Source organism: Spirosoma montaniterrae (assembly GCF_001988955.1).
Taxonomy (GTDB): Bacteria; Bacteroidota; Bacteroidia; order Cytophagales; family Spirosomataceae; genus Spirosoma; species Spirosoma montaniterrae.
On record NZ_CP014263.1, the window covers coordinates 1,151,880 to 1,208,414 of the forward strand.

Genomic DNA, 56,535 nt, shown 5'->3' on the forward strand with positions numbered 1-56,535 from the left:
CGACGCGACGTTCCAATGGAATGGCCCGCGCCGGATTCCGTATCTGCGCGAAGGCGTGACCTTGCCGGGCGGGGCTACCATGCCGCTCGATTACGCACCCGGATTCGCCAATCTGAACGCGCAGGTGAGCCGCGCCTTTCGGAGCGGCTGGGAAGTGTACGTTGGGGGCGAAAACCTGACCGGCTTCCGCCAGCTCGACCCCATTATAGCCCCTGCTAATCCGTTCGGCCCAGGCTTCGATGCCGGGGCGCGGGCCTGGGGGCCAATTACGGGGCAAATGATTTATGTGGGATTCAGATTCAAACCACCTCATCAATGACACTATCCATTCGGAATATGGTGTGCGACCGCTGTAAACGGGTGGTGCGCGAAGAATTAGAACGGCTGGGGCTGATCGTTGAACGGGTCGATCTGGGTGAAGTCGATATTACTGCTTTGCCACCCCACGTATCGTTGGATGACGTTCGACGGGCATTACAGGCCAATGGCTTTGACCTTGTCAACGACCGAAAACAGGCACTGGTCGAGCACATGAAAATTGTACTGATCAATGAATTTCAACACCTGAAAGGCGACCGCCAACCTGCCGAAAAGGTCTCCACGTTTCTGGAGCGTAAAATGGGCTATGAGTATTCGTACCTGAGTGGTCTGTTCTCGGCCAGCGAAGGGCAAACCATTGAGAAATACGTCATTGCGCTGAAAATTGAGAAGGCAAAAGAATGGCTTCGATACGATGAACTTACGCTCAGCGAAATTGCCTGGCGACTGAGCTACAGCAGTGTGCAGCACTTAGCCAATCAGTTTCGGCAGGTTGTCGGCCAAACGCCGGGCCAATTTCGTAAAGCCGGACTGCCCGACAGGCGGTCGCTCGATGCGCTCTGAATTGTGTACAACTGAGCCATAATCATGCAAAATCAACAGCGTATAAAGCGAGTTTTAATAATAGGCCAACGATGGTCTGACAAACACAAACAACGCTTATGGAAATGATGGATCAACACAAGGAACACGTTGCAATATGTTTTGATTGTGCCGAGGACTGCCGCCGTATGTCGGCCCATTCGTGAAGAATACATGGCGATGGCATTCAAACGATGCCATCGCTTACTCAACTCAACGGCTTTATGAACCAGTTATGTCTATTATTCGTGCTTAGTTCCGTGTTGCCCGCTATGGCTCAGCATCAACATCGCGACCACCTACCAAACCCACCTGCCTCACAATCGGCAACGACCGATTCCATGCCGGGTCGGCAACATCATCAGATGATGACAATGAGTCATTCATTTTCACGTAGCCTGCCCATGAATCGGAATGGCTCCGGCACAAGCTGGCACCCTGATAATACGCCGATGTATGCCTACATGCTTCATACGCCTAAAAATTGGATGTATATGTTGCATTACAGCGTGTTTCTCAGGCATACTAATCAGAACTTCACAAACCCTACCGGACGCGGGCGTGACCGGCAGTTCGATGCACCAAACTGGTTTATGGGTATGGCCCAACGCACCGTAGGCCAGCGAGGATTGTTTATGGCGCGGGCTATGCTCTCGTTTGATCCGCTAACCGTTAGCCCGAATGGCTATCCTTTACTGTTCCAGTCGGGAGAGAGTTATCAAGGACGACGTCTGGTTGATCGGCAGCATCAGCACGATTTATTCTCAGAACTTGCTGTAGCTTATAGCTATGCATTTAGCAACAAATCAGATGCCTTTTTGTACGTTGGTTTTCCCGGAGAGCCAGCTTTGGGACCACCAGCTTTTATGCATCGACTGTCGGCGTTCAATAATCCTGATTCGCCACTGGGGCACCACTGGCACGACGCTACGCATATAACGTTTGGCGTTGTTACGGCTGGTTATCGACTGGGAATGGCGAAAATTGAAGCATCATCGTTTACCGGACGCGAACCAGATGAGAACCGACTTGGCTTAGACCGGCCCCGTTTTGACAGTTATTCGTTTCGGTTTTCTGTAAACCCGTCACCTGCCTGGGCATTGCAAGTGTCTCATGGTTTTTTGAAAAGTCCTGAATCGGTCGAGCCGGAAGAAGATGTAAATCGGACTACGGCTTCTGTTCTGCACAGTAAGTCATTGGGTAGCCCTGACCGATACGTAACTTCAGCATTGGTGTGGGGCATGAATTCGCACGATGGAACCAACGAAAATGCATACTTGGCCGAAACGAGTTTGCAACTGAACCGGGTAGCCTTACATGGTCGGTTTGAAAATATTACAAAATCGCAGGAAGAATTAGGCATAATCAATAATGACGCAGGCACAGAGTCACGTTTAGTGACTGTCAACAACGCTACATTAGGTATGAACTTCCGGCTTGTTCGTTATGCCATGAGTGATCTTGTGCTGGGAACTCAGATAACGGCCAGTATGCCGGATCAATTTTTGCAATCGCTTTATGGAAAAATGCCATTGTCGGGTCAGATATACCTGCGCCTGACACCTGGTATATTACAGGCCAGTAGCCGCTCTGCTCACACGGGCCATGCGGCCATCCATGAGCCTAACTGAATAGCCAGTAGGCTGGCTGTTGGTTTGGCACTAATTGTGCAGACTGTTTGTTTATTAACTACCTTAAAATCAACTAAAACCATGTTTCGCAATCTTGTTCTGACTCTTCTTTCCCTGCTTGTTTTAGTAGGCAATGTTGTCGCCGGTAAATTGGTTTTTGACGACCGCGAGAAGGAAGTAAAAATTAAAACATCAGCCGTGTGCGGCATGTGCAAAGCCCGCATCGAGCGCAATCTGTCGTTCGAGAAAGGTGTTAAAGAAGCTACGCTGGATGTGAAATCGAAGGTTGTAACCATCCGGTATAATCCCCGGAAAACAGACGTCGATAAGTTGAAAGCCAACATCAGCAAAACGGGTTATGATGCTGAAGAAGTGCTGGCCGACGAGGCCGGATACGCCAAACTACCCGAATGCTGCAAAAAAGGTGGTATGGATCATCAATAAACCACCGGTAGGTTGTTTGGAACAAAGGCCAGTCGTGTAGTTTTGTAGCTATGACCTACGAAAACACGCTGGCCTTTGCGCGTCATCTCGACGACACCGATCCGCTTCGCCACTTCCGGAAGCGTTTCCATATTCCGCAACGCAACGGGCAGGAATTGATTTACCTCTGTGGTAATTCGCTGGGATTGCAGCCTAAGTCCGCCCGCGCTGCGTTGGAACAGGAACTGAATACCTGGCAAAGTCTGGGTGTGGAAGGCTGGTTTGAAACGCCCGAAGGCGCGACGCAAAACTGGCTCGGCTATCATAATAGCTGCAAAACGGCACTGTCGCAGATCGTAGGCGCACAGCCTGCGGAGGTTTGCCCAATGAACGCGCTGACCGTAAACATTCATTTGCTGCTGACGTCATTTTATCAGCCAACGCCGGAAAAATACAAGATTCTTACCATTCTGGGTGATTTCCCGTCGGATCAATACGCGCTCGAAACGCACGTGCGGCATCGGGGCTATACCCCAACCGACGCGATTATTGAAATAACTCCCCGCGAAGGTGGCGAATCCACGCGGGGACTCATTCATACCACAGATATTCAGCACGCTATCGCCCAACATGCCGATGAACTGGCTGTAGTCTGGATGAGCGGCCTGAATTATTATACCGGGCAGGTCTATACTATGGCTGCTATTGCCGAAACAGCGCGTCGGTATGGCATTCCGGTTGGGTTCGATCTGGCGCACGCCATTGGCAACATCCCGCTGCAACTCCACGACTGGGGCGTTGATTTTGCCACCTGGTGTTCTTACAAATACCTCAACGGTGGTCCTGGTGCCGTGTCGGGCGTGTTTGTCCATCAAAAACACCATGACCGTAACTTGCCCCGGCTGGCGGGATGGTGGGGATACCGCGAAGACCGGCGATTTGAGATGAAACCCGGTTTTTTGCCCGCGCCCGGTGCCGACGGCTGGCAACTGAGCACCCCCAACATTCCGGCACTGGCCCTGCACCGGGCCGCTATCGCGATCACAGCAGAGGCTGGTATGGCTGCCCTGCGCCAGAAAAGTGAGCTACTCACAGGATTCCTCGAGTTGGTGCTACGTCCGTTTCCGCAAATCAGCATCCTGACGCCTGCCGACGCTAATCAGCGCGGTTGCCAACTGTCACTGCTGGTACGGAAAAACGGCAAAGCCTTATTCGAGCAACTGACGCAGGCGGGTATTATTGGCGACTGGCGCGAACCCGATTGTATCCGGCTCGCGCCCACACCGTTGTATAATACGTTTGAAGACGTTTGGCGGGTAGGAGAGGCCCTACACCGATTTCTCGGCTGAATCGGCTTCCAACCGTTCCTTTGTGTACAGATATGCACCGTGAAAGAGCCGGCCAAGCGACACTTCGATCTGTTGCCAGCCTTCCTCACTGGCGAGGTCGATACCTAAAATAGTGCGTTTTTGCTGCGCCATAAGCGTCAGCATGGTCATGCCGCTCATCAGAATAGCAGCAAACGGACGGCCATTGTCGAGTTCGATAATCTTAGCCAGATCATCGACCATTGCCTGAAGTTTTTTTTCTTTCTCTCCAGCCAGTGTATTGTGTAAACAGTTGTTACTCAACAAATTGGCCTTGATAAACTGCTGTGCATGAACGTTGTTACGCAGTAGCCGGAACTCGTCAATCATAAACCCGTAACAAGCCTCGAAAAAGTCGGTTAAGGGGGCATCTTTCAGCCGCTCAACGTCGATAGCGGGTGCCGAAACAACCGGCTTGTTTATGCTGTAATAGGTTTCGATTAAGCCACTAAGACCACCAAAATACCGATAAATTAAAATCTTGTTAACACCGGCCCGACTGGCAACCCGGTTAATTCGGACCTGATCGAGTCCATCGTTGGTAATAATTTGTCCAACAGCTTCAAGAAGCCGTTGTTCCGTTTTTTCACGGCCACGCTGCATATAGATTGAACAATGGGATAGTACGGGTGTTAAACGAATTAAGTAACCCGTTGTTACATGCGTAACAAACCATAAGCGAAACAGGTTTATTTAATCTGTAGCCTTACTATAATTTTAATCTTCTATTTCTTCTCTATCTGGCTGATTGAAGGCTACGTTTCGTTTCAAACCCTCTAATTTGGTGCGTTTCACCGCCGACCGCCGGAAAATTTCCCGAAACACATCTTCTGTAATATCTTCCCAATCACGTTTCGAGAACGTAGTCAAGTCATGATGGGGCGTAAAAGCAGGCGTTTGGTGCGGGCGGGCAAACCGGTTCCAGGGGCAAACATCCTGGCAGATGTCGCAGCCGAATATCCAGTTTTCAAATTTGCCCTGTACCTCATCGGGAATGGCTTCTTTTAACTCAATCGTGAAATACGATATGCATTTGCTGCCATCCACCACGTAGGCATCCACAATAGCATCGGTCGGACAGGCGTCGATGCAGCGGGTGCAGGTGCCGCAATAGTCGGTAATGGGGCCGTCGGGTTCGAGTTCGAGATCGAGAATCAGTTCGCCGATGAAGAAAAATGAGCCAATCTGCCGGTTTATCAGGTTCGTGTGTTTGCCAATCCAGCCCACGCCTGCCCGTTTTGCCCAAGCTTTATCCATGACCGGGGCCGAGTCGACAAAGGCCCGCCCGTTTACCTCGCCAATTTCGTCGTGAATAAACGCCAGTAACTGTTTCAGCTTATCTTTCAGCACGAAGTGATAGTCTTCGCCATACGCGTATTTCGATAGTTTATAGTCGTCTTCGCCTTCAGGAAGCCGTTGTTCGGGATAGTAGTTGAGCAGCACCGTTACGACCGACTTGGCACCGTCGACCAGCAAACGCGGATCAAGCCGCTTATCGAAGTGGTTGGCCATGTAACTCATCTGCCCGTGCATCCCGTTTTTAAGCCAGGTTTCGAGGAGCGGGGCTTCTTCTTCCAGAAAGTCAGCTTTGGCAATGCCGCAAAAGTCGAATCCCAGCCGCGTAGCTTCGGCTTTTATCAGTTGGCTGTATTTTTTTAAGGGCAACACGGATTCAACGGATTATGCGGATGTACACAGATTTTATTTTATAGAACAACAACGGAAATGCCGAAAAAATCCGTGTTTATCCGTGACATCCGTACAATCCGTGTTGCCCTTAAATTATGTCAAGTTGGCAGAAAAACAGGAATTGGCCGGGGTTTTGCCCATCTTTGCACATGAATTTCTGGAAGCGAACACGCGATTCATTCATGGAAAATAAAGACATTTTGGACGAGCAATCGTCTGCCGACACATTGCAACCTGACAACCTGACAACGGAAGTGCCCAATGACGAAGAGGCCATTAACATCAACGGTGGCGAACCGGAGACTGATGAGCCAGTTGCAGACGACGCGCAACCCGTTGCGGAAACTCCGTCGGCTAATCAGGAAATTGCCGAATTGAAAGATAAATACCTGCGGCTGTACGCCGATTTTGAAAACTTCCGTCGGCGCACGGCCAAAGAAAAACTCGACCTCATCGGCAATGCCAACGAAGGGCTGTTGCAGGCTCTGATTCCGGTGGTCGACGACTTTGAACGGGCCATGCTGTCGATTGAAAAAACCGACGATATTGCTGCCATAAAAGAAGGCATCGCGCTGATTTACAATAAACTCTTTAAGACCCTCGAAACCAAGGGTCTCAGGCCAATGGTCTCGAAAGGTGAACCATTCGACGCCGACCTGCACGAGTCTATTACGCAGTTTCCGGCCCCAAGCGAAGACTTGAAAGGTAAGGTGATCGACGAAGTTGAAAAAGGGTATTTTCTGAATGATAAAGTCATTCGGTTTGCGAAGGTTATTGTAGGCAGCTAATTGAATGGCTGACTGATTGACTGGTTGAATTATCACTACGAGTACCATTCAATCAGTCTATCATTCTACCATTCAAAAAATAGATATGGCAACGAAGCGCGATTATTACGAAATATTAGGCGTTGACAAGAACGTCTCGGCGGACGATTTGAAGAAAGCTTATCGGAAGATGGCAATCAAATACCACCCCGATAAAAACCCCGACGACCCCACCGCCGAGGAGAAATTTAAGGAAGCCGCCGAAGCCTACGACGTGCTGAACGACCCCCAGAAACGGGCGCGGTACGATCAGTTCGGTCATGCCGGTTTAGGCGGTGCGGCTGGCGGTGGCTACGGCCCCGGTGGTCCGACAATGGAGGATATTTTCAGCCAGTTTGGCGATGTCTTCGGCGACGATTCGCCGTTTGGCAGTTTCTTCCGGGGAGCCAACGGGGGAGGACAGCGTCAGCGCGTTCGGCGTGGCTCCGACCTGCGGATTAAGCTGAAACTTAACCTTCAGGAAGTTGCCAACGGTGTTGAGAAGAAAATTAAAGTAAAACGCCACGTTACCTGCACAACCTGCGGAGGTAACGGCTCGAAAAACGGCACTGCCGTGCAGACCTGCGGCACTTGTAGCGGCACCGGGCAGGTACGTAAGGTAGTGAACACCATGCTCGGTCAGATGGTATCGACCAGTACCTGCCCCACCTGTAACGGCGACGGTAAGATTGTGACCGACCGTTGCGAGGTGTGTTTTGGCGAAGGCCGCGTATTGCAGGAAGATGTTATTCCGCTGAAAATTCCGGCTGGCGTAGCCGAGGGCATTCAGCTATCGGTGGGTGGCAAAGGCAATGTACCACCACGCGGGGGCGTTGCCGGCGATCTGCTCATTGTAGTTGAAGAAGAAGAAGACGCTGACCTGAAGCGCGATGGCAACAACGTGGTGTTCGACCTGTACGTAAACTTTGTCGATGCGGCTGTTGGCACCAGTGTTGAAGTGCCAACCATCGACGGAAAGGCGCGTATTACGCTCGATGCCGGTACGCAGAGTGGTAAAATTCTGCGGCTGAAAGGCAAGGGTATCAAAGAATTAAATGGCTATGGCCGGGGCGACCAACTCGTACATGTAAACGTCTGGACACCCAAAGCACTGTCGTCGGAAGAGCGTGTACTGCTGGAGCGGTTGCGCAATTCGCCAAATTTTCAGCCCAAGCCGAACAAGAACGAAAAAGGCTTTTTCGATAAAATGAAAGACTTTTTTCACGGTTAACAAATCTATATGAAGCAACGCATTGCCATCGACATGGATGATGTCATGGCCGATACCCACGCCAAGTTCATTAAGCTGTATCTGGAAGGCGAAATGCCCCGCTACACGCTCGAAGAATTGAAAGAAAAGTCGTTCCACGAACTGTTCGATGCCGATGAATACCGGGCGTTGTCGAGCCGGGTGTATGAGCCGGGGTTCTTCGCTGATATTCCGGTAATGGAAGGCGCGCAGGACGTTATTGCCGATTTGATGCAGAAATATGAGGTATTCGTGGCATCGGCAGCTCAGGAGTTTCCAAACTCACTGCGCGAAAAATGGGATTGGCTTCAGGTGCATTTTCCGGCTATTTCGTGGCGGAACTACATTTTCATGGGCGATAAAAGTGTGCTTAATACGGCTTATCTGATTGACGACATGCCGCGTAATCTACGCACCTTTCAAGGCCACGGCCTGCTGTTCGATGCGCTCCACAACCGCGATGATAATCAGTTTCAGCGGGTAATGTCGTGGCAGGACATAGCGAAGGTGCTGCTTTAATTTGCGTGTAATTGCGGGTTTCCACCCGCGTTACTTAACTAACAAAAAATCCCCGGAGCGTTCCGGGGATTTTTTGTTATGCTTCGATTTCCTGCTCTTTGGCCCGGTCGTGGCCGACTTCCTGCTGGGCTTTCTTCGCTTCGGCGGCTGGCCTGAGCCGAACGATATGTAGTTTGTGAAGAATAGTGATGAGCGGGTAGGTTGGGTCGAATTCAAACCATTTCGCGCCGAAGTTGGCGGCATTAGGGCGTTTGTGGTGGTTGTTCTGGAACAGTTCGCCCATCATCACTACATCTAAAATCAGCGAGTTTTTCGACTTATCCTGGTTATCGAAATTGGCGTAGCCGTATTTGTGGCCGCTCCAGTTGATGATGGCTCCGTGAACGGGTCCCATTACGAAATGCACCGGCAGCAGGAAGAAAAACGCCCAATGCATGTCCAAATAGACGTAAGCGAAAATGTAGAACAGGCTATACAGAATACCCCATCCGGCCCGCGAGAACCACGAGTCGCCCACTTTTTCGATGAACTGCCATTCTGGGTAATTCCGGTCGAACTGGCGTTCAACGGCCTGTGTGCGGTGCAGCACGGCGTTGTAAATATTTTTCGTTTGCCACATCATCGTGAAGATATTCTTCGTATGGTGGGGCGAGTGCGGGTCTCTCGGGGTATCGCTGAAGGCGTGGTGCATCCGGTGCAGCACCGCATACGCGCGGGGGCTGAGGTACGACGAACCCTGCGAGATATAGGTCAGCATATAAAAGAACCGCTCCCAGAACTTGCTCATAGAGAACATTTTATGCGCTGAGTAGCGATGCAGAAAGAACGTTTGGCAAAACAAAGACAAGTACCAGTGTGCGACAAAAGCAGCCAGAACAATCACAAGAGCAATAGATTAAAAGGTGAACACGCGATTACAATGAATACGCCTACAATACTAACGAATTTTTAGCGCTTCTGGCTTCTTCAAGCCAAAGAATCTACTAAATTAGTTGGTTGTTGTAGCATATTGCAACAGGTTAGCTCCCATGCGCAGGGCTTGCTGCCGTACAGGCTCAGGGTCGTTGTATACGCTTTGGTCTTCCCAGCCATTGCCGAGGTCGCACTCAAAGCTGTAAAAACAAATTAATCGTCCCTGATAAATCAAACCGAACCCCTGCGGAGCCTTGCCGTCGTGCTCGTGTATTTTGGGCAGGCCGGTGGCAAACTTAAACTTCTGCTGATACACCGGGTGGTTGAATGGCAGTTCGACAAAACTCAGTTCGGGAAATACTTTCTTCATCTCACGCCGGATAAACTTATCCATGCCGTAATTATCATCGATGTGCAAAAAACCGCCCGACAGCAGATACCGGCGCATGTTACGGGCGTCGGCGTCGGTAAACGACACGTTGCCGTGGCCGGTCATGTGCACAAACGGATAGCCGAAAATATCGGGGCTACCCGGCTCCACAATGTCTTCTTCAGGAAAGATGTTCATGCGCAGGTTGGCGTTGGCAAACTTAATCAGGTTTGGCAGCGAGGTTTTGTTGGCGTACCAGTCGCCCCCACCGCCGTACTTGAGCTTGGCAATTTTATACCCGTACTGCGCGCTTACAGTGAGAAGTGAACAGTGAAAAATGAACAGTGTGATCAGTAACTTTCTCATAGGTTTAAAAAGTTTAGCATCTGGCAGGCTGTCAGGGCGGCTGTTTCGGTTCTGAGTCGGGTGGGGCCGAGCGTGATCATGCTGAAGCCGTCAGCGATAGCCTGTTGAATTTCTGTCGCCGAAAAATCGCCCTCAGGTCCAATCAATACTGTGTACTGCCCTCCCGGTTTAGCCGCCTGCACCAGATGCAGGGGAGGCTCATCGGTAGGCAGGTGCGCCAGAAATCGCTCCCCATCGACCACTGTTTTCAGCAACTCCGTGTACGAGACGGCGTCGTCGAGTTGCGGCAGGTAGCTTTGGAGCGACTGCTTCATAGCGGCAACGGCAATTTTTTCGATCCGCTCCAGCTTCACTACGCGCCGTTCGGAATGCTGTCCGAAAAAAAAGCTGATGCGTTCGATTCCTACTTCCACGGCTTTCTCAACAAACCACTCGATCCGGTCGATGTTTTTCGTTGGTGCCACACAAATGCGCACTGAAAAGGAGCGCGGGGGCGTAGTAATCGTGTCTGTAACCCGAAACGCGCAACGTCGGGCATCGGCCTGAGTAATAACGGCCAAATGCCGGTTTCCGTGTCCGTCGGTCACGGCAATGGATTCGCCAGCCTGTAGCCGCAGCGTTTTAACGGCATGGCGCGAATCGTCTTCACTAAGTAGGTTAACCGAGTCGGGTTGGTAAAAGAGGTGCATCGTTCAGAAGTCGGCAATCAGATTGGTTTTAAGAAGTTTAATGGCGATTGCCAGCAAAATGATACCGAAAATTTTACGCAACACAGCCAGTCCACCCGGTCCGATGCGATTCTCGAGCCATTCGGATGATTTCAGCACTACATAGACCAGAATCAAATTGATAACTATACCGATAATAATATTTACTGTCTGATACTCAGCTCGTAGCGAAATGATGGTAGTCAGCGTACCGGCTCCGGCAATGAGCGGAAACGCGATAGGAACAATGTGTGTGGCCCCGCCCCCCGCTTCTACTTCGGATTTGAAAATAGTACGTCCCAGAATCATTTCCAGCCCAATCAGGAAAATAATCAGGGCACCCGCAACGGCAAACGAAGCTACATCGACGCCAAATAATTTCAGAATGCGCTCGCCTACGAATAAAAACGATACCATAAGCGCACCCGATACGACGGTAGCCCGCTCCGATTCAATTTTGCCTACTTTCTTACGCAGGTCGATAAGCACTGGCAGCGAGCCAACAATGTCGATGACCGAAAATAAAATGAGCGTAACCGAAATGATTTCTTTAAAACTGAGTGTCATGCTTGTAGCTACGCAAAAATGCCTGTAACTGTTCAATCTCGACGTCGGTAATGGCCGGGAAATTGGCGATACGAAAGGTTGTGTTTTTCCAGTCGCCGTAGCCGTTGCCCAGCGTGATGCCCGCCTGCTGTGCGGCTGCTTTCACAGCATTGATGTCGACTTCGGGGCCTTCAACGGCAATGACCGTGTGGGAGCGGGTGGCCGGGTCGTTTATCAGCAACCGGAACGGCGATTGGGCCATGTCCTGCTCAAAAAAAGTGTACCAGTTAGCGGCCCGGCGTTTGGTTTGGACATCGATGTCGGCAATGGGTAACACCTGCTCCAGCACCCGCATCAGGCAATAAATACCCAATCCGTTGGGCGTGTAGGGCGTCTGGAATTTGGCGAAATTCTCGTGCATGAACAGCAGACTGTTGTAGTGCGCATCTTCGCCAATTTCTTCGGCCCGGCGAAGGGCAGCGGGCGAGTATACCAGCACGGCCAGCCCGGCGGGCAAACCAAAACATTTTTGCACCGACGCAAACCAGACATCGGCCAGCGTCCAGTCGAATGTTATGCCCGCCATGCTCGACACGGCATCGACCGCAATCAGTGCCGAAAAATCGCGCCGAAATTCGGCCAGCGCATGCATACTTACCTGCGTACCGTTCGATGTCTCGTTTTGTACGATACAGAGCGTATCGGCTTCGCTCAGACTCGTGGGTGGTTTGATGCGGTAAGCGTACTCGGCCCACTTTTTGCCAAATGCGCCATTATACGGGTGCAAACTCGCCTGCGCCGTGAGCGACTGCGCCACAATCTCCCAGCATTCCGTAGCCGACGACACAAAGGCGATGTGGTAATGAGCCGGAATCGCAAGCTTTTCGTGTAATAAGCGGATGGTTTCCCGAACAATCGCCATAAAGCCCGCACTCCGGTGATTCAGACTCACCACTCCCGACCGCACGGCTTCAGCCGCATAATCGGCCACCTGTGGGTACACTTTCGAGGGGCCAGGGTAAAACGTTATCATGGATAGTGATGAGTGATGAACGATGAACGATAAGTGATGCGTATTGGCAACGTTAGTCTATTCATCACTTATCGTTCATCATTCATCACTAAAAAACGTATTGCCAATTCGTATCCTTTCAGCCCCAAACCCACAATCACGCCTTTGCATTTGGCCGAAAGATAGCTGTGGTGCCGGAACGACTCGCGGGCGTGAACGTTGCTGATATGCACCTCCACAGCCGGAGCCGTAATCGCCGACAGCGCATCGGCGAGGGCAATCGAGGTGTGCGTAAGGGCACCCGCGTTAATCACGATACCGTCGACGGTGAAGCCGAGTTCATGAATCTTATCGAGCAGTTCGCCTTCGTGGTTTGACTGAAAATAGCGTAGTTGCAGGTCTGGAAACTGCGCTTCGAGCGTTTTCAGGTAATCGACAAACGAGCGATTGCCGTAAATATCGGGTTCGCGCCGACCCAGTAGGTTCAGGTTCGGCCCGTTGATGATGAGAATCTGTTTCATAAGATAAGCCTATGTGGCAAAGTTATATAAACGCCTTCAAGAACTACCTCAAACTCGAACGGTCGCTGGCCGAAAATTCGGTAGAAGCCTATCTGCACGACGCCGAAAAACTGCACGAGTACATCCTGCTGACCAACCCGGCCCTGACGCCCATGCAGGTGGCGGAAAAAGAGTTGATGAATTTTCTGAAATATCTGGGCGAACTGGGCCTGTCGGCGCAAAGTCAGGCCCGGATGCTGTCGGGTTTGAAATCGTTTTTCAAATACCTCCTGCTCGAAAACCTGATTCAGCACGACCCAACGCAGTTGCTCGAATCACCGAAATTAGGCCGCAAACTGCCCGATACGCTTAGTTTCCCCGAAATTGAAGCCATGCTTGCAGCCGTTGACCTCTCTACTCCCGGCGGCACCCGCGACCGGGCCATCCTCGAAGTGCTGTATAGTTCGGGCCTGCGCGTGTCGGAACTGCTCAACCTGCGCCTGACCAACTGCTTTTTCGATGCCGGATTTATCCGGGTTCTTGGTAAGGGCGATAAGGTGCGGTTGGTTCCCATCGGGCAGGACGCCATGCACTACACGCGCCAGTATGTTGAACACGTGCGGAGTCAGCTACCCGTGCAAAAAGGCGATGAAGACACTATTTTCCTGAACCTGCGCGGGAGTCAGCTTTCGCGCGTGTCGGTGTTTACAACCATTAAAAAACTGGCCGCTGAAGTCGGGATTCAGAAAACTATCAGCCCACACACGTTCCGGCACTCGTTTGCTACGCACCTCATCGAAGGTGGAGCCGATTTGCGGGCCGTTCAGCAAATGCTTGGCCACGAATCCATCACCACCACCGAAATCTACACCCACCTCGACCGCGATTATCTCCAGCAGACGCTGAAAGAGTTTCACCCCAGGGCAAGAAGGGGGTTTTAGGGTTGTAAGGTTGTAAAGTTGTAGGGTTATAGGGTTGTAAAGTTGTTGGCGTACCTCATGCGTGCGGAGCAACTCTACAACTCTATAACCCTACAACTCTATAACTCAAAAAAAGTCCCCGCTACCGAAACCGACAGCGGGGAGCCTGAAGTTAACTAACCCAAAACTACATAAGAAACAATATCGCAATAACAGTCAACGGCGTATCGAACCGTAGCACTTCTACGCCTTCGGTATGAAACGTGATGGTTTTGCATTGATAATGACGCCATCGCCAAACTCGGCGTGGCAAACGCGCGAACCAATACCCAGTAGAGTTGTCATAACAGGTGAATGGTGTTTGTTACTTTAGAACAAACGTCGTGCCAAATCCTGCTCGCGTCGGGTATGTGTCTGGCTCAGCTTTCGTACAATTCGAGGGGCAGACCGTCGGGGTCGGCGAAGAAGGTGAAGCGTCGGCCCGTGTGTTCATCAATCCGAATCGGTTCAGTCTGAACGCCCTGCCCAGTCAGGTGCGTTACGGCTGCGTCGAGGTCGGGTACGGCAAAGGCCAGATGGCGCAGGCCCGATGCTTCGGGGCGCGACGGTCGTTGGGGCGGGTTGGGAAACGAGAATAATTCGATCTGGTACTGGCCGCTCACGCACAAATCCAGCTTATACGATTGCCGTTCGGCCCGGTACACTTCCTGCAAAATGGTTAAGCCGAGTATGTCGGTATAAAATTGTTTCGACCGTTCATAGTCGGAACAGATAATGGCAATATGATGGATATGGCTAAGTTGCAGCATCATTTTTTGGGTAACAGCAGCGTATCATTTGCTACGGAGTCAGTAACGACGCCATCGCGTTTGAATGCCCGTTCGGCCTGTTTCCGTTTATTCCAGGGGGCTGTGGTCTGGCTTGCCATATCGATGGTAACTAAAATAACCAATGCTGTGAACAGCACAAAAACAGCGATAAAAATGCGACGATTCCGATTCATGTTATCAGTAATAATACCAATTTGACGTTGCATTGCAGGTGGCTGACGCAGGTGGAGACGCAAAGGGTTCATGGCTGACGCATGTGGCTGACGCAGGTGGAGACGCAAAGGGTTGCGTCTCTACGCCGGATGGTCACCTGTAGAGACGCAACCCTTTGCGTCTCTACACGCGCCAGCCACCTGCGCCAGCCATTACCCCGTTGCGTCAGCCATTCGCCACACCTGATTCAATCTCGTATACGCTCCAAAACTTGCTCGGCAAAGATAGCGAACGATCTCCCCGATGCTGAAATAAAATCCTACGCTCCTCGCCTGAGACAATAATTGCACGGTCTACTATTGATCGTTGGCCGTTCTGATAACGGTTCTCGCTAAAATTTATCACTGAAAATTTGGAAGGAGATACGATTTGGGCCTTTATTTGCAAATCCTACTAAGTCAATAGATTATAAGTACTTATAGTCTATCCAACACCGGGACTACTACGGCTTATACGGACGAACAAATTAACTCAGGTTTATTACATGAAACAGTTTTTCACTACAGCATTCCTGATTACCGCCTTGCTTTTACCGCTATGGCTATCGGCTCAAAATGCCCCAGTTATCAATGCTACCGTAACGGGGAAAGTTATTGACGCCCGCACGGGCAAACGTCTGGTTGGCGCAACGGTCACTATAAAAGGAACCACCAACGGTTCGGCCACCGGTCAGAACGGTCAGTTTACGCTCATTACGGGCCAGAAACTACCTTTTACCATTCTTGTCTCTCACGTGGGCTACCAAACGCAGGAAATCGTGCTGGCGCAGGATGATGCCGAAATCAGGCTGATAGAAGGAGCTACTCAACTCGACGACATCACCATCACCTCGCGTCGTCGGCAGGAGTCGGCTCAGGACGTACCCATTCCGATTTCGGTTGTCCGGGGTGCTTTGGTCGAAGATGCCGGGGCTTTCAACGTCAATCGGCTGAAAGAACTCATTCCTTCCGTACAGCTTTATTCGTCTAATCCGCGCAATACTACATTGAACATCCGGGGGCTGGGTTCGACATTCGGGCTGACCAACGACGGTATTGATCCGGGCGTGGGCTTTTACGTCGATGGCGTTTATTACGCCCGCCCGGCAGTTACGGCACTCGATTTTGTAGACATCGAGCAGGTAGAAGTGCTGCGTGGGCCGCAGGGTACATTGTTTGGCAAGAATACCACCGCCGGGGCGTTCAATATCACCACCCGCGCAGCCAGTTTTGTGCCGGGAGCCACTTTTGAGGTAAGTTATGGCAACTACAATTTTGTGCAGGCGAAGGCATCTATCACCGGGCCGATTACCCAAAAATTAGCCGCCCGTGCGTCGTTTTCCGGTACGCAGCGCAACGGTCTGCTAACCAACATCCGTACCAATCAGTCGGTTAATACGCTCAACAACCTCGGCTTTCGGGGACAGTTGCTGTACACCCCGTCCGATAATGTTCGGCTAACGCTCATCGGCGACTACACCGACCAGCAACCGAACGGCTACGCGCAGGTAGTGGCTGGCGTTGTAACGACCCGGCGGGCAGCGTACCGGCAATTCAATAACATCATCGCCGATCTGGGATATACACTGCCCAGTACCAATCCCTTCGACCGCATTATTGACCACGACACCCCGTCGAAAGCCAACAACCAGTTGGGTGGCGTGTCGCTCAACGCCGACGTCAGGATCGGCGCGGGCACACTGACGGCAACCTCGGCCTGGCGATACTGGCTCTGGGGGCCGCTCAACGACCGCGATTACATTGGCCTGCCCGTTTTCTCTATCTCTGCCGCCAACTCCAAACACGATCAGTGGTCGCAGGAAGTTCGCTATGCCGGAACGATTTCTCCGCGATTGAGTGGTGTGCTGGGCGTGTATTATTTATATCAGGATTTGCAGTCAGACCCCGTACAGACCGAAGAGGCTGGTGCCGCGCAGTGGCGGTTTGCCCAAAGCTCGACCAGTGCGCTCTGGAGAACGCCCGGTTTGTTCGATGGCTTCGGCATCCGCACCACCAACCGGCTCCGTAGCACCTCTGCTGCCGTATTTGCCCAGGCCGACTGGTCTATCAGCAATAAACTGCACGTGCTGCCCGGCATCCGCTATAATTACGACAAGAAGATTGCCAACTATAAGCGCGAAACTTACGGGGGGCTGCAAACCACCGACCCGGCGTTGCTGGCTCTGAAAAATGCAGTGTATACCAATCAGGCGTTTGACACAGAAGTGGATGAAACCAACTTTTCGGGCCAGTTGACGCTGCAATACAAAGCCAGTAGTCGCCTGAATGCCTTCGGTACTTTTTCGGTGAGCTACAAGCCGGTAGGGGTTAACATCGCTGGTTTGCCCACCGCCAACGGGCGCGTGTTACTCGAACTGGCCCGAGTCAAACCCGAGTCGGTACGGCACTACGAGTTCGGCGTGAAATCCAGACCTACGCCCAACTCCACGCTGAACGTAGTTTTTCATAACTCAGACATCAGCGACTATCAGACACAGGTACAAACGCCGGAGCCGGGCGTGAACCGGGGTTACTTGGCCAATGCCGAGAAGGTGCGGGTGTTTGGCCTGGAGGTAGATGGTACCATCCGGTTTGGTAACGCGCTGTCGGTATATGGCTCGATGGCCTACACTAACGGAACCTATGTGTCATTCACCAATGCGCCGGTGCCACTGGAAGAAACTGGCGGAGAGCGAGCTTTCAAAGATATTTCAGGAGGTGAGCTGCCCGGTATCTCCAGATGGGCCGGTTCATTAGGGGGCGAACTGAGCGGAACCGGTAAATTTCTGGCGCAGGATGGCCGGTTCTTTCTGGCTGCCGATGGCTACTACCGCTCGTCGTTCTCTTCCAGTCCATCGCCCTCGCAGTTTCTTAACATTGACGGATACGCGCTGGTTAATGCCCGCGTAGGATTTCGGGCGTCGAACGGCACTTCAGTCTTCATCTGGAGTCGTAATCTGCTGAACCAGAATTATTTTGAGCAGTTGTTACCCGCCCCCGGTAACGCCGGCCAATACGGGGCCGTGCTGGGCGACCCACGCACCTACGGCGTGACGCTGCGGTATTCGTTCTGAACCGTATTCCGGTTTATCTGACACATTGGACAGTCTGGCGCAGGCGTTGCCGAACGTCTGGCTGTCCAACGGGTGTTGACTCATTAAAAACCGGTGATGAAAAGTAGCGGGAAGCAATACGATGTGGTAGTGGTGGGTTCCGGGCCAAACGGTTTGAGCGCAGCCATTGTGCTGGCACGGGCCGGGTTGTCGGTGGTGGTGATGGAGGCCAGACCTACCATTGGCGGAGGAACGCGGTCGGCAGCGTTGACACTCCCCGGTTTTGTACACGACATCGGCTCTGCTATTCACCCGCTGGCGGCTGGCTCGCCTTTGTTTCAGCGTTTGCCGCTGGCCGAACATGGTCTCGACTGGATTTACCCACCTGTGGCAGCGGCCCACCCGTTTGAGGGGGGGCGGGCAGCGTTACTGACGGGTTCAGTACTCGAAACCGCCGAACGGTTAGGCGATGATAAGCAGGTGTATCTGAACCTGTTTGAGCCGATTGTACGGCACTGGCCCACGTTGCTGCCCGACGTGCTGGGGCCACTGCGCTGGCCGAATCATCCGCTCGACCTGGCCCGCTTCGGCCTGAACGCGCTCCTGCCCGTTACTCAACTGGCCCGACGCTTTAAAACATCCGAAGCGCGGGGGCTACTGGCGGGTATGGCCGCTCATGCCATTCAGCCGCTGACCAGCCCGACTACCTCGGCTATTGCCCTGGTGCTGATGGCGGCTGGGCACCATCAGGGATGGCCTATGCCTAAAGGTGGTTCTCAGGCTATTGCCAACGCTCTAAGTGGCTACCTTCAGTCGCTGGGCGGAGAAATTGTGGTAGATCGGCCCGTGCGGTCGCTGGCCGACATGCCCAAAACGCGGGTTGTGCTGTTCGACCTGACGCCGAAACAAATCCTGCAAATTGCGGGCGACCGCCAGGCTCCGCTCCGCTTTTCGTGGCTTTATCGAAAACAGCTTGAAAACTACCGCTACGGTCCCGGTATCTTTAAAATCGACTGGGCTTTAAACGAGCCGATTCCGTGGGCCAGTGCCGATTGTGAGCGGGCGGGTACGGTACACCTCGGCGGCACACTGGAGGCCATCGTGCAAGCCGAACAGCAGACCTTCGATGGCGGGCATCCCGCCCAGCCTTACGTGTTGCTGGCTCAGCAAAGCCGTTTCGACCCAACGCGGGCACCGGCAGGTCGGCACACGGCCTGGGCTTACTGCCACGTTCCAAACGGCTCAACTGTCGATATGACAGAACGTATCGAACAGCAGGTAGAGCGATTCGCACCCGGCTTCCGCGATTGTATTCTGGCCCGCCACACCATGAATACAGCAGAAATCGAGGCATGGAATCCCAATTATGTGGGGGGCGATATCAACGGCGGCATTCTCGACTGGCGGCAGCTTTACACCCGACCTACGTTGAGTTTGTCGCCCTATCGAATGTCGGAACCGGGTCTGTTTATCGGCTCGTCGGCCACACCACCGGGCGGGGGTGTTCACGGCATGTGCGGCTACCACGCGGCTCGCGTTGCGCTGCGTGACAGTTTCGGGAAAAGCGTACCGCCTGATTTAGTTTTTTGATAATGCTAAACAGAACAGTCTATGGCTGACGCGAGGGAGACGCAACGGGTTGATGGCTGACGCGAGGGAGACGCAAAGGGTTGCGTCTCTACGCCGGATGGTCACCTGTAGAGACGCAACCCTTTGCGTCTCCATGTGCGTCAGCCACCAACCCGTTGCGGCTCCACCTGCGCCAGCCCAGCCATTCGCCGGGAAAATTATGCAAAAACCAGTTCTGACCGTAGGGTTGAGTTGGCCTGGCCTGAATACGTACCGCTAATTGGAGCTGCCAGTTCGGGTTTGGCGGTAGATGTCAGGAAGATGTGGCGATTCACCACAACCGAGCCTTCGGTGGGGTCGAAACCGCGCCAGCCTGCACCGGGCAGATACACCTCGGCCCAGGCATGAAGCTGATGCTCCTGTTGGGGATTGCCCAGCAAATAACCGCTGACAAACCGGGCTGCAATGCCCAAACTCCGGCAGGCTGCCATAAACAGCGTCGTGTAATCGCGGCATGAGCCAGACCGCTGCATGAGCGTTTGTTCGGGCGGAAAAGGTTTTCCTTCCTCCCGAACCTGATACGTGAATGTTCGGATGGTCTGATTCAGAACCATTAAAAACGTTGTCGTTTGCCAGTCGGCACTGGCCGCAAGCTGCCGCGCCCACTGCTCGATTCGCTCCGACACCCCGGTGCGGTCAAGATAAGGCTGCAAAAGGTCGTAGTCGTTCTTGGGGTATCGAAACGGAACGCGCTGTGTATCAAAGGGGAACAACACAAAATCAAACGAGTTGAACTCCTCGGAATTCATCTCAATATCAACTGTCACACGGAGGTGCGTAGTGGGTTGATTGATGTAAACCAACTGCTGCACATTTCCCTCTACGTCTACGTTCTGAACCACTTTCGATGGTTGCGGGTCAATAATCAGATCGTAGCGAAGCAGTTGCTGGTATGGATATGTTCGGGGATACAGGTAAAGCGTTTGGGGTCCCAATACCACAGGCTGGTCATATGTGTACTCAGATTCATGCCGAACGTGAAGGCGCATAGGGTAGTGATGAACGATGAACGATGAGTGATGAGTGGCTGGCGCGTCAGCAAACCGTTCATCATTCATCGTTCATCACTCTTTTTCAGCGTTTACTTTATCGAAAATGGGGTCCATCCAGTAAGTTGGCAGCTTTCGGACGGAGTTGCCCAGTAGCGCACTCCATTGATGGGAGACCTCGTCCATGTCTTCTTTTTCGAGCCGGTGTTCGGTCATATGGAAGCTGTCTTTAGGATAAACGACCACATCTAACGGGTAATCGACGTCATTGGCACTGACGCGGGTGGCATCGAACGCCAGAAACCCAATTTTAAGTGCTTCCTGCATACTGGTCTCATACGACAGGTTGCGGAAGAGAAGCGGTTTTCCGTAGCCCGAATTCCCGATGATGCGGAACGGAGCACCGTGGTCTACTTCTACCCAATTACCTTCCGGGTACAGCAGAAACAGCTTATGCTCGTCGTCGTCTTCCAACTGCCCGCCCACAATAGCGTTCAGGTTGAAATTCATACCACTCGCTACAATCGCTGCTTTGTCTTCCTGTGCTACCCGCCTGACCTGTTCGCCAAACGCATTGACGGCTTTGTAGAGCTTATTGAACGAACGATCCCGCTCGTCGAGCACTTCCTGAAAATACGTGATGGCTTTGTCGCGTACAGACCGCAGCCCAGACGTCATGATAAATAAGGTGTGATTTTCGACCTGATGAACGGATATCTTTCGGTTCGATGACACCTCCGACCCCGACGTTAATCGGGTATCGGCAATAGCTACTAAGCCTGAGCGAACTTTAATGCCTAAACAATACGTCATTCTGTACAGTGGGTGAAGAGCCGGTTGTCTGCCGAACAAATATATAGATTGCCCCGTGTTTGTACGTCCCTCCGCTTGTTTTTATCCGTAAATAGTTGTTAAAAAATTGGTAACTCACCAGATTATCAGTTGGTTATTCTGACTACAATTACGTTTGCATCGTCTTCACCGTTGGCAGCTCCGTTGCCCGGTTGAGAGTCGGTGTCGGGTTGACCCGACGAACTGATCTGCGCCATGCCGGTCAGCGTACCCGCCGTGGTGGCTCTGGCAACGAAACTAAGACTGGCAAACTGCCCCGGAGCCAGACTGGTTATGGTGCCACTAACCAACTGACCATTGGCTGCCATGCCCGTAGTAGAGGAACTGAATACCAACCCGGCAGGCAGTGTATGCTGCACGCCAATACCCGTTGCAGATAGCCCTCCGCTGTTGCGCACCGTGAGTGTAAACGTGATGAACTGGCCTACCTTCACTACCTGAACGTTGCCGCTGGTATGCAAACTCAGATCAACTTTGGTGGGGTCGGGTGTTGGTTGATTACTCTGAACAGGGGGTAGTGCAGCCTGATTGGGGTTGGGCGAAGCAAACACTGCCGACGAACTGCCTGGGCGAGTGCGCAGGTCAGCCGTGGCAGCATCGTCCTGGCCGTCGGCGGTGCCGGTAGCTGGCTGACTGTCGGGGTCTGGATTGGTAGTGGCTGTCAGTTCAGCCGCATTCCAGTAGGTTCCGGCGGCTGTCAGGCGGGCTATGTATCGGCGGCTTACCTGCTGCCCGCCAGCTACCACTGGAATGGTGCCGCTCACGATATTATTGGCCGCTGTCAGGCCGTCTGCTGAAGAAACAAAAGACAGATTTCCCGGAAGCCGGTTCTGAAGCGTCACGGACCTGGCATCGCAGCCACTTTCATTGCGTACGGTAAGCGTATACGTAACGGTATCACCCATCGCAGGTGTTCGGCGGCTAACGCTCATGGCGAGGCTCAAATCTGCACCAGCCAGCGCAACGGTTCGGCTTGCCGGGGCCGACAGGCATCCGTAAACTTCATTCTCGGCCTGAACGCTATACGACCCGGCACTGGTAACAGTAATCGACGACCCCGCTGCGCCCGTGTTCCAGCGGTTCAGCCCGGTATAGGAAGACGTCAGACTCAGACCGGCAGCCAGGCAAATATCGCCCGACCCGCTGGCTGTTATGGTAGGCGTAGCGGGCCGAACCGTGGCAGGCACCTGTACGGCGGGCGGAAATACGTGCTGGTTTTGTGCATTGCGCAACCGGGCCGAGTAGAGGCCGGTTCCAACACTGACAGACGAGCTGCTGGCACCGTTGGTCCAGATATACTCCGAGTAGCCGCCGGGCTGGGTAAGCGTGAGCTGATTACCCGAGGCACAGGTTAAACTGACCAACGGTTGTGGCTGCGCCAGATACGGCGTAATTGATTGCAACATACTGTTGGTGATAGCATTAGCCCATAGTTCGCCCGCCCGCGCCTGCCCCGATGGCGAGTAATGAATACCGTCGGGGCGTTCGGCCAGCGAAGTGATATTGTCGAGATCGGGACCCTGAAAGGTGCGGTAATTGGCCCGGTTGATGACCTGCGACTGCGCCGACCGAACGTTCTCAAATGGCCCGCCCACAAACGAAGACAGTGCCACAATCCAGGCCAGGTTGGGTTTGTTGAATTCGGTTCTCGATTTGTCGATGACGCCGTAATGGTGGGTCAGAATGTCGGTTGTCGAGTTACCCCGGTCGTTCTCACCATGTTGCAATAACATGGCCCGTATGCCCGTGGCCGGTACGTATAACCCCATCAGATTGCGGACGTTGGCCCACGGCATACGAATCGGGTATCTGACAAAAGAATGATCAAAGGGAATATCGTAGGCCGCCTTGTAGTTGTACTCCATGTTGGTGCCACCAAAACCAGCATTGTAGAACAGTACGGGTACATTGATGCGCTGTACCAGCAGGTCGCCCATACGACCCCACAGCCACGGTACGCTGGCAAAGGGCGATATGGTGGCTCCGGTCTGCAACTTTCGGAAGTCAAGCCCGGCCAGAAAACGCGGATTTGCCGTGTTGAAATACTGGTCAATTTCGGGCGAGGGAAAATTGAACGGAACAGCTATCACGCGGTCGTCGGTGGCGCCCGCCATTGTGGGGCATTGATCAACGCCGTTGACAAAACAGCTTGATCCCTGTGCGTTCGAGTGGCCCACAATAGCAAACACTTCGCCTACGCCAAAGCGATCAAGCGAATCGGTTGCCACGACCTGCCCGTTTTTCAGTCCGCGCACATTGATCTGATACCAGCCGCCACTAACGGGTACTATACCGTTGAACTGCCCATTGACTGGGTTTGCCTGAAGCAGTCGCCAGTTGGTAGTTGTACCCTGCCCCGCCACGCGTGCCACAAACCGGACCTCTACCGCATCGAGCGGCTGGGCATAACTTCCGGCTACCTGAACGCTGGCCTGATTACTATTGTCGCGCTGAATCACCATCCGGCTCAGAGGATAAGTGAGTTTGATCTGGCCTAATGAGGGAAAAGAGTGGGTGAGGAGTGCAGGTACATAGAGAAGGATACATATTCTCAAATGTACAGGTGTAAGTGTATTCATAGTTGAATAAATTGATTTGTTAATATTGACTTACTTCGTCACCACGTTGCAATATCTGGCTTTATACGTTTCTACGAGATGAAAAATAGACAAATTATCGCGTGTAACGACTAAACGGTCTGTTCGTCAGACTCCGGTCGCGCCAACCTCGTTGAGGATGACTATTTCTATTCCTATGGTAAGTGCAGGAGTTTTCGGTAATTGGGTTTGTTTTTGGGAAACGATTCTGTTACTTTGTCTTACCGAAGGAGATTAACCCTTTACCCGTTTGGCGATGAATTTTGACGACGAAGACGACGACGATAGCTTTATGGATTGGGACGGCTTCGATGAGGATTACGATCCTGAAGAAACCCGCGCCGAAATGGAAGCTGAAAACCGGCGTATCAAAAACCTGCCGATTTTGCGGAAGGCGAATGAATTGATGGAACTCACGCAGGCCATTGTCGAGACGATCAATAAGGAAGAAGACGTACTGATGATGCATGAGCAGATGCTGGCGAATGCTATGATGCTGGCTCCCAAAATTGTGGGTGCCGAAGGGGGCGATTTGTATACGCTCCGCATGGAAAACGCTGTCATCATCAAAATGCACGCCCGCGAGTTACTGGCGCAGACATCGTACTGCAAAGCCGAAAAACTCGCTGAACCCGCCTACCTGAACGTACTTCGCGACGAGATCGAGCAGTTTCGGTTATTATTTGTCGACTGGGTCAACGGGTTTGATAAAGATAACGATGCACCTGATGACTGGGGCCTTTTCTACTAACTTTTTTGCGTAGATGTTCTACACGCCCCACGACCGGGGCGTTTTTATTGCGCTGACCGCTACCCAGCCTGCCACCCCGATAACAATTAAAGGCTATCGTCGTTTTGCATGGCTTTTTGCTCGGTAAACGTACCACCCACTAAATAAACGTATACCTTTTCAGTGGCTTATCACTAATTTAAAGGGCTATCTTTGCGTTCTGTTGTCCATTCTATGAAAAAAATGCTACTCGCTCTATTCCATCCCGTTCGTTGGCAGATTCGTCTATTCATAGCCACAGTTATATGCCTGACTGGCTGTTTGGTTCATACCAGTTATGCACAAGTGCCGCCAGTCATTACACTATCGGCCAGTTCGGCAACGGTTTGTGCCGGTTCCAATACGGTTCTTACGGCATCGGGCTGCCCAACAACGGCGGCTCTCCGATGGTCGACCAATCAAACCACAAACCCTGTTACGGTAACTCCAACGCAGGCAACGATTTTTTCTGCCACCTGTACCGTTACCACTACCTCGGTAGTGACAACCACGGCCATCAGCACCTCGGCAGTAAATGCGACGGCGGTCAGCACGACCTACGTTTCGAGCACAACGGCATTGGTCTCCAATTCTGCATCAGGATCGGCGTCCATCTCAATTCAGACAACTCCCGGCCTGAGCTTGTCAGTTACCGCGACACCCGCCGTATGTAATGGCACCAGCGACGGACGTATAGCCGTGGCCGTAGTGGGTGGTACGGCCCCTTTTCAGTACCAGTTTAATAGCCAGCCTTTTCAGAGCGAGAACACGCTGAGCGGGCTGAGGGCGGGTGCCTACACGGTTGTGGCCAGAGATTTGCGCGGGTGTACGGCAACGGCCAACGTCACGGTCACGCAGCCGGTGCCGTTGTCGCTGACGGCAACGCCAACCAGTTCACGCTGCGCCGGTGGCGACGATGGCACTATCGTCGCCGTGGCATCGGGTGGTAACGGCGGGCCGTTTCGGTACTCGTTAAATTTTCAAACAACCCCGCAGCCAACCGGCCTTTTTACTAATCTGAAAGCCAATACCCTTTACACCGTTGTAGCCGCCGACCAGCGCGACTGTATCGTGGCGCGGGAAGTAACTATTCCACAGCCCAATTCATATACCATTAGCCTGACGGCGCAACCGGCCAAATGTGCTGGCTCGGCAGACGGAACAGTGGCTATATCGGTGCGGGGCGGCACGGGTAATCTAATCTATCGAATCGGTAATGGCCCATTCCAGTCGGGAACGCTCTTTACCGGTTTAGCCGCCAATACCTATGAAGTGACCGTGCAGGATGCCAACGGCTGTCAGGGCCGAGAATCTATTGCGGTAGGCCAGCCAACTCCCCTGCGACTGACTGCAACGTCGACGCCTATCAACTGCTTTGGCCTGACCAGCGGAACGGCCAGCGTTACGGCATCGGGCGGCACCGGGGCCGTCACATACCGGCTTACAACGGCCCCTGCCTCGCAGACGAGTACCGTATTTACGGGCCTGGGAACGGGCGAATATACCATCGTCGGAACCGATGCCAATGGCTGCACCACACCCGTATCCGTAACGGTGGGCCGGGCCGACGTGCTCAGAGTACAGGCGGCTATGACGCCCGCTACCTGCTGCGTTTGTCCAACGGGAGCAGTCCGTCTGAGCAGCACGGGCGGCAGTGGTGCCACGCGCCAGTACCAGATTATCGGGCAACCGTATCAGGCCAATGCACAGTTTGCCGGGCTGCGACCTAATGCCTACCAACTGCGCGTAGCCGATGAAGTTGGCTGTACCGACACCGTAACCGTTCGCGTAACCGATGCGTCGGCAATGACACTCACCACCGGAACGATTAAGAATGTACTCTGCGCGGGCGGCTCCGATGGCGAAGCTGCCGTTCAGGTAGCGGGTGGCACCCGACCGTTTACGTTTTTCTGGCAGACCGAACGCAAGGATACACTCCAAACCCGAACGGCCACGCAGACAAACCTGCCTGAAGGCACCTACACGGTAAGTGTACTCGACAGCAACCGCTGCACGACCAGCACCGTATTTGTTACGCTACGGTCGCAGTTTCCGGTGCCAACAAAACCAACTGTCCAACTCTCAGGCGGGGCACTGTTAGTCGATCAAACCGTTGGTATTCAGTGGTACGTGCAGCAGGGAACGAACCCGGCCCGGCCAGTACCCAATGCCACCCGCCCCGTGCTGACGCCCTTTGAAAGCGGGCAGTATTACGTAGTGATTACGGCCAACGGCTGTTCGTCGCCCCCATCTGACCGGGTAAACTTCGTGCTTACGGCCACCCCCGAACCCGTTGCCGATTTTACGGTTCGCGTTGCGCCAAACCCGGTTTCGGGCGGCCAACTACGCGTTGAACTCGAACAGGCCCAACGGTCGGCGGTATCGCTAAATCTGCTCGATGCATCAGGACGGGTTATATGGCAACAGCAAGTACCCGCCTTTACAGGCAAAAAGCAGGCTACGTGGCCGCTGACGGGCATTTCGACCGGCACGTATTTGCTGAAGGCCGACGCCGATTCGCGCCGGGCGGTGTTGCGTGTGGTAGTCGAGTAGATTAGTACACCCGCAAACTAACCTGAGCCGTATCTTTCTCACCGGTATCGAAGCCATTGTTGGGCGTCGATGCCGGGTCGATCAGGGATGAACTCAGCACTTCGGCTTTGATGGTTGCCGGTTCCGTTGACACGGCCCGCACCCGAAACATAAAAACAGTGGTTTGGTGGGGGAAAGCCAGGGCTCTTGTATCTGTTGTGAGTTCACTACCCGTTGCGCTGAAATCGGTACTGCTGACGAAGACCAGTCCGTCGGGGAGCTGACACCGGATACGGGCACTGTTCCTGGCCATAACGCTACGCTGCCTGACCGAAACCCATACTGTAAACTCACTGTTAAGTGCAGGCGTCAACGTGCTGGGTGTCAGCATGAGTGCCAACTCACTTCTGTCAAGTACAATAGTTGGCTCGTTCGATTGAACTGTCGGCATTGTAGCCGGATTCGGCTCTGGTGAGACGAATACAGGGCCTGACGTTGCCGTTGTGCGGAAATCGGCCCAGGCAACGTATTTCTGCCCACTGTTGGTGCCAAAGTTGGGCGTTGAACTGGGGTCAGGATTGTCGCAACGGATGATCTGTGTCGCCAGCCGATAAATAGCCTCTGTTCCGGGTTTGACCGAAAAAACGTAGACTACCGCTCCAAACGCCGGAACAACCGTGGGTACGCTGATGAGCGAACCATCCGATAACTGAACATCGGCTCCGGTCGAGACAATGGTGAGTGACGAAGGTAAACGGAGTTGCCATTGAACGTTGTCAGCACTGTTACCGCTTTGATTTGACACTGTCAGCGTGACCGTAACAGGCTGACTGATAGCGGGAACGCGGTTGCTCACCTGCATCGACAGGCTCAGATCGACCGCCGGTTGCTGGCTCACCGTAATGGAAACAACATTGGATGGATTGCCGCTACAGCTATTGCCAATCAGTCGGCAAACCGCGCTGTAGGTTGTGCTTTGTGCCGGACTTACAACCAGCACGTCTCCTATAGCTCCTGTTGACCACACCACCTGCTCGAAACCGGGAAAGCAGCCCGTTGCCTGTAGTGTTACGGCCTGATTGGGAGATGTAAATCGATTGGAAGCTGAAATTACGGGCGTTCGATGACCAGTGAAGATGTATATCTGCTCCACTGCCGTGCCAGCGCAATTGCCCGTATAAGTAGCCGTCACGCTGTAAAAAATGCCCATAGCCGCAGGAGCATTCGTTACCGTTACGCTCTGTCCACTGCCGGTAAATCCGTTGGGACCGCTCCATTGATAGGTTGGCGTAAAACCAGTTTGAAGGGTCGAAACCGTTAATTGAAACGCACTGCCTGCACAAAACCCACCCGTCGAAACAGGCGTGTTATCAACAGTAAATGAACGAACCCATAGCCCCGGTGGGCCAATGGTAACGGTGGTCGTTGCCACGCCCGTGCAACCGCCGGGAAACGTGATGGTTGCGCTGTAAATACCCGACATGCTTGCTGTAGCATTCGTCAGCGTTGTACTTTGGGCTGTGCTGGTGAAGCCGTTTGGTCCACTCCACCGATAAGCCGCTCCACCAAGTGCTACTACCCGAAACGACGAGCCGGGACAGAACGTACTTATTGTACCTCCTCCGCTACCGTTAGCTTCGCCACTATAGGCGTACGCCGTTGGGTTGCCGATGGTAATGGCCTGCGTGGCAGATAATACACCCGAACACGCGCTGGTTAGCGTAGCCGTTACGCTATATACACCCGTCATGGCCGAAGTCAGGTTAGTGAATGTAGTGCTTTGAGCGGTGCTGGCAAACCCATTTGGTCCACTCCATTGGTACGTGGCCGTGGCATTGGCCGAAACAGACGCTGCCAGCCGGAAGGTGCCGCCGGGACAGAATGTACTCGTAAAGTAAGGAGTGGCTTCTACGGTCGTACTGTTGATGGTTAGTGTTGGCTGAGAGACCGAAATAGTCCGCGAGGCCGATGCCGTTCCCGAACACGCACCGGTCAGGGTAGCCGTCACGCTATATGCGCCAGCCATTGCCGGGGTCAGATTGGTCAGGGTGAAGCTTTGGGCTGCACTGGTGAATCCGTTTGGCCCGCTCCACGCATAAGCGACCGTTGTGTTGGTAGGCGTCGAGATATATCCCCGAATGTCTGCCGACGAGCCGGGGCAAAACGATGGAGTGAATGTAGACGCGTTTCCGTCTATACGATACGTATCTACAAAAATAGTTGGACTATAGTTGGAGACAGTTACGGTATCCTTAGCCGTACCGCAACCGTCTGGATAGGTGGCTTCTACAATGTATAACCCCGCCGTACCTTGTGCTACAACCGGATTTTGTTCGGTGCTGCTAAACCCGTTTGGACCAGTCCAGGTGTAGGTAGCCGCGTTGGTACTCCACGCAGCATCGGGGTAAGCCACTAATGAAAAACTGCCGGGGCCGCAAAGCTGATAGTTGGGCGACCAACTTCGATTGCCCTGGTTAAAGGAGGTTACGTAACCTTCCGGTTTGGGCGTTCCTAAGCTCACGGTTGTTGAAGCCGTAGCCGTGCCAGTGCCGCTCACCGGGCCACTAAACGACATCGTTACCGAATAAACGCCTGCTGTAGTGGCCGACGCGGGTACTTGCAGGGTGGCGTTTGAGTTGCTCGTGAAACTGTTTGGCCCCGACCAGCGAAACGAGATAGCCGTACCGCTCGGTGGCACTGAATACTGAACGTTAATTCTAAACGTCTGCCCGTTGCAAACCGGACTGTTGCTTTGCAGGCCAAACGTTGATGGGTATGATTGAGCAAAAAGAGAGGAGGCCGTGAACAGCACGGCGCACAGGGAGTAAAGCAGGCGCATAAACGGTGGGTAATCTTACCGCCAAAAATATGTAATATTGTTCATTACTGATAATCAGCGAAGTCTTCTAAATGGGCATCAAAATCGGGGCGTATCACAAACTGCCCTCTGGCACTACCAAAGACCGGGGTCTTCTTCGGAGTTGCCTGTGGTGGCGAAACCCGCGTTGTCAAAAACTCGACAAAATCAGCAACTTCAGCCTGCCTATCGGGCGGCAACGTCTGATATTTCTGATACAGTTGTACGTAGGTCATACTTCTCTAAATCAACTTATCCGAAACAAATATACGCACTTCGGGGCAGGCTGATACTCACAATCGCTCCTCAAACAGTTTCAGAATCCGTTTGTATTCGTCCATCCAACTGGTGGGCTCCACGAAGGCGTGGTCTTCCATCGGGTAGAGAGCCAGTTCCCAGTTCTCTTTTTTGAGTTCGATAAGCCGCTGCGCCAGCCGAATGGCATCCTGCGCGTGAACGTTCACGTCGACTAAGCCGTGGCAGATGAGCAGATGGCCGCGCAGCCCATCTGCAAAGAAAATTGGCGAGGAACGTCGGTAGGCCAGTGTATCGGTCTGGGGTTCGTTCAGGATGTTGGCGGTATAGGGGTGGTTGTAAGCCGCCCAGTCAGTAACGGGCCGAAGCGCAGCCCCAGCCTTGAACACATCGGATTGGGTAAACATCGCCATCAGCGTCATAAATCCGCCATACGAACCGCCGTAGATACCAATCCGCCCCGCATCGACGCCCTGCGTTTTTACGAGCCACCGGGCCGCATCGACGTGGTCGTCGAGGTCTTTGCCGCCCATGTGCCGATAGATGCCCGTTCGCCAGTCGCGCCCGTAGCCCGCCGAGGCCCGGTAATCAATATCCAATACCGTAAAACCTTTGTCGGCCAGTAGGTTATGAAACATATATTCACGAAAATACTGGCTCCACCACTTGTGTGCGTTTTGCAGATAACCGGCTCCATGTACAAAAACTACCGACTTCCCGTTGGGCTTCTCGGGTTTGTAGAGCCGGGCATAAATCGACTGCCCATCGCGGGCCGGAATGGTCACGAGCGTAGGGTCACGCCACGGATAGGCTCTAAAGGCGTCCGTCTGCGACTGCGTCAGCCGGACGGGTGCGTTTTCACCGCTCGACGGCCCACTTTTCATTTTTAACTTTTCATTATTCACTACGTACAATTCCCACGGTTGCGTACTGCTTGAATAGCGAATTGCCAGCCGGGTTTCGTCGGGCGAGAGCGTCACGTCGTTGGCTCCGGCCATTGTTGTGAGTTGGGTGCGCGGCCCGCCCGTTACAGCCATTCGGTAGGCGTGTTGCTCACCCGGATGCACCTCGTTGGTTTGCAGATAAAAATGGGTTTTGTCTTTCGAGAGCGTCACCTGCTGCACCTCAAACTTGCCGCTCGTGAGTTGCTTGCGTTCGCCCGTTACTGCGTTCACGGTATACAGATGCGAGTAACCATCGGCTTCTGACTGAAACCAGAGCGTTTGATTGTCAGCCAGAAAGCCCATGCTGCCCATGCTTACAGTAGGGCCAATGCCCGGCCCACCAATCCAGGCATCGTCGTGCTGATGATCGAGCAGCGTTAGCGTCAGGCTATCGGGGTGCAGGCGGCAAATCCAGCGGTCTTTGTTATCGAACGACCGAACCACTACCACGGCGATGTTGCCGTCTTCTGACCAGAGCGGGCCATTGACGAGCAGTTTGGTCGCGTCGGTTTTAATGGTCTGCGTTCGGGCCTTACCCGTGCTGTCTTTCGCGGCAAAGAAGTATTTATCGGCCACAATTAGTTGGCGTACTGTATCGCGCTGACGGTCGTAAACAAAAAACGGCTGCTCGGCCAGGGGCGACCCTACCTTTGTGCGACTGGGTATGTTTTCGGTGTAGCCCGACTCCGTCACGTAGTTTGGTACAACAGTTGATTTCGACGACGGCGGGGTTTTCGTGAGCCGATACGTTACGAAACGCCCATCGGGGCTAATCTGCGGACTGACCAGCGTTCGGTCGTCGGTGTGAATTTCTTTAGGTCGGCGGGGGCGGTCGGCTTTGGTGATTCGCTCGGCTTCGTCGCGTTTTTCTTTTCGTTCGCGCAGCACGTCCGACAGCCGGAGTTGGTCGGCTTTCAGTGCTTTTTCCTGGTCAGACAGTTTGGGGGCTTCTCGTTTCGAGCCGCTACGGAAGTCGGTCAACTGAGCGAGTTCGCCAGTTTGCAGATTGATACTGAACAGATTGGCTCCACGCCGGAAGGCCACGCTGCGGTCGTTTTCCCAGAAACCGGGTTCGCTCTCGGTCTCAACCGTATTTGTTAGTTGCCGTACCTGCCCCGACCGCACATCGATCACGAACAGATCGCCCTGCCGCTCAAACAGCCGTTGGGTGCGGGTGCGGTTGTAGACTATCGAAGCCACCGGCAACGCCCGCCGTTCGGCTGGACCGACTTTTGTCGGAACCGAGGGCGTCAATACACTGCGCCGACCCGACCCCGTGCGGGCGAAGGTCACTTTATACAGCGAATCGCCTTTAGCCGGGCCACCGGGCGCGTTGGCCGGATTCCAGGAGAAATACAGCGTCTGTGAATCGTCGGACCAGAAGGGGTTGGAGGGCGACGTGCCAACCCACCGTTTGGGGTCCTGCATGATGGTTTCGACGGTGAGCGGGGGGCGGGAAGCCGTTTGGGCAAGGGCCGTAACCGATAGCAACAGGAAGGGCAGACAAACGTAGCGGTTCATCAAGAAAAGCGAACTGTGAGTGAAGCCGGAAATTAGGAAGAAAAGCGCGAAAGGCGTACTTTTCGGCATGAAAACGCCCACAAAACCGGCTATCAACCCGGCTATTGAACCCATCGTGCGCGAGTTCAAAGCCGCCCTGCAAGACCTCTACGGCGACCGCCTGCGCGAGGTGGTGCTTTACGGCTCCTACGCCCGTGGCGATTACCACGACGAGTCGGACATTGATTTAATGGTGGTTTTGAATGATGAGCGTATTAATACGATTACAGAAGTATTTCGTTTGAGTGACTTGACGATGAACGTCATTTTACAGTATGGCAAAGCCATTTCACCTTTACCCGTTGAAGCCCGCAAATACGCTACTTCATTGATGCCTGTTTATCAAAATGCCCGGAAAGAAGGGTTTATTTTATGAATGATATAATTGCCAAATATTTGGAACGTGCAGAAAGTGCATTGGATGCCGCTGATGTATTGTTGGAAAACGATCAGAATCTGGCATTGGCAAATCGCTCCTATTACGCTATCTTCTATTGTATTTGCGCGCTGCTGCTGACCGAACGGATCGTAACGAAAAAGCATGAGGGCGCACGGGTGAAATTTCATGAGTTATTTGTAAAAACGGGTCGGTTCAGCAAAGACGCCGGGCGTATGCTGGAGCGTAATTTTGAAGCACGGCAGTCGGCTGATTATGACATGGAAACAGAAATAACGAAGGAACAAGCTCAACTTCTCCTTCACGATGCCCGCGCCTTTTACCAGTTAACGCTTGATTATTTTACTCAACATCCGCCCGTTGAAAACCAATAAATTGTCGCTGAAACCTGCCCCATGCACTACGTCATTCACGCTTACGATTATACCGACGCCGATGCGCTCGACCGGCGTATGACCGTTCGGCCCGCCCATCTCGAGTATGTTCGCAACCTGAAAGACAGTGGGCAGTTTTTACTCGGTGGTGCCCTGCTCGACTCTGACGGGCGCATGATCGGCTCGATGCTGGTTCTTGATCTGGATACTGATGAGCAACTACAGGAATACCTCAAAACCGACCCCTACATCGTGGAGGGTGTTTGGGAGACCATCGATGTGAAACCTTTCCGGCAAGCCACCGTCTGATTTTTATGCTCAAAGCCGCAATTTTTGACATGGACGGCCTGCTGGTCGATTCGGAACCGCACTGGCGCAGTGTTGAACGAGAGGTGTTCGGTTCGGTGGGCCTGACGCTTACCGATGAGCAGTGCAAACAAACAACTGGTATGCCCATTCCGGCAGTAGTTGAGTATTGGTATGCCCGCTTCCCGTGGAACGACACGCAGCCGGGACAAACCAAAGCCGACATCGGCGCGGCCATTACGGCTGGGGCGCATCAGCGCATTGGCGAACGAGCCGAACCCATGCCGGGAGCCATCGACCTGCTCAACTGGTTTGTTGGGCAAGGTATCGCTACGGCCATTGCATCGGCGTCCCCTATGAGTTTGATTGAGGTCGTTGTTGACCGTATGGGCATTCGTAATCAGCTCACGCTGTGGCACTCGGCCACGCTCGAAGCCCGTAACAAACCCGCGCCCGACGTGTATCTGGGTACGGCCCGTCAGTTAAGCGTTCGGCCCGACGAGTGCGTTGCTTTTGAAGATTCTGGCGCGGGCGTAACATCGGCGAAGGGGGCTGGAATGCTGACGGTTGCTGTACCTGCTGATTTTGAACGCGATGACCCGAAGTTTGCTGTTGCTGATCTGATTTTGGTGTCACTACATGATTTTTCAGCCGAAACGTTGACGCTTCTGGAAAACACAAGTCAAAAGAGTGCGGCTTAATAGCCTGTATACACCTAATTTTATTACTGCGACGATAATCGGTCGCAATTCGTGACTTTTCGATGCGTATCTACCAACTTGATGCTTTCACCGACCGCTTGTACACAGGTAACCCGGCGGCTGTGGTGCCACTAACGGAGTGGCTGTCCGACGAGCAAATGCAGCAGATTGCGGCTGAAAACAATCTGGCTGAAACCGCTTTCTTTGTGAAGACTGACAGCGACACGGATTATCATATTCGCTGGTTCACGCCCACGGTTGAGGTTGACCTTTGCGGCCATGCCACGCTGGCGACGGGGTATGTCGTTTTTTTTCTGGAAGATAAACCCGAAAAAGACGCTATCACGTTCGATTCGCGCAGTGGCCCGCTGAAAGTATGCCGGTCTGACGATGGCTGGCTAACGCTCGATTTTCCCGCAGATGTTTTTCAGAAAGCGAATGTGCAGCCGCCCGCGCTCCTCACCAGCCTGACTGAAAAGCCGGTAGCGGTTTACAAAGGCAAGACAGATTATATGCTCGTCTACGAAAGTCAGGCCCAGATCGAAGCGTTGACGCCTGACTTTCGGGAAATGGCAACGGTGCCGGCGCGGGGCGTTATCGTTACAGCACCGGGCAGCGCAGAAAGTGGTGTCGATTTTGTGTCGCGGTTTTTCGGGCCACAATCAGGCATCGACGAAGACCCTGTAACCGGCTCGGCGCATACTACACTCATACCCTATTGGGCCGAACAACTTGGCAAAACTGAGCTAACTGCCCGCCAACTCTCGAAGCGGGGCGGCTACCTTCGCTGCAGACTCAACAACGACCGCGTCGATATTTCGGGGCAGGTGCAATTGTATTTGAGCGGAGAGATTCTGTAAAGCCTATCGCGTACTTCTCACCTGCCTTCATCTATCGAAGGTTTACCAGGGCCGTTGAGCAGGAGAAAAATGCTCATCGCCAGCAGGTTAATAGACGGGAAGGTGTTCTTGTACGTGTCGGCAATGGCAATATGGCCCACGATAATTGCCAGCATAAAATTGATTGCTAAAAACAGCGCGGCCCAGCGGGTTTTCCAGCCAATTATCATCAGAACCGCCCCCAGAAACTCGGTGTAGGCCGATAGCGTGGCACTGAGTATTGGCAACGGAAACCCCAGACTTCTTAGCCAGTCGGCGTAGCCCGGTATGCCGTCGGTGGGGTGCAGTGCCGTATGACCAGCCGCATCGTAGAGCTGATAACCAAACGCCAGCCGAAGCAAAAACGGGGCGTAGGCCCGATAGCGGCCCAGCGAATTCAGAAATTCGTTCATAAGAATCGGTATAATACGTTAACGGCAACCGAATGTAAGGCTACCCCAATAACTGCGCCAGTCGGCTTGGGTGGTGTCTTCGTTTGCTACCATCCGCACGACGCTAATCATATTTTGCCCCACCCGTAGTTTGAAGCGCACCCGCCCCTGCGCGTCGGAACGTTGTCTTTCTTCGTGAAGTTTGTTTTGAGCGTCGCGGTTCCAGTAGCGCACCATCCCACCCGTCAGTGGCTCGTTCTGGAATGTCAGCCTGAACTCAGCCGTTTCGCCGGGACGTTGTCGATACGGGTTTTGTAGGGGCGTAATTTCCAGCGGCATACCGGTATTCTTGGCGAAAGTTTCGTCGGGCGTGGGGCCAACCTGCACCAGCGTTTTCACGCACCGCTGATAAAGTTCGCGGCTGGGCCGATTGGTCTGATTTTGCTGCTTTCGGGCCGCAATCACGTTATCTAACCCATCTTCCTGTAAGTACAGCAGAAAACTATCGGCTTTCATCGTCAGAAATTTGGGCGTATTGGCAAAGCTGAACAGGTGTGTGCCCGGCGTTTTCAGCACAACCGACACGTCGCCATAATGGTCGCCGGTGAGGGCAGGGGAGAGGTCGGCACTACTGGTCGCTGTGTGGTGCCTGTACTGGATAATGCGGTTCTTTTTACCTTCGGAACGCTCCCCCTGAAAGCCCTCGCCAACCAACACCTGAATGTTGATCGACTCGCCAACACGGGCAAAAAAACGGCTGGGCTGAAGCCAGAACTCATGCGCCAGTGCCGAACTAAGAACCGTAAGCAACGCAGCGGTCAACAAATTTTTTTTCATACGTTTTAATTTGTAATTAATCTAAATAAACTACATTTGTAGCGCAAAATTGATTAATGATGATCGCTGAGTTTGTGTCGACCGATTGCCTGTTGTCGATTTCTACGACGAAAACCATTCCTGCCGATAATCCATTCGCTGGTGATGTGTGCTGCGTGCTGAAAAAGTGCTGCAAGAAGTACAAAAAAGGCAAACGCTGCAAGAAGTGCCCCGATTGACGTGCGGTCTCAACAGCACTGACCTACGCAGAGAAAACTAATGATTGTATTGGAGAAAAAACCAGTCTGATGGTGTTATGGCTGTATGCATCTCTACGTTCATATCCCATTCTGCAAGCAAGCCTGCCATTATTGCGATTTTCATTTCAGCACCAATCAACGCGGAAGACCTGCGTTGCTCGATGCGCTTTGCGCCGAAATAGAGCTACAGAAAAACTACCTGCCCGGCCCGGAGCTGGAAACGATTTACTTCGGTGGAGGAACGCCCTCGCTGCTGACCCAAGGCGAATTAGAGCAGCTTTTTACGGCAATTCACGCGCATTTTACGGTATTGCCAGGGGCAGAAATTACGCTCGAAGCGAACCCCGATGACCTGACCACCGACAGGCTGCTGGCGATACGTCGTTTCGCCAATCGGTTGAGCATCGGTATTCAAACATTTGACGAAACAACATTGCGCTGGATGAATCGGGCGCATACGGCCACTGAAGCCGAAACTTGTGTGCGCCGGGCGCAGGATGCCGGTTTTGACAACCTCAGCGTTGACCTGATCTACGGCATTCCGAATCGCGATGCGTCGCGCTGGGCGTATGACCTGGCGCGGATGCTGGACCTTGGTGTGCCGCACCTGTCGGCCTACGCGCTCACTATTGAACCCGATACTGCTTTTGGCCGATGGACAAAAACCGGTAAAATGGTGCCGGCTGATGAGGGGGTGGCCGCCAGTCAGTTTGAGGAACTGACAACCGCACTGACGCAGGCCGGTTATGAGCATTACGAGATTTCTAATTTCGCCCGGCCCGGTCAGTATGCGTGGCACAACACAGCCTACTGGCAACGCAAACCCTATCTCGGCATTGGCCCAAGTGCCCATTCGTACAATGGCACGTCGCGGCAATACAACATTTCTACTAATGCACGTTATACGAGCGAGCTAACGCAGGGCCACCTACCAGCTACGGTTGAGGTGCTGAGTGTTGCCGATCAGGTAAATGAATACCTGCTGACAGGGCTGCGGACGCAATGGGGCTGTTCGCAGACCGAGCTTGATATGCTACTGGGCCGCAATTTTGCGCAGGAGCAGGCCCCTAATCTGGTTGCTATGCAACAGGCAGGCTGGCTCCGGATTCAGAACGGCTGGCTGCGGCTAACGACCGCTGGCAAACTTTTTGCCGACCGCGTGGCGGCTACGTTGTTTGTAGAGTAACGCGGCTGGAAAGCCGCTTTGTGTACGCTCGAAAACTATGGCTTTCCAGCCGCGTTACAATTTATCCGCTATTTTCGCTGAACAGAAATTCGCCGATATGAATCCGCCACGCCGAGCCAATACGTTTCGTGATATGCCGCAGCAGCAACCCCGTCCCAGAGTCGACAGTACGTCGACGCAGCGTGGACCAACACGCTCAGACATGCCCTGGCAGCGGGCGCGGGGATTCGTGCGCGAGCGGCCCCTGCTCGAACGGGTTTACTGGTTCGTTGTCAAAGCATTACTATGGTTATTTTTCGGCTCCATCGGCTATGTTGTTGTACTGAAATACGTTCCGGTCTGGGTAACGCCACTGATTGTTTCGCGCTGGATAGACACTCTTGGCACCAACGAGAGCAGCAAGGTCTATAAATCATGGCGACCTTACGATAAAATCAGCAAAGAAGCCGCGCTGGCTGTGGTAGCTTCTGAAGATCAGGCATTTCCGACGCACTGGGGCTTCGATTTTGACGAAATTCAGGATGCTATCAAAGAGAATCAACATCGCAAACGCCCGCGTGGAGCCAGTACCATTTCGCAGCAGGTCGCTAAAAATGTTTTTCTCTGGAACGGACGGAGTTACATTCGTAAAGGGTTGGAGGTATATTTCACCGTACTGATTGAGTTGATCTGGGGCAAAAAACGCATACTGGAAGTCTATCTGAATGTAGCCGAAACCGGACCCATGACGTTCGGGGTTGAAGCCGCCAGTCAACGCTATTACGGCCATGCTGCCGAAAGTCTCAGCCGCAATGAAGCTGCCCGCATTGCCGCCGTGCTGCCAAACCCCCGCCTGTTCTCGATAAAGAAACCATCGAACTATATTCAGCGACGTACCCGACAAATTGCCCGCCAAATGCGTTACTTAGGCGGACAGAAGTTTATTCGGAACCTGTAGCCTATTCCGCTACCGACACACACGCTGAAACGTCATGAATGCGCAGCCAATCAGGCAATTTTTTGTCAATCTCTGGATTTTATTAAAAGACGCTTACAACGGATTTATTGACGACCGGTGCCTGAAGCTGAGCGCGGCACTGGCTTATTACACCGTATTCTCGCTGGCCCCGTTGCTGGTGCTGGCAATGTCGCTCATCAGCTTTTTCTTCGGGCAGGAGGCCGTGCAGGGGCATGTGTTCGAGCAGATACACGGCTTAGTGGGCGATCAGGCAGCGCGACAGATTCAGGAAATGATCAAAAACGTTGAACTGTCGGGGAAAACCAACACGGCTCTGGGAATCGGCATCGTTACACTGGTGGTGGGTGCTACCACCATATTTATTGAGATTCAGGACTCTGTTAACCTGATCTGGCGGGTGAAAGCCAAGCCTAAGCGCGGCTGGCTGAAATTGCTGCAAGACCGGCTGCTGTCGTCGTCGTTGGTTATCAGCCTGGGCTTTTTACTGCTGGTGTCGCTCATTATCAACGGGTTGGTACTTGCGTTGAGCAGTTTTTTAACAAAATACATTCCGAGTATCGGCGTCCTGATTATCAGCGGTTTCAACTTTGCCTTCAGCACAGCGGTAGTGGCCGTTCTGTTCGGGACAATATTTAAAGTTCTGCCCGACGCTAAAATTGCCTGGAAAGACGTGCGCTGGGGGGCATTTTTCACCGCGCTATTGTTTATGCTGGGCCGGTATGTGATTGGATTGTATGTGGCAACGACCTCTACCAGTTCGGCGTATGGCGCGGCTGGTTCGCTGATTGTTATCCTGATCTGGATTTATTACACAGCCGCTATTTTATACTTCGGTGCTGAGTTCACGCTGGCATACGCCAACCATTTCGGCGTAAAAATTCGACCCGCCGATTATGCCGTGTACGTTGAACAGGTCGAACGTGAGCGCGAGGTGGCCGTAATTCCGACCGAGCAAAAGACGAAAGCCAAGTGATGGAGAGTGTGTTATCAACGCTCCAAAAAATCCTGAATTTTCTTGTTGCAACCTGTTTGGTGGTGAGAGGGTCTTATGCGGGAAAGATACCGATGCGATTATGAAAACGAGACTTATTTCCCTTTTCTGCTTAAGCCTGCTTCTGCTGGAATGTAGTAACAAAGAGGTGCCGACAGACACACCGACCTGCGTTCGGAATTTGATTGATCAGTATAAACAGCAGCCCGTTACAAATCCTCCTGCCCGCGTTTATCGGTATACGTATCAGGGTAGAACAGTATACTTTATTCCGCAACGATGCTGTGATATTGCCAGCCTGTTGTACGATGAATCGTGTACGTTGCGTTGTTCGCCCGATGGTGGTATCAGCGGGGGTGGTGATGGTAGATGCACCGACTTTTTCGCTACCCGGACGAATGAAGTCCTGATTTGGAAAGATACCCGGAAATGAGAAGATTAGAACAACCCCCGGCTAACCAACCGTTCTACGAAAGCCGGTTCGTTGTGCAGTATGAAAAAATATACGAGTGCAGCCAAAATTAAGTAGCTGAACGCCAGCCATTTCTTCTTCTGCTCGAACTCTGCCGGATGATGGTAATAATCGTAGATCATCGACGCCGACAGCCCCATCACCATCAGAAAGAACGAGAACACACCGAAATCTGTTCGGTACATACGCACGTCCTGCATAAATTGCGCTCCCGATACAATGTACAGCAGCCACATCGCAAAACCCGCCCGATACAGGTAAACACTGAGCCGTCGGTCGTTTTTAAGATCGAATAGATCGTCGGTGAATTTTTCGGACATGACAGTGGCGGTTTGCAGTTTGTGAGGAAAATGCCGGGGCAGTGAAAGTACGAACTATAGTCTATAAACGCAAAAAAGATGCTTGCCGATACAAAACCCGCCGGGGTTGACCCCCAATACAATACCATGCAGGTCGAGCTTGTTCGGGTCGACGATGCGTTTCATTTCGAAGCGGTCGGCACGTCGGCAATAGCCCAGCATATTGACGCCAGCACCGACATTGGCGGGCATAATGCCGGGGCGCGGCCTATGGAGATGCTGCTGATGGGACTGGCCGGCTGCTCGGCCATTGATGTAATCGTGATTTTGCAAAAACAAAAGCAGGTCATAGACGATTTTCGACTGAAAGTTGAGGGCCTGCGCGAAAAGGATGCCCACCCTGCTCCGTTCAAAAAAATTCATATCACCTACCTGCTGAAAGGCAACCTGAACCCCGACAAAGTGAAACGCGCCATTGACCTCTCGATGGACAAATACTGCTCGGCTACGGCCCAGCTACGCCCAACCGCCGACATTACGTATTCGTTTGAGTTATTATGAAACAATACCACGACCTGCTGCGCCACATTCTCGATAACGGCACCCGCAAAACCGACCGTACTGGGACGGGTACACTGAGCGTTTTTGGCTACCAGATGCGCTTCAACCTCAAAGACGGTTTCCCGCTCGTAACCACCAAAAAAGTACATACCAAATCGATTATCCACGAACTGCTGTGGTTCATTAAAGGTGAGACAAATATTAAGTATCTGAAAGACAATGGTGTAAGCATCTGGGATGAGTGGGCCGATGCTGAGGGGAATCTTGGTCCCGTTTATGGCAAACAGTGGCGAAGTTGGGCTGCTCCAGACGGGCGCGTTATCGATCAGTTGCAGGACGTACTGAATCAGCTAAAAAATACGCCCGACTCGCGCCGGATGATTGTCTCGGCCTGGAACCCCGCCGACGTGCCGAGTATGGCCTTGCCACCGTGCCATTTACTTTTCCAATTTTTTGTGGCACCCCCTGACACTTTGAAAGGAGAAACGCGCCCGCAACTTTCCTGTCAGCTTTATCAGCGCAGTGCCGACGTGTTTCTGGGCGTGCCGTTCAATATTGCCAGCTATGCCCTGCTGACGATGATGGTGGCGCAGGCATGTGGTTACGAAGCCAACGAGTTCATCTGGACAGGTGGCGATACGCACCTGTATCTGAATCATTTAGAGCAGGTCGAAACGCAACTCTCGCGAGAGCCACGCCCACTGCCCACTATGCGCCTGAACCCGGCAGTACACTCGGTGTTCGATTTCGTTTACGACGATTTCACGCTCGAAAACTACGACCCCTGGCCCGCCATCAAAGCACCGGTAGCCGTGTAGGTCAATAGTTGCATGATTACGAGCATGGACACGCTGCGACGAAGTATTGAATCGATATGCCCAATGCCCGCCGATTTTTATGATTCGTTGAGTAAGGCATTGGTTTCACAAACGCTACCCCGCCATACGCTGCTGCTTCGTGCTGGCTCGGTAGCTGATAAAATTTACTTTATCGAGCGCGGTTTAGTACGAGGGTATTGGTTAGACGAAGGCCACGAACACACCGCCTGGTTCATGAAGGAAGGCGATTTTGTGCTGTCGCCGGTCAGTTTTTACACCCAATCACCTTCTAATGAGTACATTGTTCTGCTCGAAGAAACCATTCTGCACAGCATCAGCCGCGCCCGGCTAAACGAACTGTATGACCGTTATCCTGCCTTCAACCAGATAGGCCGTGTCTTAACAGAGACCTACTATGTACAGAGTGAGCAACGTACCGGCACGTTGCGGCTGGCCGATGCTGCCAGCAAATACGCGTACTTCTTGCGGGCTTATCCGGGCCTGATTAACCGCGTTTCGCTCAAATTAGTGGCTTCATTCCTGAACATCAGTCCAGAAACCCTAAGCCGCCTGCGGGCTAAACGGCAATAGGTATGGTTTCATAAATTCCTGTTATACCAGAACCGATCCTGGTGTTCGTTGGGGCAGTGTTTAATCTGGCTACAATACGAAATTGAATCACGCGTGGCGTATGGCTGACCTGAGGGAATGCATCGGCGTATGGCTGACGCGAGGGAGACGCAAAGGGTTGCGTCTCTACGCTGGACGGTCACCTGTAGAGACGCAACCCTTTGCGTCTCCACCTGCGTCAGCCATACGCCAATGCACCGTCAAATTAATAGGGGCTGTACTTTTTCGGTGGACAAATGCTGGCCGGGCGAGGATTTAGGCGGGGTTGTACTTGATTAGGCGGCAAATAGGGCAGCTTCCAATCAGCCAGAGTGAAATAGGCTACGACTTCCCAGACCATATACGGCTTAAATGTGTAGGTGCGATACAGCACCGTATCGGGACTGGTGGGATGGCACTGCTTGTAAAACTCAAACCGCTTCTCAACATTATCAAATGAATTGCCAAAGGTAATACCCCTCCCGTGGAAGCCTTTGTAGTCACCATGTAGGGTTGTGCATTGTAACTCGCCTACCAACGTATTTATTGTGTCATCTGGTACGCTTATCCGATTCAGGAACATTCCAGTTAATAAGCGGACGGGCCAGAAAATATTGACCATCAATAGATACAGGCCGATTAAGACCAATGCCCAGGTTCGTCTTCTGAGTTTTGGGAAGCGCATAGGACTTTGTTCAAGAGTTAGGTTGATTTACATGCCAAAATTCTATCTATGAAGGGGCGTAAAAATTGACGCAGGTCATTTTATCTGCCGTCCCAAAAAAGAACTTATGATGCGAAACTGCCTGATCTGGTACACTGGCCTGCTGATTGCGTTTGCCCAACCAACGCAGGCACAACCCGACTCAACGTCCCTGACCACCCCGGTCGATTCGGTACGGTTTCGGAATCATCGCTATAACGAATTTTTTCGGGGCAACCGCGACCTATCGTATATCGCGCCCAAAGGCGAGTTGGGCGCACCCGATACGTATATCCTGAATGGCGAACTGATTGCTAATTTTTTTCTGCTGGCAACGCCAAAATCGAGGATTTCAGTTGCAGTAATGCAGCGGTTTTGGGCGCGGGTTCGCACCGAACAATCGGCCCCCGTGCGAACGCCAAGTTTTCGGCTTGGCGCACACGTTTATTACCGGCTCAGTGCCAGCACGAACCGTTATAAATACGTCGAAACGCAACTATACCATCACTCCAATGGGCAGGATGGGCCAGTGTTTCTGCCCAACGGTAGCTACAACACCGCCACCGGCGACTTCTCGACCAACTATCTACAACTCACCTATAATTGGGGAACGCATCAGCCCCATCGGCATGGCACATTTTTCAACGTCGGCTATCGGTGGCACGCACCGTTTTTCAACCACTCTGAAGGGTTGCTGGGGCAGTACGGGTTTAGTCGGGTAATGGGGCAGGCTCTGTACCGGATATTCTGCCGAACCGACAGCGATCAGCCAATACCGAGCAGCAGCACAACCGAGCGGCTGCGGGTGAGTTTGCAGGCATCGTATGCCCTGAACACGCTGGAAGGCTGGACGTTAGCGGCTGTTCGGCGACGGCTGAACGCTGAACTAACGCTGTGGTACATTCCGCCCTTTAGTCGCGATGCGGGCGTTTTTACTACCGTTGGCTACTACGGCGAAGACCCGTACAATATTTATTTTAACGACCGTTACGCCTTCGTCCGACTTGGCATTGCCGCTGGATTTACCCGCTATACGAACGAGGTGAGGAAGAAATAAACAATTGTCAGCCAAATTGTTAATGGTCGCCATACCGTTTTTCGCCCGCCCGAATGGCAACGGCTAAACGGTTTTGTTTGGGTGGCAGCGGGCAGGTGGCAAAAGCCGTAAAGGCACAGGGCGGGTTGATAGCCCGGTTAAAATCCAGCGTTACAGCGTCATCCGCAACCGGGGCATCGGTGTATAAAAACCGCCCCGAACCGTAGGTGTCGTGGGCGTTCGTTGCGTCGCCGAAGAGGATAAAAAGTTTGTCGTTGCCTTCCCGAACGGCATCTAAACGGTAGGTTTGGCCGTTGCGCTCAAACACCAGCGTACCGACCAATGGTTGTTGACTGATTTGGCCCGTTACGTCTAAAATCGGGATGGTGCGCGGCTGGGTCGGGCGTTCAAGCCGGGCTGTTACGCGCCAGCTTTCATCAACCGGAAACCGATCAATACCTGCAAACGTCTTCAATAATGGATTCTCCAAATCGCGCAAACGCACGGCATAGCGATTGCCACGTTTAATCACAAACCAGCGCAGCGAGCCATATTGTAGCGTAAGCGGTTGGCCGGGTCCGGGTTCAAAAATAGTAGTCGCTTTCAGAAGTGGCTCATTAGTAACGCGTACCATTTCGCCGGGCGATGGCTCGAACGTGACTGTGCCGTTGACTAACCGCAACACACCGAGTTGCGCCGGCGCTTTATCGGCAGGAAACGCCAGATTGTTGCCCGGATCGCTGCCCACGGTGTTCTGCCCTTCATTGAGCCAGAACAGGCCCGCCAGATTAAGCCAGCCGTTTTCACGTTTCAGCGACTCTATGCGTTGCTGATGCCACTGGTCGAGCTGCTCACGATAGGCTGGATCGTCGGTGCGGAAACCCACTAACGCCAGACAGGCAATACCCCAGAACCAGAAAAAAAGGCGGGCATACAGGTTGCTGTTTGGAGACGCGGTCTCAATGAATAGTTCGTTCATGCTCAATTGATTTGAGTAACGCTGACAATCCCCCGAATAGCGCGTAACTGCCGGTCGAGCTTCATGCGGTGCCCCTCATCAGGGATATTCACGGTTAACCGGCCATCGACCCGAACGCCGTCGGCTAAAAACGACAGGCCCACAATCCGGCAGGTGTCGTCTTGTGGAATGGCATTCGTAACGTCGTCAACAAAGCGAAGCCGGTCGAAGCCGACAACCCGGTACGTAGCGGGAGTTACCTCGTTGGCAGTGACAGAATTATTCATAAAAGATTAATTCTATTGATTTTGTAGTTTATTGTTTGGAATAAAAGAGCCAGTTGGTAAGCTGGCTCGTTGCGGTTGAGTAAGACAAAGTTGATACGCGAAAAATTTATATCCAAGAAAAAGATAAAAAATTGATTGTCAGTTAATTGTGCTATAAGCCTATCTGATTTCAGAACTAAACAGAACCGTAACGACGCAACAAACTGATAGTGAGACTATAGAGATGAAAATACATCTCCTTTTATTCTACTACTTCAATGGAATTTGTTGAATATGTATTATATTCGCCTAATCAGATTGAGTGCCGGGTTTATTTCCATGACTTAAACAGAAACTGCCATGATCTCACGGAAAGCAAAATATGCCTTTAAGGCCCTCCGGATTCTGGCCCAGCAATATGGCAAAGGGCCGGTTCTGATTGCGCAGATTGCCGAAGCCGAAGCCATACCCCAGAAGTTTCTGGAGTTGATTCTGCTCGACCTGCGTAATCATGGTATTCTACAAAGCCAGATGGGAAAAGGGGGCGGCTATCGGCTCCGCGTCGACCCGGAGCGCGTTAATCTGGCCCAGATTCTGCGCGTTATCGACGGACCGATTGCGCCTACACCCTGCGTTTCTAAAAACTTCTACGTCAAATGCGACGACTGCGCCGACGAAGAAACCTGCACCATTCGGCCCATTATGGAGCGCGTTCGCGATGCCAATCTGTCTGTCTATGAAAACGTTACGCTGAAAGATTTTGCCCGCCAGCCGCAGGTGCCGGAACACTATTAAATTTTTTAACCGCAAAGGCGCAAAGAAGATTTCCCCCGCGCCTTTGCAGTTGAAAAATCACCCCGCTTCGCCTACGAGCATCAAAGCTCCCACCGTTACGTTGCTGGTTTCATCGATCAGGATGGCCCCGCCGGTGGCGCGATTTTGCTGATACGGGTCGAAACTGATAGGCTGGGCTGTACGTAGAACTACGTTGGCGAGGTCGTTCAGTTTCAGGCTATCAACGTCCTCGGTGTGGTCGTAAGTGTCGACGTTAAGCTGGTAGGCGATTTGCCGGACCGAGCAGCGTGTGCGGGCCGTACCGACCTGCAACACGTATTTGCTGCCCACACTCAACGGCTTTGTGTCCATCCAGCACAGCATGGCCTCTATGGTCTGACTGGTAACAGGCTGGTTATCGGTACGAACAATCAGGTCGCCCCGGCTAATGTCAACGTCATCGGCCAAATGCAGAATCACCGACTGCGATGCGCCAGCTTCCTGAAGCGACTGACCCGCCAGTTCAATCCCATCGATGACCGACGTTTCGCCCGACGGCAATACGGTAATGGCATCGCCCACGCGGAAGGTGCCGCTCGTGACTTTGCCCGCGTACCCCCGGTAATCGGGCAGTTCGGCAGTTTGCGGACGAATGACGTACTGCACCGGGAAACGCCCCTGAGCCGGGTTCACATCATCAGAGATAACAATCGTTTCTAAGTAATGGAGCAAGGTCGGGCCGTCGTACCAGGGCATGTTCTTCGATTCATCGACCACGTTATCGCCGTTGAGGGCACTGATTGGAATGTATGTTACCGCGCTGACATTCAGCTTCTTTGCCAGTTCGGCATACTGAATACAGATGTCTGAAAATACATCCTGCGAATACCCCACCAAATCCATTTTGTTCACGGCCACCACAATCTGCGGAATGCCCAAGAGGCTGGCAATGAGCGAATGTCGCCGGGTTTGCTCCACCACGCCATGCCGGGCATCGATGAGCACAATGGCTAACTGACAGTTCGACGCGCCCGTAACCATGTTGCGCGTGTACTGGATATGTCCCGGCGCATCGACAATGATAAACTTACGCTTCGGCGTCTGAAAATACCGATACGCCACGTCGATGGTAATGCCCTGTTCTCGTTCCGAACGAAGCCCGTCGGTAAGCAGGGCGAGGTCAACTTCACCGTTGTCGCGGGTTTTGCTGGCGCGTTCGATGGCCTCCAACTGGTCGGCCAGAATCGATTTGGAATCGTACAGCAGCCGTCCGATGAGGGTACTTTTCCCATCATCAACGCTGCCACAGGTAATAAAACGTAGTAAGTCCATAGTTGAATGATTGAATGATTGAATGAAGGAATGATTGAATAAGGTAGTTAGATCACATTCAATCATTCCTTCATTCAATCATTCAGCTAAAAATATCCCCCCTTTTTCCGGTCTTCCATGGCGGCTTCGGAGAGTTGATCGTCCATGCGGGTTTCGCCCCGTTCGCTGATGCGGGTAGCCTGAATTTCGGCGATTACATCATCGAGCGTGTCGGCTTCGGATTCGGATGCGGCAGTACAGGAAATGTCGCCTACGGTGCGGAAACGCACTTTTCGGGTCACAAGCTGATCGTCGGGTTCGGGTTTGATAACGCCGTTGGCTGTTGCCATTAGCTTGCCATCGCGCAGCAGCAGTTCGCGCTCGTGGGCGAAATAAAGAGCGGGCAGGGCAATGTTTTCGCGCCGGATGTAGTTCCAGACGTCGAGTTCGGTCCAGTTCGAGATGGGGAATACGCGCACGTTTTCGCCCTTGTGAATACGCCCGTTGTAGAGGTTCCAGAGTTCGGGCCGCTGCCGTTTGGGGTCCCATGAGCCGAACTCGTCGCGCACCGAAAACACGCGCTCTTTGGCTCGCGCCTTTTCTTCATCGCGACGCGCTCCGCCAATGCAGCAGTCGAACTCAAATTCTTCGATGGCGTCGAGCAGGGTAAACGTTTGCAGCCCGTTGCGGGTGGCGTTGCGGCCCGTTGGTTCCTTCAGTTTTTTGGCGCGAATGGTATCTTCTACGTACCGCACGATGAGCCGTTCGCCAATCCGATTTGCCAGATCATCGCGGAAGTCAAGAGCCTCCTGAAAGTTGTGTCCCGTGTCGATATGCACTAATGGAAACGGAAACTTGCCGGGCCGGAACGCCTTCAGAGCCAGATGCACGAGCGTAATAGAATCTTTGCCGCCCGAAAACAGCAGCGCGGGCCGCTCAAACTGCCCGGCCACTTCGCGCAAAATATGAATCGCTTCCGATTCGAGTTGATCGAGATAATCCATGTCGTATTGACTGATTGACTAATTGAGTGATGGAATGATTGAGTGATTGAATGTTTCCTGCTACTCCATTCAGGCACTCAATCATTCCATCATTCAATTATTTCGCGTGTAGTCCACATTCTTTTTTACTGTTATCTTCCCACCACCAGCGGCCCGCGCGGAAGTCTTCGCCGGGTTGAATGGCGCGGGTGCAGGGCTGACAGCCGATGCTGACAAACCCCCGGTCGTGCAGCGGGTTATAGGGTACGTGATGGTCTTTAACGTATTGTTTCACCTCTTCGAACGTCCAGTCCATAAGCGGGTGAAATTTGAACAAACCGTGAGCATCGTCCCATTCTAACTGGGTCATCGTCTGGCGATTAGCTGACTGTTCGGCGCGAATGCCCGTAACCCAGACCTGCTGCCCGGTCAATGCCCGGCGCAACGGCTCTACCTTGCGGATGAAACAGCACTCCTTCCGGTTTTCGACTGAATCATACATGCTGTAAGGACCTTTGCCGGTCATCAGGCTTTCCGCTGCGCTCTGTTCTGGAAACATCGTTTCGATTTCGATGCCGTAGCGGTCGATGGTTTTTTTCCAGACCGAATACGTTTCCGCAAACATCCGCCCCGTGTCGAGCGTGAAGAGTCGAATGGGCAGATCGTTGCGGGCAATCAGGTCGGTAATGACCTGATCTTCATAGCCTAAGCTGGTCGAGAATACGACTTTGCCGGGAAACAATTCGGCCAGTTTTCGCAGCGCGTCAATGTTGCTGAGTCCGGCGAGTTGTTCGGTCAGGCTGGCGAGGGTGGGGGGAGCAGATTCTGCAAGCATAACTTTATTTCAACGTTACCACCCGTCCGGTTTTGGCCGATTGGCGGGCGGCTTCTAAGATTTCCATGACAATCAGGTTGTTTTCCAATGACGTTAATTCGTCGGGTTTCGTTTCACCGCGCAGCAGCCGGGCCAGATACGCGAACGGGTCGGCGGCTGGTGCATCGGTTTGGACGGCTTCTACAGCCTGTTCGGGTTCCTTCTCGCTCCGCCGAATCCGCATCCGTGACTTGTCGAGTGCGAACACCGAGCCGGTTTTGCCGTACACTTCCATGTCTTTGCGAGCGTAAGGCCAGTTCCACGACGCCTGAATGACGGCCTGGGCGGTGGGGTAAGTCAGAATAATCGTCGCTTCATCGTCTACCTTCGGGTAGATGTCGGGCTTAATCTGCTGCGTCACGGCCAGCACCGACGTTGGGCGTTGGTTTTTCATGAGCCATGTACTCAGGTTGGCCCCGTAGCAGCCGAAATCGAACAGCGCACCCGCGCCGTTGGTGGCGGGGTCGGTGAGCCAGACAAAAAATTCGGGCATCACGTTGATTTCTTTCGGCCCCTGATGCCCATCGTGAACCACTATCTTCCGCACGTCGCCAATGGCTTTTTCGGTGTTCGTCAGGGCATAAGCGCGATGATTGCTGCCATACCAGGTGGTTTCGTAATTGGTCAGTAGCTGAACGTTATGCCTGCGGGCCAGTGCGGCCATCTGTCGGGCGTGGTCGAGGCTGATGGCCAGCGGTTTTTCAACCATTACGTGAACGCCACGCGGGGCGCAGGCTTGTACGGTAGCGAGGTGATCGACAATGCGGCCAAAGTCGGTTACGGCTTCGGGTCTGGTTTTGTCGAGCATCTCGGTCACGGTGGGGTAGATGAGCGAGGAGGGCAGGTTATATTGTTTGGCGAAGCGTTCGGCCAGTTCGCGATTGGGTTCGGCAATGCCCACAATCTCAATGCTTTGCCCGTTGAGCCGCAGAATCTGATGCACGTGTGAGTGCACCATACCCGCCACGCCCACGCGCAGCTTTTGGGCTACTATCTGCTGTTGGGTTGACCCTAAAAGAAGGAGAAACAATAAGAGTTTATTCATACGCTTCGCCAACGCTTTTTAATGTTTTTCTTAGCAGATTATCGCTGGTACGAAAGTTGGTCTTTTTGATCTCGTCAACGGCCAGGGGCGACTCTGATATCATGCTCTATGTCTTCTTCTGAATAATTGAACACACTAAACCCGAACCGGCCCATAATCTCCATGAAGGCCCGTTTACTGATTCCCACGATGGCTGTAGCTTGCCCCAGCGTTACTTTGCCTTTCTCGTAAAGCTGCCCGGCAAAGAGCATTTTGGCTTCAAATTCCTCGATTTCGAGGTTATCCGGTAATTCTATCGTCAGCGTTTTCATGGTTCTGTCAGGGTTTTACAGTCATAAAACTTCTTGCTCTAAATCCGTTCATTTTGCCGCCGGAAGCATCAGGCAACCCGCTCTTTTAAAACCGCTGCGCTGACCGTTGCGGCCTGATCGAAATCAGCAATCAAATCGTCAATCGCTTCTAAGCCGACCGAAATCCGAATCAGGCCGGGCGTAATGCCGAGCGCGGCTTTTTCGTCGGGCTTCAGTTTAGCGTGGGTCGTTGTATTCGGGTTTGTGACAATCGTTCGCGAGTCGCCGAGGTTTGACGAGAGGGTTGGAATTTGCAGGGCATCGAAGAAGGCACTCACGCGCTCGAAACCGCCTTCGAGTTCGATGGTGACGATGGCCCCGCCCGCGCTCATCTGCTTGCGCGCCAGTTCGTACTGCGGGTGCGAGGGCAGAAACGGATACAGTACGCGCTCAACGTCAGGGTGGTTTTCCAAAGCTTCGGCCAGCGCGAGGGCGTTGCGGCAGTGCCGTTCCATCCGCAAGTCGAGCGTTTCCAAACTCTTCGACAACACCCAGGCGTTGAAGGGCGACAGCGACGGTCCGGTATGCCGTGCAAAGAACCGAATCGGCTGAATCAGGTCGGCGCGGCCCACCACAACCCCGCCCAGTACCCGACCCTGCCCGTCCATAAATTTCGTGGCCGAATGCACCGACAAATCGGCACCGAAGTCGATGGGCGTTTGCAGTAGGGGCGTGGCAAAGCAGTTATCGACGTTCAGAATAAAGCCGTATTTTTCTTTGAGCCGCGCCAGCATCGCCAGATCGACCAACTCAAGGCCGGGGTTCGAGGGCGTTTCTAAGTAAACCATGCGTGCGGCCGGCGTCCCGGTTGTGGGCTGCATGGCCGCTTCCCACTCGGCTTCAGTAGCTGTGGCATCGACGTAAGTATGTGTAATGCCCCATTTGCTCAGAATCTGCGTGATAATCTGATGCGCCGACCCGAACAGGGCACGACACGCTACAATGTGATCGCCCGCCCGCAGCAGCCCGGCCATACTCGCAAACACAGCCGCCATGCCCGTACCGGTGGCAATGCCATCTTCGGCACCTTCGAGCATACATACTTTTTCGACGAACTCCGAAACGTTGGGGTTCGAGAAGCGGCTGTAGATGTTGCCTTCCTCGGTTTCGTCGAACAATGCTTTGCCCTGTTCGGCACTCTCAAACGCAAAACTCGATGTCAGGTAGAGCGGTACAGAGTGTTCGCGGTTCTGCGATTTAGCCGCCTGTGTGCGTATGGCGCGGGTTTGTTTTTGCATATAAAGAAATATCAGGAACAGAGTCTGAACCAGGATTAGCCAGGATTGACAAGATTAACACAAGATATTGCGCTGCGCTTAATTGCTCTTGATAGTTGCAACCTGGTCAATTTAGTAGATAGAATAAGCGCAGCGTAAAATCTTGAATTAATCTTGTCAATCCTGGCTAATCCTGGTTCAGATGTGTTAGAAAAATAAAATAATCTTCCGCAAACTTACCAGAATAACGACAATGCCGACCAGCACCATCATTGTCTTCACCGGTAATTTCTGCGCGAGTCGGGCGGCAATGGGCGCGGCAATCATACCGCCCAGTATCAATCCCAGAATGACCATGCCGTAATTACTCAATCCGGCGAATAATGCAAACACAACCGACGAGGCAAACGACACAAAAAACTCGGCCAGATTCACCGACCCGATGGTGTAGCGCGGATGCCGGCCAGCGGCAATGAGCGTGGAATTAACAATTGGTCCCCAGCCGCCCCCGCCAATGGCGTCGATGAAACCGCCGAACCACGCCAGCAACCCAATGCGCCGAACGGGTCTTTTCTTGATGCGTTTGATTAAAGCTTTGCGGATGATGACCGCGCCCAGAATGGCCGTATACACCGAAATGGCCGGGGCCAGATACGTTGAGACAATCTCCAGATCAGCCAGTTTCGTAATCAGAAACGCGCCCAGCGCAGCCCCGATTACGCCCGGAATCAGCACGGCTTTGAACAGTCGGCTGTTGATATTGCCAAATTTCAGGTGCATATAACCCGACACGCCCGACGTAAATATCTCGGAGCTGTGAACGCTGGCCGTGGCAAATACCGGACTGATACCTACGCTGGTCAGAAAGGTAGTCGCCGTTACGCCATACGCCATGCCCAGTGCACCGTCAATCATTTGGGCAATAAATCCGGCAGCAATGAAGTAGAAAATGTCGGGCGAGAGGTCAATGGCTGTAGCCATCAACGTCAGCCGATCAAGCGTAAAATAACTGAAAACCAAGTGCCCAACCACCATCAGGGCCAGTGCCGAGAAAGCGTAGATGGCAATTTCGGTACGCGTGCGCCGACGCAACAGCAGGGCAAAGGGCGTGAGGGCCGGCTTCTGAACCCGCACCGCTACACCCGGAAAAGCCGCCCGTAAACCCGCCACCTGTTCTTCTGCCGCTTCACCCTCAAGCGTAATCGTCAGCCCTTTCAGATTGACTGGCAAGCCACTTTCTGCCGCCTGAACTGGACCCGGTGCCGACGTCACTATGTCGTCTGACTGCATAGTGTTTAAATTCTATCGAATTAATAGATTAATTGTTTTTTGAAAAACGGCACCAACTCGTGCCGTTTTTTGATGAAGGGTAGGCCGCAAAGGTAAACACGAATTACGGAACCATGCAAATTTCCAGTGTAATCTCTCAGCGCATCAGAGCGATGCTGCCCGTGTATCGCTGATATTTGTCGCCTTTCAGCAGCACTTCGGCCTCATAGGGATACTGACCGGCGGGCATTGGTGTATTGCCCCTATTACCGTCCCAGCACTCGCCGGGTTTGGCACTGTTGAGCGGGATGTCATAGGCTTCAAAAACCACTTCGCCCCAGCGGTTCCAGATACGCAGTCGTTTGATTTGCGTGGCTCCTTCATCGCCAAAGAGAGTCCAGGTGTCGCTGCGTCCGTCGCTGTTGGGCGTGAAAGCGTCGGGCGCAACAGCCTGGCACAGCAACAGCCGGAACACGTTGGCCGCGCTGGCCGAGTCGGGGCAGGCTCCCTGTTCGTAACCAACCGTCAGTTTAAGGCCGTATTCGCCGGGCCGTAGATCGCCGAAAATAGGTCGGGCGGCTGTGCTGGTCAGGCCGTTACTTAGTTCCCAGCGGAATTGTCTGGCGTTGGGGTCGGTAGCTACAAGGGCAACGGGGCCGGGCACACAAAAGTCAGGTCCATCGGCAACGGAGAAGGTTGGTTTTAGTGGTGGCTGGATCGTTACGCCCTGCGCCAGAGTGGCCGAGCAGCCGGACGATGCACCCAGTACGGTCAGGCTAACGGTGGCGTTTGTCAGTGTGGGCGGAAAAACGTGCCGGGGCGAAAAATTTACGGAGTCGATGGGCGAGCCGTCGCCGAAGCTCCAGCGAAAACGGCGGGCCGGATCGCTTCGGTTCACAAATTGGGCTTCCTGCAAATTACAGACAAATGGTTTTGGTACCTCAAAACGCACGTCGGGCGGTGCAGTAGTGGTCAGCGAACGTGGCAACGAATTGGAGCCGCAGGGCGTAATGGCCGTCAGCGTAAACGAGTAAACCCGGTTGGCTTCGGCAAAGCGGTGAACGGGGTTGGGCGTGGTGTACGTAGCTCCGTCGCTGAACGTCCAGATCCACGACGTAGGGCGGGGTACTGTGGCGTCGGTAAACTGTACGGCTTCGCGGGCGCAGGGCTTATCGCTGGAGAGCGTAAACAAGGGCTTAACAATGGTTGGATATACACGAATAGCTACGGTATCGGTGGCGGTTCCGCAGGCGTTTTGCACCCGGAGCGTAACCCTGTACGTGCGGGCCGAATCAGAGGCTAAAAAGCGGTGCAAAACGGTATCCTGCTGCGTTTGCCGGGTGGTGCCATCGTCGAAATTCCAGGTACTGACCTGCCCTTCGCCAACCGACCGATTGGAAAACCGCAACGTTGCGGGCGTACAGCGAACGGTGGTTGAATCGACGCCGATTTCAGCAAAAGCCAGTGGGCGAACCGTGAGCCGGGCCGTATCGATTTCGGTGCCGCAGCCGTTCGAGGCCGTCAGTGTGGCCGTAAAGGTGCGGGTCGTTTGCCCCTGATTTCGGTATGTATAGGTACTGGCCGTCAGCGATGTACTCGTTACGCCGTCGCCATAATCCCAGCGATACGTAATGCCCGGCTGTGCAGCCCGATTCACGCCAAACGTAACAACCATCGGTGAGCAATCGGCAGTTTTGCTGGGTTGTAAGCGAAACGGCGCAGGTGGGGCTGTTAGCGTGATGGTCTGCTGGGTTTCGTTGCTACAGCCACCCGCCGAAGCCCGCAGCGTAACCGTTTGCGGCCCCGCCGACAACGACAGCGCGGGCGTGGGCGTTTGCCCGGTTGCTTTTTCAACCCCATTGACCAGCCAGCTATACGAATCGGCCCCGGTCGAACTGTTGACCACCGTAACGGGCCGATTGGTACATTGGCCGGTCAGGGCAAAGGCCGATTTTGGTTGTCCGATGCTTACGCTGAACCGGGCCGACTCCTGGCAACCGCCCGAACTGCTGACCTGATAGGTAATTGTTACGCGGCTGGCAGTCAGATTGGTAAGCAGCAGCGAATCGCCCCGAATACAGTTGTTGCAGTCGGTAGTTGACCACGTTCCGCCCGACGGACTTCCCGGCAGTTTTACCCGATTTTGGCTGGCGCAGGCGGTCAGGCCATTGACCGTAACGCCCACGCCAGTAACGGTCAGGTCTACGAAATCAGACACGGCGCACCGCCCGTTGCCCACCCGATACGACACACGCACGGTGCCGGTGCCGCCCGGCACAAGCGTTGTCTGACCGTTTTGTACGCCAAGCCGTATGCCCGATGCACCACTTGTGATACTCCACGAGCCACCGGGCTGATCGGCCAGCAGGGGCAGAGCCGCACTGTTGGCGCAGACCGTTGACGATTTGGGCAACGAAGTTATTTTGACTTCTGCTGGTTTGTTGACCGTAAACGACATGCTCACTGGCTGGGAACCGCAAATGTTCTGGGTAGTAACGGCCACCACATAAGGCGTAGGGGTGAGCGACAACGGCACGCCTACTGTGGGGTTGAACGGAACACCGTTGAGCGTGTACGTGGCCCCGGCCAGCGGGCTATCAACCTTAAACGTAAAGGCTTCGCAGGTGTCGCTCTGCTTTTTCAGCGTGGGCGTGGGCAGGTCGAGTACGCGGTGAACGCACCGGACTCGGTTTGGAATGCCACAGGCGTTATCGACTGTCAGCGTAACGATATAATCGCCGGGCTGGGTAAACCGC

57 protein-coding genes (2 of these 57 running past the window's edge) are annotated in these 56,535 nt (G+C 53.2%); 27 read left to right on the forward strand and 30 right to left on the reverse strand.

From position 1 onward, the window contains the following. The 5 genes from AWR27_RS04985 to kynU form a co-directional block, all read left to right on the forward strand. Positions 1-319 carry the final stretch of a TonB-dependent receptor gene (locus AWR27_RS04985; protein WP_083732754.1) on the forward strand. 2,057 nt of this gene lie to the left of the window's left edge, so the window shows 319 of its 2,376 coding nt (coding positions 2,058-2,376); the start codon falls outside the window, past its left edge; its stop codon occupies positions 317-319. Beyond that, a complete protein-coding gene (locus AWR27_RS04990) occupies positions 316-882 on the forward strand; it encodes an AraC family transcriptional regulator (RefSeq protein WP_077130178.1) in 567 nt (188 codons plus the stop codon). The genes AWR27_RS04985 and AWR27_RS04990 overlap by 4 nt, the downstream gene beginning before the upstream one ends. A 212-nt stretch (positions 883-1,094) precedes the next feature. Beyond that, positions 1,095-2,531, forward strand: a complete 1,437-nt coding sequence (locus AWR27_RS04995; protein ID WP_232325977.1) for a hypothetical protein — start codon at positions 1,095-1,097, stop codon at positions 2,529-2,531. Positions 2,532-2,612: 81 nt separating this feature from the next. After that, the gene (locus AWR27_RS05000; protein WP_077130179.1) at positions 2,613-2,975 is read left to right on the forward strand and encodes a heavy-metal-associated domain-containing protein; all 363 of its coding nucleotides are present in this window, start codon (positions 2,613-2,615) and stop codon (positions 2,973-2,975) included. Positions 2,976-3,025: 50 nt separating this feature from the next. Beyond that, positions 3,026-4,303, forward strand: a complete 1,278-nt coding sequence (gene kynU / locus AWR27_RS05005) for a kynureninase (RefSeq protein WP_077130180.1) — start codon at positions 3,026-3,028, stop codon at positions 4,301-4,303. Here the strand turns inward: kynU and AWR27_RS05010 are convergent. Both AWR27_RS05010 and queG read right to left on the reverse strand, forming a co-directional pair. Beyond that, positions 4,283-4,924 carry a TetR/AcrR family transcriptional regulator gene (locus AWR27_RS05010; RefSeq protein WP_077130181.1) on the reverse strand — a complete coding sequence of 214 codons (642 nt, stop codon included), beginning with the start codon at positions 4,922-4,924 and terminating at the stop codon, positions 4,283-4,285. The two genes, kynU and AWR27_RS05010, sit on opposite strands and share 21 nt — an antisense overlap. A gap of 114 nt (positions 4,925-5,038) precedes the next feature. Beyond that, a complete protein-coding gene (queG, locus tag AWR27_RS05015; RefSeq protein WP_077130182.1) occupies positions 5,039-5,989 on the reverse strand; it encodes a tRNA epoxyqueuosine(34) reductase QueG in 951 nt (316 codons plus the stop codon). Between the two features lie 203 nt (positions 5,990-6,192). On the opposite strand from queG, the gene AWR27_RS05020 reads away from it, so the two are divergent. The 3 genes from AWR27_RS05020 to AWR27_RS05030 all read left to right on the forward strand — a co-directional run bounded on the left by AWR27_RS05020 (position 6,193) and on the right by AWR27_RS05030 (position 8,584). Next, positions 6,193-6,798, forward strand: a complete 606-nt coding sequence (locus tag AWR27_RS05020) for a nucleotide exchange factor GrpE (protein WP_077133809.1) — start codon at positions 6,193-6,195, stop codon at positions 6,796-6,798. 85 nt (positions 6,799-6,883) lie between these two features. Beyond that, positions 6,884-8,047: a molecular chaperone DnaJ gene (dnaJ, locus tag AWR27_RS05025; RefSeq protein WP_077130183.1), complete on the forward strand. Its 1,164-nt coding sequence runs from the start codon at positions 6,884-6,886 to the stop codon at positions 8,045-8,047. A 9-nt stretch (positions 8,048-8,056) separates the two neighbouring features. Continuing rightward, entirely contained in the window at positions 8,057-8,584 is a 528-nt protein-coding gene (locus AWR27_RS05030) for a 5' nucleotidase, NT5C type (protein WP_077130184.1), read from the forward strand. 76 nt (positions 8,585-8,660) lie between these two features. Here the strand turns inward: AWR27_RS05030 and AWR27_RS05035 are convergent, their stop codons facing one another. The 6 genes from AWR27_RS05035 to aroQ form a co-directional block, all read right to left on the reverse strand. Continuing rightward, positions 8,661-9,467, reverse strand: a complete 807-nt coding sequence (locus tag AWR27_RS05035) for an acyl-CoA desaturase (RefSeq protein ID WP_077130185.1) — start codon at positions 9,465-9,467, stop codon at positions 8,661-8,663. A gap of 105 nt (positions 9,468-9,572) precedes the next feature. Next, complete coding sequence (locus tag AWR27_RS05040; protein ID WP_077130186.1) at positions 9,573-10,232, reverse strand: DUF4159 domain-containing protein; 660 nt, start codon at positions 10,230-10,232, stop codon at positions 9,573-9,575. Then, positions 10,229-10,921: an RsmE family RNA methyltransferase gene (locus AWR27_RS05045; protein ID WP_077130187.1), complete on the reverse strand. Its 693-nt coding sequence runs from the start codon at positions 10,919-10,921 to the stop codon at positions 10,229-10,231. The genes AWR27_RS05040 and AWR27_RS05045 overlap by 4 nt, the downstream gene beginning before the upstream one ends. Positions 10,922-10,924: 3 nt before the next feature. After that, a complete protein-coding gene (locus AWR27_RS05050; RefSeq protein WP_077130188.1) occupies positions 10,925-11,506 on the reverse strand; it encodes a MarC family protein in 582 nt (193 codons plus the stop codon). After that, positions 11,490-12,518: an aminotransferase class V-fold PLP-dependent enzyme gene (locus tag AWR27_RS05055; protein ID WP_077130189.1), complete on the reverse strand. Its 1,029-nt coding sequence runs from the start codon at positions 12,516-12,518 to the stop codon at positions 11,490-11,492. Before AWR27_RS05055 ends, AWR27_RS05050 begins: the two co-directional genes overlap by 17 nt. Before the next feature lie 68 nt (positions 12,519-12,586). Further along, positions 12,587-13,018, reverse strand: coding sequence for a type II 3-dehydroquinate dehydratase (aroQ, locus tag AWR27_RS05060; RefSeq protein WP_077130190.1), 432 nt, complete (start codon positions 13,016-13,018; stop codon positions 12,587-12,589). An 11-nt stretch (positions 13,019-13,029) separates the two neighbouring features. Between aroQ and xerD the strand changes: the two genes are divergently transcribed. Continuing rightward, positions 13,030-13,938: a site-specific tyrosine recombinase XerD gene (gene xerD, locus AWR27_RS05065; RefSeq protein WP_077130191.1), complete on the forward strand. Its 909-nt coding sequence runs from the start codon at positions 13,030-13,032 to the stop codon at positions 13,936-13,938. A 398-nt stretch (positions 13,939-14,336) separates the two neighbouring features. Here the strand turns inward: xerD and gloA2 are convergent, their stop codons facing one another. Together gloA2 and AWR27_RS05075 are read right to left on the reverse strand one after the other, a co-directional pair. Then, positions 14,337-14,726 carry an SMU1112c/YaeR family gloxylase I-like metalloprotein gene (gene gloA2, locus AWR27_RS05070; RefSeq protein ID WP_077133810.1) on the reverse strand — a complete coding sequence of 130 codons (390 nt, stop codon included), beginning with the start codon at positions 14,724-14,726 and terminating at the stop codon, positions 14,337-14,339. Continuing rightward, positions 14,726-14,920 (reverse strand): hypothetical protein, encoded by a 195-nt coding sequence (locus AWR27_RS05075; RefSeq protein WP_077133811.1) that lies wholly within the window; start codon positions 14,918-14,920, stop codon positions 14,726-14,728. Before AWR27_RS05075 ends, gloA2 begins: the two co-directional genes overlap by 1 nt. A 524-nt stretch (positions 14,921-15,444) precedes the next feature. On the opposite strand from AWR27_RS05075, the gene AWR27_RS05080 reads away from it, so the two are divergent. Beyond that, positions 15,445-18,012 carry a TonB-dependent receptor gene (locus AWR27_RS05080; protein ID WP_077130192.1) on the forward strand — a complete coding sequence of 856 codons (2,568 nt, stop codon included), beginning with the start codon at positions 15,445-15,447 and terminating at the stop codon, positions 18,010-18,012. 96 nt (positions 18,013-18,108) lie between these two features. After that, the gene (locus AWR27_RS05085) at positions 18,109-19,581 is read left to right on the forward strand and encodes a phytoene desaturase family protein (protein ID WP_077130193.1); all 1,473 of its coding nucleotides are present in this window, start codon (positions 18,109-18,111) and stop codon (positions 19,579-19,581) included. 197 nt (positions 19,582-19,778) lie between these two features. Here AWR27_RS05085 and AWR27_RS05090 read toward each other — a convergent pair whose 3' ends face one another. The 3 genes from AWR27_RS05090 to AWR27_RS05100 all read right to left on the reverse strand — a co-directional run bounded on the left by AWR27_RS05090 (position 19,779) and on the right by AWR27_RS05100 (position 23,923). After that, a complete protein-coding gene (locus tag AWR27_RS05090) occupies positions 19,779-20,609 on the reverse strand; it encodes a transglutaminase family protein (protein ID WP_077133812.1) in 831 nt (276 codons plus the stop codon). 75 nt (positions 20,610-20,684) lie between these two features. Then, positions 20,685-21,422: a proteasome-type protease gene (locus tag AWR27_RS05095; protein ID WP_077130194.1), complete on the reverse strand. Its 738-nt coding sequence runs from the start codon at positions 21,420-21,422 to the stop codon at positions 20,685-20,687. Between the two features lie 125 nt (positions 21,423-21,547). Beyond that, a complete protein-coding gene (locus AWR27_RS05100) occupies positions 21,548-23,923 on the reverse strand; it encodes a DUF11 domain-containing protein (protein WP_232325978.1) in 2,376 nt (791 codons plus the stop codon). Positions 23,924-24,314: 391 nt separating this feature from the next. Between AWR27_RS05100 and AWR27_RS05105 the strand changes: the two genes are divergently transcribed. Further along, positions 24,315-24,809 carry a hypothetical protein gene (locus tag AWR27_RS05105; RefSeq protein ID WP_077130196.1) on the forward strand — a complete coding sequence of 165 codons (495 nt, stop codon included), beginning with the start codon at positions 24,315-24,317 and terminating at the stop codon, positions 24,807-24,809. A gap of 222 nt (positions 24,810-25,031) precedes the next feature. Further along, positions 25,032-27,380: a T9SS type A sorting domain-containing protein gene (locus AWR27_RS05110; RefSeq protein WP_083732981.1), complete on the forward strand. Its 2,349-nt coding sequence runs from the start codon at positions 25,032-25,034 to the stop codon at positions 27,378-27,380. Between the two features lies 1 nt (position 27,381). On the opposite strand, the gene AWR27_RS05115 is transcribed toward AWR27_RS05110, so the two are convergent. Genes AWR27_RS05115 through AWR27_RS05125 form a run of 3 tightly spaced genes read right to left on the reverse strand, consistent with a single transcriptional unit; the run spans position 27,382 to position 32,936 of the window. Then, entirely contained in the window at positions 27,382-30,198 is a 2,817-nt protein-coding gene (locus tag AWR27_RS05115; RefSeq protein WP_077130198.1) for a DUF11 domain-containing protein, read from the reverse strand. Positions 30,199-30,242: 44 nt separating this feature from the next. Further along, on the reverse strand, positions 30,243-30,452 hold the full coding sequence (vapB, locus tag AWR27_RS05120; RefSeq protein WP_077130199.1) for a type II toxin-antitoxin system VapB family antitoxin: 210 nt from the start codon (positions 30,450-30,452) through the stop codon (positions 30,243-30,245). Positions 30,453-30,509: 57 nt separating this feature from the next. Beyond that, the gene (locus AWR27_RS05125; RefSeq protein WP_077133813.1) at positions 30,510-32,936 is read right to left on the reverse strand and encodes a S9 family peptidase; all 2,427 of its coding nucleotides are present in this window, start codon (positions 32,934-32,936) and stop codon (positions 30,510-30,512) included. A 67-nt stretch (positions 32,937-33,003) separates the two neighbouring features. Between AWR27_RS05125 and AWR27_RS05130 the strand changes: the two genes are divergently transcribed. The 5 genes from AWR27_RS05130 to AWR27_RS05150 all read left to right on the forward strand — a co-directional run bounded on the left by AWR27_RS05130 (position 33,004) and on the right by AWR27_RS05150 (position 35,613). Further along, positions 33,004-33,351, forward strand: coding sequence for a nucleotidyltransferase domain-containing protein (locus tag AWR27_RS05130; RefSeq protein ID WP_077130200.1), 348 nt, complete (start codon positions 33,004-33,006; stop codon positions 33,349-33,351). Further along, positions 33,348-33,746, forward strand: a complete 399-nt coding sequence (locus AWR27_RS05135; RefSeq protein ID WP_077130201.1) for a HEPN domain-containing protein — start codon at positions 33,348-33,350, stop codon at positions 33,744-33,746. Before AWR27_RS05130 ends, AWR27_RS05135 begins: the two co-directional genes overlap by 4 nt. A 21-nt stretch (positions 33,747-33,767) precedes the next feature. Then, positions 33,768-34,055 (forward strand): YciI family protein, encoded by a 288-nt coding sequence (locus AWR27_RS05140; RefSeq protein WP_077130202.1) that lies wholly within the window; start codon positions 33,768-33,770, stop codon positions 34,053-34,055. A 5-nt stretch (positions 34,056-34,060) separates the two neighbouring features. Continuing rightward, entirely contained in the window at positions 34,061-34,753 is a 693-nt protein-coding gene (gene hxpB, locus AWR27_RS05145; protein WP_077130203.1) for a hexitol phosphatase HxpB, read from the forward strand. A 62-nt stretch (positions 34,754-34,815) separates the two neighbouring features. Then, on the forward strand, positions 34,816-35,613 hold the full coding sequence (locus tag AWR27_RS05150) for a PhzF family phenazine biosynthesis protein (RefSeq protein ID WP_077130204.1): 798 nt from the start codon (positions 34,816-34,818) through the stop codon (positions 35,611-35,613). 17 nt (positions 35,614-35,630) lie between these two features. On the opposite strand, the gene AWR27_RS05155 is transcribed toward AWR27_RS05150, so the two are convergent. Together AWR27_RS05155 and AWR27_RS05160 are read right to left on the reverse strand one after the other, a co-directional pair. After that, complete coding sequence (locus tag AWR27_RS05155; protein WP_077130205.1) at positions 35,631-36,044, reverse strand: DoxX family protein; 414 nt, start codon at positions 36,042-36,044, stop codon at positions 35,631-35,633. Positions 36,045-36,062: 18 nt separating this feature from the next. Continuing rightward, on the reverse strand, positions 36,063-36,860 hold the full coding sequence (locus tag AWR27_RS05160) for a DUF4198 domain-containing protein (RefSeq protein ID WP_077130206.1): 798 nt from the start codon (positions 36,858-36,860) through the stop codon (positions 36,063-36,065). A gap of 303 nt (positions 36,861-37,163) precedes the next feature. Here AWR27_RS05160 and hemW point away from each other — a divergent pair, with 303 nt between their 5' ends. From hemW to AWR27_RS05180, 4 genes are all read left to right on the forward strand, one after another. Beyond that, positions 37,164-38,285, forward strand: a complete 1,122-nt coding sequence (gene hemW / locus AWR27_RS05165) for a radical SAM family heme chaperone HemW (protein WP_077130207.1) — start codon at positions 37,164-37,166, stop codon at positions 38,283-38,285. A 97-nt stretch (positions 38,286-38,382) separates the two neighbouring features. Next, positions 38,383-39,222, forward strand: a complete 840-nt coding sequence (mtgA, locus tag AWR27_RS05170; RefSeq protein WP_198045143.1) for a monofunctional biosynthetic peptidoglycan transglycosylase — start codon at positions 38,383-38,385, stop codon at positions 39,220-39,222. A 34-nt stretch (positions 39,223-39,256) separates the two neighbouring features. Further along, entirely contained in the window at positions 39,257-40,216 is a 960-nt protein-coding gene (locus AWR27_RS05175) for a YihY/virulence factor BrkB family protein (RefSeq protein ID WP_077130208.1), read from the forward strand. 100 nt (positions 40,217-40,316) lie between these two features. Continuing rightward, a complete protein-coding gene (locus AWR27_RS05180; RefSeq protein ID WP_077130209.1) occupies positions 40,317-40,667 on the forward strand; it encodes a DUF6970 domain-containing protein in 351 nt (116 codons plus the stop codon). A gap of 5 nt (positions 40,668-40,672) precedes the next feature. On the opposite strand, the gene AWR27_RS05185 is transcribed toward AWR27_RS05180, so the two are convergent. Beyond that, on the reverse strand, positions 40,673-41,026 hold the full coding sequence (locus AWR27_RS05185; protein WP_077130210.1) for a hypothetical protein: 354 nt from the start codon (positions 41,024-41,026) through the stop codon (positions 40,673-40,675). Between the two features lie 126 nt (positions 41,027-41,152). On the opposite strand from AWR27_RS05185, the gene AWR27_RS05190 reads away from it, so the two are divergent. From AWR27_RS05190 to AWR27_RS05200, 3 genes are read left to right on the forward strand one after another with little or no spacing between them, the layout of a single operon-like run. Then, positions 41,153-41,566: an OsmC family protein gene (locus tag AWR27_RS05190; protein WP_077133815.1), complete on the forward strand. Its 414-nt coding sequence runs from the start codon at positions 41,153-41,155 to the stop codon at positions 41,564-41,566. After that, on the forward strand, positions 41,563-42,384 hold the full coding sequence (locus AWR27_RS05195) for a thymidylate synthase (RefSeq protein ID WP_077130211.1): 822 nt from the start codon (positions 41,563-41,565) through the stop codon (positions 42,382-42,384). Before AWR27_RS05190 ends, AWR27_RS05195 begins: the two co-directional genes overlap by 4 nt. A gap of 24 nt (positions 42,385-42,408) precedes the next feature. Continuing rightward, positions 42,409-42,975, forward strand: a complete 567-nt coding sequence (locus AWR27_RS05200; RefSeq protein ID WP_077133816.1) for a Crp/Fnr family transcriptional regulator — start codon at positions 42,409-42,411, stop codon at positions 42,973-42,975. A gap of 244 nt (positions 42,976-43,219) precedes the next feature. Here the strand turns inward: AWR27_RS05200 and AWR27_RS05205 are convergent, their stop codons facing one another. Then, positions 43,220-43,678 (reverse strand): hypothetical protein, encoded by a 459-nt coding sequence (locus AWR27_RS05205; RefSeq protein WP_077130212.1) that lies wholly within the window; start codon positions 43,676-43,678, stop codon positions 43,220-43,222. A gap of 106 nt (positions 43,679-43,784) precedes the next feature. Between AWR27_RS05205 and AWR27_RS05210 the strand changes: the two genes are divergently transcribed. Next, on the forward strand, positions 43,785-44,753 hold the full coding sequence (locus AWR27_RS05210) for a hypothetical protein (RefSeq protein ID WP_157579146.1): 969 nt from the start codon (positions 43,785-43,787) through the stop codon (positions 44,751-44,753). Positions 44,754-44,772: 19 nt separating this feature from the next. Here AWR27_RS05210 and AWR27_RS05215 read toward each other — a convergent pair whose 3' ends face one another. Together AWR27_RS05215 and AWR27_RS05220 are read right to left on the reverse strand one after the other, a co-directional pair. Next, positions 44,773-45,711: a DUF1684 domain-containing protein gene (locus AWR27_RS05215; protein WP_077130214.1), complete on the reverse strand. Its 939-nt coding sequence runs from the start codon at positions 45,709-45,711 to the stop codon at positions 44,773-44,775. Positions 45,712-45,713: 2 nt separating this feature from the next. Further along, entirely contained in the window at positions 45,714-45,977 is a 264-nt protein-coding gene (locus AWR27_RS05220) for an ACT domain-containing protein (RefSeq protein ID WP_077130215.1), read from the reverse strand. A gap of 339 nt (positions 45,978-46,316) precedes the next feature. On the opposite strand from AWR27_RS05220, the gene AWR27_RS05225 reads away from it, so the two are divergent. After that, a complete protein-coding gene (locus AWR27_RS05225) occupies positions 46,317-46,751 on the forward strand; it encodes an RrF2 family transcriptional regulator (RefSeq protein ID WP_077130216.1) in 435 nt (144 codons plus the stop codon). Positions 46,752-46,808: 57 nt separating this feature from the next. On the opposite strand, the gene AWR27_RS05230 is transcribed toward AWR27_RS05225, so the two are convergent. The 8 genes from AWR27_RS05230 to AWR27_RS05265 form a co-directional block, all read right to left on the reverse strand. Next, positions 46,809-48,062, reverse strand: a complete 1,254-nt coding sequence (locus tag AWR27_RS05230) for a sulfate adenylyltransferase subunit 1 (RefSeq protein ID WP_077130217.1) — start codon at positions 48,060-48,062, stop codon at positions 46,809-46,811. Positions 48,063-48,148: 86 nt separating this feature from the next. After that, positions 48,149-49,045, reverse strand: coding sequence for a sulfate adenylyltransferase subunit CysD (cysD, locus tag AWR27_RS05235; protein WP_077130218.1), 897 nt, complete (start codon positions 49,043-49,045; stop codon positions 48,149-48,151). 97 nt (positions 49,046-49,142) lie between these two features. After that, positions 49,143-49,859, reverse strand: a complete 717-nt coding sequence (locus AWR27_RS05240) for a phosphoadenylyl-sulfate reductase (protein WP_077130219.1) — start codon at positions 49,857-49,859, stop codon at positions 49,143-49,145. 4 nt (positions 49,860-49,863) lie between these two features. Next, a complete protein-coding gene (locus tag AWR27_RS05245; protein ID WP_077130220.1) occupies positions 49,864-50,943 on the reverse strand; it encodes a Gfo/Idh/MocA family protein in 1,080 nt (359 codons plus the stop codon). A 74-nt stretch (positions 50,944-51,017) separates the two neighbouring features. Beyond that, positions 51,018-51,254 (reverse strand): UPF0175 family protein, encoded by a 237-nt coding sequence (locus AWR27_RS05250; RefSeq protein ID WP_077130221.1) that lies wholly within the window; start codon positions 51,252-51,254, stop codon positions 51,018-51,020. A gap of 68 nt (positions 51,255-51,322) precedes the next feature. Next, entirely contained in the window at positions 51,323-52,531 is a 1,209-nt protein-coding gene (locus tag AWR27_RS05255) for a trans-sulfuration enzyme family protein (protein ID WP_077130222.1), read from the reverse strand. A gap of 186 nt (positions 52,532-52,717) precedes the next feature. Further along, positions 52,718-53,800, reverse strand: coding sequence for a sulfite exporter TauE/SafE family protein (locus tag AWR27_RS05260; protein ID WP_083732756.1), 1,083 nt, complete (start codon positions 53,798-53,800; stop codon positions 52,718-52,720). A 136-nt stretch (positions 53,801-53,936) separates the two neighbouring features. Then, positions 53,937-56,535: the 3' portion of a PKD domain-containing protein gene (locus AWR27_RS05265; protein ID WP_077130223.1), read on the reverse strand. The gene runs 848 nt beyond the window's last position; 2,599 of the gene's 3,447 nt are visible here — the last part of the coding sequence; the start codon falls outside the window, past its right edge; its stop codon occupies positions 53,937-53,939.

What these genes read in the sequence shown, in the direction of transcription:
- AWR27_RS05155 (WP_077130205.1), bottom strand. Translation starts at nt 36,044, where the DNA reads ATGAACGAATTTCTGAATTCGCTGGGCCGCTATCGGGCCTACGCCCCG.
- AWR27_RS05105 (WP_077130196.1), top strand. Translation starts at nt 24,315, where the DNA reads ATGAATTTTGACGACGAAGACGACGACGATAGCTTTATGGATTGGGAC.
- AWR27_RS05100 (WP_232325978.1), bottom strand. Translation starts at nt 23,923, where the DNA reads ATGGTGATTCAGCGCGACAATAGTAATCAGGCCAGCGTTCAGGTAGCC.
- AWR27_RS05180 (WP_077130209.1), top strand. Translation starts at nt 40,317, where the DNA reads ATGAAAACGAGACTTATTTCCCTTTTCTGCTTAAGCCTGCTTCTGCTG.
- AWR27_RS04995 (WP_232325977.1), top strand. Translation starts at nt 1,095, where the DNA reads ATGCCATCGCTTACTCAACTCAACGGCTTTATGAACCAGTTATGTCTA.
- AWR27_RS05000 (WP_077130179.1), top strand. Translation starts at nt 2,613, where the DNA reads ATGTTTCGCAATCTTGTTCTGACTCTTCTTTCCCTGCTTGTTTTAGTA.
- AWR27_RS05255 (WP_077130222.1), bottom strand. Translation starts at nt 52,531, where the DNA reads ATGCAAAAACAAACCCGCGCCATACGCACACAGGCGGCTAAATCGCAG.
- AWR27_RS05045 (WP_077130187.1), bottom strand. Translation starts at nt 10,921, where the DNA reads ATGCACCTCTTTTACCAACCCGACTCGGTTAACCTACTTAGTGAAGAC.
- AWR27_RS05195 (WP_077130211.1), top strand. Translation starts at nt 41,563, where the DNA reads ATGAAACAATACCACGACCTGCTGCGCCACATTCTCGATAACGGCACC.
- AWR27_RS05010 (WP_077130181.1), bottom strand. Translation starts at nt 4,924, where the DNA reads ATGCAGCGTGGCCGTGAAAAAACGGAACAACGGCTTCTTGAAGCTGTT.
- AWR27_RS05250 (WP_077130221.1), bottom strand. Translation starts at nt 51,254, where the DNA reads ATGAAAACGCTGACGATAGAATTACCGGATAACCTCGAAATCGAGGAA.
- AWR27_RS05050 (WP_077130188.1), bottom strand. Translation starts at nt 11,506, where the DNA reads ATGACACTCAGTTTTAAAGAAATCATTTCGGTTACGCTCATTTTATTT.
- AWR27_RS05260 (WP_083732756.1), bottom strand. Translation starts at nt 53,800, where the DNA reads ATGCAGTCAGACGACATAGTGACGTCGGCACCGGGTCCAGTTCAGGCG.
- AWR27_RS05110 (WP_083732981.1), top strand. Translation starts at nt 25,032, where the DNA reads ATGCTACTCGCTCTATTCCATCCCGTTCGTTGGCAGATTCGTCTATTC.
- vapB (WP_077130199.1), bottom strand. Translation starts at nt 30,452, where the DNA reads ATGACCTACGTACAACTGTATCAGAAATATCAGACGTTGCCGCCCGAT.
- AWR27_RS05150 (WP_077130204.1), top strand. Translation starts at nt 34,816, where the DNA reads ATGCGTATCTACCAACTTGATGCTTTCACCGACCGCTTGTACACAGGT.
- AWR27_RS05040 (WP_077130186.1), bottom strand. Translation starts at nt 10,232, where the DNA reads ATGAGAAAGTTACTGATCACACTGTTCATTTTTCACTGTTCACTTCTC.
- hemW (WP_077130207.1), top strand. Translation starts at nt 37,164, where the DNA reads ATGCATCTCTACGTTCATATCCCATTCTGCAAGCAAGCCTGCCATTAT.
- hxpB (WP_077130203.1), top strand. Translation starts at nt 34,061, where the DNA reads ATGCTCAAAGCCGCAATTTTTGACATGGACGGCCTGCTGGTCGATTCG.
- xerD (WP_077130191.1), top strand. Translation starts at nt 13,030, where the DNA reads ATGTGGCAAAGTTATATAAACGCCTTCAAGAACTACCTCAAACTCGAA.
- AWR27_RS05225 (WP_077130216.1), top strand. Translation starts at nt 46,317, where the DNA reads ATGATCTCACGGAAAGCAAAATATGCCTTTAAGGCCCTCCGGATTCTG.
- AWR27_RS05135 (WP_077130201.1), top strand. Translation starts at nt 33,348, where the DNA reads ATGAATGATATAATTGCCAAATATTTGGAACGTGCAGAAAGTGCATTG.
- cysD (WP_077130218.1), bottom strand. Translation starts at nt 49,045, where the DNA reads ATGGATTATCTCGATCAACTCGAATCGGAAGCGATTCATATTTTGCGC.
- AWR27_RS05185 (WP_077130210.1), bottom strand. Translation starts at nt 41,026, where the DNA reads ATGTCCGAAAAATTCACCGACGATCTATTCGATCTTAAAAACGACCGA.
- gloA2 (WP_077133810.1), bottom strand. Translation starts at nt 14,726, where the DNA reads ATGCTGCAACTTAGCCATATCCATCATATTGCCATTATCTGTTCCGAC.
- AWR27_RS05160 (WP_077130206.1), bottom strand. Translation starts at nt 36,860, where the DNA reads ATGAAAAAAAATTTGTTGACCGCTGCGTTGCTTACGGTTCTTAGTTCG.
- AWR27_RS05230 (WP_077130217.1), bottom strand. Translation starts at nt 48,062, where the DNA reads ATGGACTTACTACGTTTTATTACCTGTGGCAGCGTTGATGATGGGAAA.
- AWR27_RS05115 (WP_077130198.1), bottom strand. Translation starts at nt 30,198, where the DNA reads ATGCGCCTGCTTTACTCCCTGTGCGCCGTGCTGTTCACGGCCTCCTCT.
- AWR27_RS05085 (WP_077130193.1), top strand. Translation starts at nt 18,109, where the DNA reads ATGAAAAGTAGCGGGAAGCAATACGATGTGGTAGTGGTGGGTTCCGGG.
- AWR27_RS05095 (WP_077130194.1), bottom strand. Translation starts at nt 21,422, where the DNA reads ATGACGTATTGTTTAGGCATTAAAGTTCGCTCAGGCTTAGTAGCTATT.
- AWR27_RS05220 (WP_077130215.1), bottom strand. Translation starts at nt 45,977, where the DNA reads ATGAATAATTCTGTCACTGCCAACGAGGTAACTCCCGCTACGTACCGG.
- AWR27_RS05055 (WP_077130189.1), bottom strand. Translation starts at nt 12,518, where the DNA reads ATGATAACGTTTTACCCTGGCCCCTCGAAAGTGTACCCACAGGTGGCC.
- AWR27_RS05125 (WP_077133813.1), bottom strand. Translation starts at nt 32,936, where the DNA reads ATGAACCGCTACGTTTGTCTGCCCTTCCTGTTGCTATCGGTTACGGCC.
- mtgA (WP_198045143.1), top strand. Translation starts at nt 38,383, where the DNA reads ATGAATCCGCCACGCCGAGCCAATACGTTTCGTGATATGCCGCAGCAG.
- AWR27_RS05075 (WP_077133811.1), bottom strand. Translation starts at nt 14,920, where the DNA reads ATGAATCGGAATCGTCGCATTTTTATCGCTGTTTTTGTGCTGTTCACA.
- AWR27_RS05245 (WP_077130220.1), bottom strand. Translation starts at nt 50,943, where the DNA reads ATGAATAAACTCTTATTGTTTCTCCTTCTTTTAGGGTCAACCCAACAG.
- AWR27_RS05030 (WP_077130184.1), top strand. Translation starts at nt 8,057, where the DNA reads ATGAAGCAACGCATTGCCATCGACATGGATGATGTCATGGCCGATACC.
- AWR27_RS05020 (WP_077133809.1), top strand. Translation starts at nt 6,193, where the DNA reads ATGGAAAATAAAGACATTTTGGACGAGCAATCGTCTGCCGACACATTG.
- AWR27_RS05240 (WP_077130219.1), bottom strand. Translation starts at nt 49,859, where the DNA reads ATGCTTGCAGAATCTGCTCCCCCCACCCTCGCCAGCCTGACCGAACAA.
- AWR27_RS05210 (WP_157579146.1), top strand. Translation starts at nt 43,785, where the DNA reads ATGATGCGAAACTGCCTGATCTGGTACACTGGCCTGCTGATTGCGTTT.
- dnaJ (WP_077130183.1), top strand. Translation starts at nt 6,884, where the DNA reads ATGGCAACGAAGCGCGATTATTACGAAATATTAGGCGTTGACAAGAAC.
- AWR27_RS05140 (WP_077130202.1), top strand. Translation starts at nt 33,768, where the DNA reads ATGCACTACGTCATTCACGCTTACGATTATACCGACGCCGATGCGCTC.
- AWR27_RS05175 (WP_077130208.1), top strand. Translation starts at nt 39,257, where the DNA reads ATGAATGCGCAGCCAATCAGGCAATTTTTTGTCAATCTCTGGATTTTA.
- AWR27_RS05130 (WP_077130200.1), top strand. Translation starts at nt 33,004, where the DNA reads ATGAAAACGCCCACAAAACCGGCTATCAACCCGGCTATTGAACCCATC.
- AWR27_RS05200 (WP_077133816.1), top strand. Translation starts at nt 42,409, where the DNA reads ATGGACACGCTGCGACGAAGTATTGAATCGATATGCCCAATGCCCGCC.
- AWR27_RS05205 (WP_077130212.1), bottom strand. Translation starts at nt 43,678, where the DNA reads ATGCGCTTCCCAAAACTCAGAAGACGAACCTGGGCATTGGTCTTAATC.
- kynU (WP_077130180.1), top strand. Translation starts at nt 3,026, where the DNA reads ATGACCTACGAAAACACGCTGGCCTTTGCGCGTCATCTCGACGACACC.
- aroQ (WP_077130190.1), bottom strand. Translation starts at nt 13,018, where the DNA reads ATGAAACAGATTCTCATCATCAACGGGCCGAACCTGAACCTACTGGGT.
- AWR27_RS05190 (WP_077133815.1), top strand. Translation starts at nt 41,153, where the DNA reads ATGCAGGTCGAGCTTGTTCGGGTCGACGATGCGTTTCATTTCGAAGCG.
- AWR27_RS05215 (WP_077130214.1), bottom strand. Translation starts at nt 45,711, where the DNA reads ATGAACGAACTATTCATTGAGACCGCGTCTCCAAACAGCAACCTGTAT.
- AWR27_RS05080 (WP_077130192.1), top strand. Translation starts at nt 15,445, where the DNA reads ATGAAACAGTTTTTCACTACAGCATTCCTGATTACCGCCTTGCTTTTA.
- AWR27_RS04990 (WP_077130178.1), top strand. Translation starts at nt 316, where the DNA reads ATGACACTATCCATTCGGAATATGGTGTGCGACCGCTGTAAACGGGTG.
- AWR27_RS05090 (WP_077133812.1), bottom strand. Translation starts at nt 20,609, where the DNA reads ATGCGCCTTCACGTTCGGCATGAATCTGAGTACACATATGACCAGCCT.